Origin of the sequence: Actinoplanes sp. NPDC051343 (genome assembly GCF_044455125.1) — a bacterium.
In the GTDB taxonomy this organism is placed as follows: domain Bacteria; phylum Actinomycetota; class Actinomycetes; order Mycobacteriales; family Micromonosporaceae; genus Actinoplanes.
In genome coordinates this window covers 396,451-452,422 of record NZ_JBITEL010000002.1, presented here as the reverse complement: position 1 = coordinate 452,422, position 55,972 = coordinate 396,451, and the positions used below count along the sequence as shown (strand labels likewise).

54 protein-coding genes and 2 pseudogenes (2 of these 56 running past the window's edge) are annotated in these 55,972 nt (G+C 72.0%); 28 read left to right on the top strand and 28 right to left on the bottom strand.

All coding sequences use genetic code 11. The features are described 5' to 3' along the window. The 6 genes from ACIA5C_RS09010 to ACIA5C_RS08985 all read left to right on the top strand — a co-directional run. A protein-coding gene (locus tag ACIA5C_RS09010; RefSeq protein ID WP_396052768.1) for an OAM dimerization domain-containing protein crosses the window boundary here: on the top strand, positions 1 to 432 show its 3' portion. The gene continues 303 nt to the left of window position 1, outside the view; the window shows 432 of its 735 coding nt (coding positions 304-735); its start codon lies off the left edge, out of view; it ends in the stop codon at positions 430 to 432. Further along, entirely contained in the window at positions 429 to 794 is a 366-nt protein-coding gene (locus tag ACIA5C_RS09005) for a hotdog domain-containing protein (protein WP_396052767.1), read from the top strand. Before ACIA5C_RS09010 ends, ACIA5C_RS09005 begins: the two co-directional genes overlap by 4 nt. Then, complete coding sequence (locus tag ACIA5C_RS09000) at positions 791 to 2,026, top strand: glutamate mutase L (RefSeq protein WP_396052766.1); 1,236 nt, start codon at positions 791 to 793, stop codon at positions 2,024 to 2,026. The genes ACIA5C_RS09005 and ACIA5C_RS09000 overlap by 4 nt, the downstream gene beginning before the upstream one ends. A gap of 499 nt (positions 2,027 to 2,525) precedes the next feature. Further along, complete coding sequence (gene lnt / locus ACIA5C_RS08995; protein ID WP_396052765.1) at positions 2,526 to 4,130, top strand: apolipoprotein N-acyltransferase; 1,605 nt, start codon at positions 2,526 to 2,528, stop codon at positions 4,128 to 4,130. Beyond that, a complete protein-coding gene (locus tag ACIA5C_RS08990; protein ID WP_396052764.1) occupies positions 4,127 to 4,915 on the top strand; it encodes a polyprenol monophosphomannose synthase in 789 nt (262 codons plus the stop codon). Before lnt ends, ACIA5C_RS08990 begins: the two co-directional genes overlap by 4 nt. Positions 4,916 to 4,956: 41 nt before the next feature. After that, the gene (locus ACIA5C_RS08985) at positions 4,957 to 5,466 is read left to right on the top strand and encodes an FxsA family protein (RefSeq protein ID WP_396052763.1); all 510 of its coding nucleotides are present in this window, start codon (positions 4,957 to 4,959) and stop codon (positions 5,464 to 5,466) included. A gap of 738 nt (positions 5,467 to 6,204) precedes the next feature. Here ACIA5C_RS08985 and ACIA5C_RS08980 read toward each other — a convergent pair. The 6 genes from ACIA5C_RS08980 to ACIA5C_RS08955 form a co-directional block, all read right to left on the bottom strand. After that, positions 6,205 to 6,474, bottom strand: coding sequence for a hypothetical protein (locus ACIA5C_RS08980; RefSeq protein WP_396052762.1), 270 nt, complete (start codon positions 6,472 to 6,474; stop codon positions 6,205 to 6,207). A gap of 450 nt (positions 6,475 to 6,924) precedes the next feature. Continuing rightward, on the bottom strand, positions 6,925 to 7,263 hold the full coding sequence (locus ACIA5C_RS08975) for an RNA polymerase-binding protein RbpA (protein WP_133877974.1): 339 nt from the start codon (positions 7,261 to 7,263) through the stop codon (positions 6,925 to 6,927). Positions 7,264 to 7,927: 664 nt separating this feature from the next. Continuing rightward, entirely contained in the window at positions 7,928 to 9,148 is a 1,221-nt protein-coding gene (locus tag ACIA5C_RS08970; protein WP_396052761.1) for a serine/threonine protein kinase, read from the bottom strand. 856 nt (positions 9,149 to 10,004) lie between these two features. Beyond that, on the bottom strand, positions 10,005 to 10,799 hold the full coding sequence (locus tag ACIA5C_RS08965; RefSeq protein ID WP_396052760.1) for an alpha/beta fold hydrolase: 795 nt from the start codon (positions 10,797 to 10,799) through the stop codon (positions 10,005 to 10,007). A 3-nt stretch (positions 10,800 to 10,802) separates the two neighbouring features. Then, positions 10,803 to 11,480: an SRPBCC domain-containing protein gene (locus ACIA5C_RS08960; protein ID WP_396052759.1), complete on the bottom strand. Its 678-nt coding sequence runs from the start codon at positions 11,478 to 11,480 to the stop codon at positions 10,803 to 10,805. Continuing rightward, a complete protein-coding gene (locus tag ACIA5C_RS08955; RefSeq protein WP_396052758.1) occupies positions 11,480 to 12,070 on the bottom strand; it encodes an ArsR/SmtB family transcription factor in 591 nt (196 codons plus the stop codon). Before ACIA5C_RS08955 ends, ACIA5C_RS08960 begins: the two co-directional genes overlap by 1 nt. Before the next feature lie 111 nt (positions 12,071 to 12,181). On the opposite strand from ACIA5C_RS08955, the gene ACIA5C_RS08950 reads away from it, so the two are divergent. From ACIA5C_RS08950 to ACIA5C_RS08925, 6 genes are all read left to right on the top strand, one after another. Then, positions 12,182 to 12,697: a SigE family RNA polymerase sigma factor gene (locus ACIA5C_RS08950; protein ID WP_396052757.1), complete on the top strand. Its 516-nt coding sequence runs from the start codon at positions 12,182 to 12,184 to the stop codon at positions 12,695 to 12,697. Further along, the gene (locus ACIA5C_RS08945) at positions 12,694 to 13,395 is read left to right on the top strand and encodes a hypothetical protein (protein ID WP_396052756.1); all 702 of its coding nucleotides are present in this window, start codon (positions 12,694 to 12,696) and stop codon (positions 13,393 to 13,395) included. Before ACIA5C_RS08950 ends, ACIA5C_RS08945 begins: the two co-directional genes overlap by 4 nt. Next, positions 13,388 to 14,530: an acyltransferase family protein gene (locus ACIA5C_RS08940; protein WP_396052755.1), complete on the top strand. Its 1,143-nt coding sequence runs from the start codon at positions 13,388 to 13,390 to the stop codon at positions 14,528 to 14,530. The genes ACIA5C_RS08945 and ACIA5C_RS08940 overlap by 8 nt, the downstream gene beginning before the upstream one ends. 84 nt (positions 14,531 to 14,614) lie before the next feature. Continuing rightward, positions 14,615 to 15,631: an aminoglycoside phosphotransferase family protein gene (locus tag ACIA5C_RS08935; protein ID WP_396052754.1), complete on the top strand. Its 1,017-nt coding sequence runs from the start codon at positions 14,615 to 14,617 to the stop codon at positions 15,629 to 15,631. Between the two features lie 65 nt (positions 15,632 to 15,696). Continuing rightward, complete coding sequence (mycP, locus tag ACIA5C_RS08930) at positions 15,697 to 16,995, top strand: type VII secretion-associated serine protease mycosin (RefSeq protein WP_396052753.1); 1,299 nt, start codon at positions 15,697 to 15,699, stop codon at positions 16,993 to 16,995. 17 nt (positions 16,996 to 17,012) lie between these two features. Then, positions 17,013 to 17,735: an MBL fold metallo-hydrolase gene (locus tag ACIA5C_RS08925; RefSeq protein WP_396052752.1), complete on the top strand. Its 723-nt coding sequence runs from the start codon at positions 17,013 to 17,015 to the stop codon at positions 17,733 to 17,735. Positions 17,736 to 17,773: 38 nt separating this feature from the next. Here ACIA5C_RS08925 and ACIA5C_RS08920 read toward each other — a convergent pair whose 3' ends face one another. Both ACIA5C_RS08920 and ACIA5C_RS08915 read right to left on the bottom strand, forming a co-directional pair. Then, a complete protein-coding gene (locus ACIA5C_RS08920; RefSeq protein WP_396052750.1) occupies positions 17,774 to 18,685 on the bottom strand; it encodes an AEC family transporter in 912 nt (303 codons plus the stop codon). Positions 18,686 to 18,696: 11 nt separating this feature from the next. After that, positions 18,697 to 19,578, bottom strand: a complete 882-nt coding sequence (locus tag ACIA5C_RS08915; protein WP_396052749.1) for a dihydrodipicolinate synthase family protein — start codon at positions 19,576 to 19,578, stop codon at positions 18,697 to 18,699. Positions 19,579 to 19,648: 70 nt separating this feature from the next. Between ACIA5C_RS08915 and ACIA5C_RS08910 the strand changes: the two are divergent. The 7 genes and pseudogenes from ACIA5C_RS08910 to ACIA5C_RS08880 all read left to right on the top strand — a co-directional run. Further along, positions 19,649 to 20,224 (top strand): annotated as a pseudogene (locus ACIA5C_RS08910) (LysR family transcriptional regulator); the annotation flags it as partial. Between the two features lie 243 nt (positions 20,225 to 20,467). After that, positions 20,468 to 20,863 (top strand): LysR substrate-binding domain-containing protein, encoded by a 396-nt coding sequence (locus ACIA5C_RS08905; RefSeq protein ID WP_396053096.1) that lies wholly within the window; start codon positions 20,468 to 20,470, stop codon positions 20,861 to 20,863. A 58-nt stretch (positions 20,864 to 20,921) separates the two neighbouring features. Continuing rightward, positions 20,922 to 22,787 carry a methyl-accepting chemotaxis protein gene (locus tag ACIA5C_RS08900; protein ID WP_396052748.1) on the top strand — a complete coding sequence of 622 codons (1,866 nt, stop codon included), beginning with the start codon at positions 20,922 to 20,924 and terminating at the stop codon, positions 22,785 to 22,787. A 35-nt stretch (positions 22,788 to 22,822) separates the two neighbouring features. After that, positions 22,823 to 23,383, top strand: coding sequence for a GtrA family protein (locus ACIA5C_RS08895; protein WP_396052747.1), 561 nt, complete (start codon positions 22,823 to 22,825; stop codon positions 23,381 to 23,383). A gap of 70 nt (positions 23,384 to 23,453) precedes the next feature. Further along, positions 23,454 to 24,053 carry a TetR/AcrR family transcriptional regulator gene (locus tag ACIA5C_RS08890; RefSeq protein ID WP_396052745.1) on the top strand — a complete coding sequence of 200 codons (600 nt, stop codon included), beginning with the start codon at positions 23,454 to 23,456 and terminating at the stop codon, positions 24,051 to 24,053. Next, the gene (locus tag ACIA5C_RS08885; RefSeq protein WP_396052744.1) at positions 24,050 to 24,694 is read left to right on the top strand and encodes a VC0807 family protein; all 645 of its coding nucleotides are present in this window, start codon (positions 24,050 to 24,052) and stop codon (positions 24,692 to 24,694) included. Before ACIA5C_RS08890 ends, ACIA5C_RS08885 begins: the two co-directional genes overlap by 4 nt. Continuing rightward, positions 24,691 to 25,893: an FAD-dependent monooxygenase gene (locus tag ACIA5C_RS08880; RefSeq protein ID WP_396052742.1), complete on the top strand. Its 1,203-nt coding sequence runs from the start codon at positions 24,691 to 24,693 to the stop codon at positions 25,891 to 25,893. The genes ACIA5C_RS08885 and ACIA5C_RS08880 overlap by 4 nt, the downstream gene beginning before the upstream one ends. Before the next feature lie 67 nt (positions 25,894 to 25,960). Here the strand turns inward: ACIA5C_RS08880 and ACIA5C_RS08875 are convergent, their stop codons facing one another. Then, positions 25,961 to 26,965 carry a hypothetical protein gene (locus ACIA5C_RS08875; protein WP_396052740.1) on the bottom strand — a complete coding sequence of 335 codons (1,005 nt, stop codon included), beginning with the start codon at positions 26,963 to 26,965 and terminating at the stop codon, positions 25,961 to 25,963. 254 nt (positions 26,966 to 27,219) lie between these two features. Between ACIA5C_RS08875 and ACIA5C_RS08870 the strand changes: the two genes are divergently transcribed. Next, positions 27,220 to 27,738, top strand: coding sequence for a GNAT family N-acetyltransferase (locus ACIA5C_RS08870; protein WP_396052739.1), 519 nt, complete (start codon positions 27,220 to 27,222; stop codon positions 27,736 to 27,738). Here ACIA5C_RS08870 and ACIA5C_RS08865 read toward each other — a convergent pair. The 15 genes and pseudogenes from ACIA5C_RS08865 to ACIA5C_RS08795 all read right to left on the bottom strand — a co-directional run bounded on the left by ACIA5C_RS08865 (position 27,724) and on the right by ACIA5C_RS08795 (position 43,442). Next, positions 27,724 to 28,867, bottom strand: a pseudogene (locus ACIA5C_RS08865) (RNA polymerase sigma factor). The gene ACIA5C_RS08870 and the pseudogene ACIA5C_RS08865 overlap by 15 nt on opposite strands. Next, on the bottom strand, positions 28,864 to 29,271 hold the full coding sequence (locus tag ACIA5C_RS08860) for a YciI family protein (RefSeq protein ID WP_396052737.1): 408 nt from the start codon (positions 29,269 to 29,271) through the stop codon (positions 28,864 to 28,866). Before ACIA5C_RS08860 ends, ACIA5C_RS08865 begins: the two are co-directional and overlap by 4 nt. A 24-nt stretch (positions 29,272 to 29,295) precedes the next feature. Next, on the bottom strand, positions 29,296 to 30,786 hold the full coding sequence (locus ACIA5C_RS08855; RefSeq protein ID WP_396052736.1) for an aldehyde dehydrogenase (NADP(+)): 1,491 nt from the start codon (positions 30,784 to 30,786) through the stop codon (positions 29,296 to 29,298). Then, positions 30,783 to 31,727: an MBL fold metallo-hydrolase gene (locus ACIA5C_RS08850; RefSeq protein ID WP_396052735.1), complete on the bottom strand. Its 945-nt coding sequence runs from the start codon at positions 31,725 to 31,727 to the stop codon at positions 30,783 to 30,785. Before ACIA5C_RS08850 ends, ACIA5C_RS08855 begins: the two co-directional genes overlap by 4 nt. After that, a complete protein-coding gene (locus ACIA5C_RS08845) occupies positions 31,724 to 32,575 on the bottom strand; it encodes a fumarylacetoacetate hydrolase family protein (protein ID WP_396052733.1) in 852 nt (283 codons plus the stop codon). Before ACIA5C_RS08845 ends, ACIA5C_RS08850 begins: the two co-directional genes overlap by 4 nt. Before the next feature lie 3 nt (positions 32,576 to 32,578). Next, positions 32,579 to 33,343, bottom strand: a complete 765-nt coding sequence (locus tag ACIA5C_RS08840; RefSeq protein WP_396052732.1) for an enoyl-CoA hydratase/isomerase family protein — start codon at positions 33,341 to 33,343, stop codon at positions 32,579 to 32,581. Beyond that, positions 33,340 to 34,302 carry a hypothetical protein gene (locus tag ACIA5C_RS08835; RefSeq protein ID WP_396052730.1) on the bottom strand — a complete coding sequence of 321 codons (963 nt, stop codon included), beginning with the start codon at positions 34,300 to 34,302 and terminating at the stop codon, positions 33,340 to 33,342. The genes ACIA5C_RS08840 and ACIA5C_RS08835 overlap by 4 nt, the downstream gene beginning before the upstream one ends. After that, positions 34,290 to 35,483, bottom strand: coding sequence for a CaiB/BaiF CoA transferase family protein (locus ACIA5C_RS08830; RefSeq protein ID WP_396052728.1), 1,194 nt, complete (start codon positions 35,481 to 35,483; stop codon positions 34,290 to 34,292). Before ACIA5C_RS08830 ends, ACIA5C_RS08835 begins: the two co-directional genes overlap by 13 nt. Beyond that, positions 35,480 to 36,199 (bottom strand): SDR family NAD(P)-dependent oxidoreductase, encoded by a 720-nt coding sequence (locus ACIA5C_RS08825; protein WP_396052726.1) that lies wholly within the window; start codon positions 36,197 to 36,199, stop codon positions 35,480 to 35,482. The genes ACIA5C_RS08830 and ACIA5C_RS08825 overlap by 4 nt, the downstream gene beginning before the upstream one ends. Positions 36,200 to 36,207: 8 nt before the next feature. Continuing rightward, positions 36,208 to 37,479: a nickel-dependent lactate racemase gene (gene larA / locus ACIA5C_RS08820; RefSeq protein WP_396052725.1), complete on the bottom strand. Its 1,272-nt coding sequence runs from the start codon at positions 37,477 to 37,479 to the stop codon at positions 36,208 to 36,210. Then, positions 37,472 to 38,419, bottom strand: a complete 948-nt coding sequence (locus tag ACIA5C_RS08815) for an aldo/keto reductase (RefSeq protein ID WP_396052723.1) — start codon at positions 38,417 to 38,419, stop codon at positions 37,472 to 37,474. Before ACIA5C_RS08815 ends, larA begins: the two co-directional genes overlap by 8 nt. After that, complete coding sequence (locus ACIA5C_RS08810) at positions 38,419 to 40,311, bottom strand: hypothetical protein (RefSeq protein ID WP_396052721.1); 1,893 nt, start codon at positions 40,309 to 40,311, stop codon at positions 38,419 to 38,421. Before ACIA5C_RS08810 ends, ACIA5C_RS08815 begins: the two co-directional genes overlap by 1 nt. 17 nt (positions 40,312 to 40,328) lie before the next feature. Beyond that, positions 40,329 to 41,195 carry a carbohydrate ABC transporter permease gene (locus tag ACIA5C_RS08805; RefSeq protein ID WP_396052719.1) on the bottom strand — a complete coding sequence of 289 codons (867 nt, stop codon included), beginning with the start codon at positions 41,193 to 41,195 and terminating at the stop codon, positions 40,329 to 40,331. 4 nt (positions 41,196 to 41,199) lie between these two features. Beyond that, on the bottom strand, positions 41,200 to 42,090 hold the full coding sequence (locus ACIA5C_RS08800) for a carbohydrate ABC transporter permease (protein ID WP_396052717.1): 891 nt from the start codon (positions 42,088 to 42,090) through the stop codon (positions 41,200 to 41,202). After that, a complete protein-coding gene (locus ACIA5C_RS08795) occupies positions 42,087 to 43,442 on the bottom strand; it encodes an ABC transporter substrate-binding protein (protein WP_396052716.1) in 1,356 nt (451 codons plus the stop codon). The genes ACIA5C_RS08800 and ACIA5C_RS08795 overlap by 4 nt, the downstream gene beginning before the upstream one ends. A gap of 117 nt (positions 43,443 to 43,559) precedes the next feature. On the opposite strand from ACIA5C_RS08795, the gene ACIA5C_RS08790 reads away from it, so the two are divergent. Continuing rightward, positions 43,560 to 44,327, top strand: a complete 768-nt coding sequence (locus ACIA5C_RS08790; protein WP_396052714.1) for a FadR/GntR family transcriptional regulator — start codon at positions 43,560 to 43,562, stop codon at positions 44,325 to 44,327. A gap of 111 nt (positions 44,328 to 44,438) precedes the next feature. Here ACIA5C_RS08790 and ACIA5C_RS08785 read toward each other — a convergent pair whose 3' ends face one another. Continuing rightward, on the bottom strand, positions 44,439 to 46,310 hold the full coding sequence (locus ACIA5C_RS08785; RefSeq protein ID WP_396052712.1) for an ABC transporter ATP-binding protein: 1,872 nt from the start codon (positions 46,308 to 46,310) through the stop codon (positions 44,439 to 44,441). 660 nt (positions 46,311 to 46,970) lie between these two features. Here ACIA5C_RS08785 and ACIA5C_RS08780 point away from each other — a divergent pair. The 4 genes from ACIA5C_RS08780 (at position 46,971) to ACIA5C_RS08765 (ending at position 50,121) form a co-directional block, all read left to right on the top strand. After that, on the top strand, positions 46,971 to 47,567 hold the full coding sequence (locus ACIA5C_RS08780; protein WP_396052710.1) for a GrpB family protein: 597 nt from the start codon (positions 46,971 to 46,973) through the stop codon (positions 47,565 to 47,567). A gap of 136 nt (positions 47,568 to 47,703) precedes the next feature. Next, on the top strand, positions 47,704 to 48,360 hold the full coding sequence (locus ACIA5C_RS08775) for an abortive infection family protein (RefSeq protein ID WP_396052708.1): 657 nt from the start codon (positions 47,704 to 47,706) through the stop codon (positions 48,358 to 48,360). Between the two features lie 215 nt (positions 48,361 to 48,575). Next, on the top strand, positions 48,576 to 49,139 hold the full coding sequence (locus ACIA5C_RS08770) for an AAA family ATPase (protein WP_396052706.1): 564 nt from the start codon (positions 48,576 to 48,578) through the stop codon (positions 49,137 to 49,139). Positions 49,140 to 49,314: 175 nt separating this feature from the next. Then, on the top strand, positions 49,315 to 50,121 hold the full coding sequence (locus ACIA5C_RS08765; RefSeq protein ID WP_396052704.1) for a class I SAM-dependent methyltransferase: 807 nt from the start codon (positions 49,315 to 49,317) through the stop codon (positions 50,119 to 50,121). Positions 50,122 to 50,172: 51 nt separating this feature from the next. Here the strand turns inward: ACIA5C_RS08765 and ACIA5C_RS08760 are convergent, their stop codons facing one another. Then, the gene (locus tag ACIA5C_RS08760) at positions 50,173 to 50,940 is read right to left on the bottom strand and encodes an ABC transporter ATP-binding protein (protein ID WP_396052702.1); all 768 of its coding nucleotides are present in this window, start codon (positions 50,938 to 50,940) and stop codon (positions 50,173 to 50,175) included. A gap of 22 nt (positions 50,941 to 50,962) precedes the next feature. Between ACIA5C_RS08760 and ACIA5C_RS08755 the strand changes: the two genes are divergently transcribed. Next, positions 50,963 to 51,718, top strand: coding sequence for an ABC transporter permease (locus tag ACIA5C_RS08755; RefSeq protein ID WP_396052701.1), 756 nt, complete (start codon positions 50,963 to 50,965; stop codon positions 51,716 to 51,718). Here ACIA5C_RS08755 and ACIA5C_RS08750 read toward each other — a convergent pair. After that, the gene (locus tag ACIA5C_RS08750) at positions 51,713 to 52,489 is read right to left on the bottom strand and encodes a class I SAM-dependent methyltransferase (protein WP_396052699.1); all 777 of its coding nucleotides are present in this window, start codon (positions 52,487 to 52,489) and stop codon (positions 51,713 to 51,715) included. The two genes, ACIA5C_RS08755 and ACIA5C_RS08750, sit on opposite strands and share 6 nt — an antisense overlap. Next, positions 52,486 to 53,472 carry an ABC transporter substrate-binding protein gene (locus ACIA5C_RS08745; protein ID WP_396052698.1) on the bottom strand — a complete coding sequence of 329 codons (987 nt, stop codon included), beginning with the start codon at positions 53,470 to 53,472 and terminating at the stop codon, positions 52,486 to 52,488. The genes ACIA5C_RS08750 and ACIA5C_RS08745 overlap by 4 nt, the downstream gene beginning before the upstream one ends. 171 nt (positions 53,473 to 53,643) lie before the next feature. On the opposite strand from ACIA5C_RS08745, the gene ACIA5C_RS08740 reads away from it, so the two are divergent. Continuing rightward, a complete protein-coding gene (locus ACIA5C_RS08740; RefSeq protein WP_396052697.1) occupies positions 53,644 to 53,919 on the top strand; it encodes a hypothetical protein in 276 nt (91 codons plus the stop codon). A 137-nt stretch (positions 53,920 to 54,056) separates the two neighbouring features. Continuing rightward, positions 54,057 to 55,972: the 5' portion of a right-handed parallel beta-helix repeat-containing protein gene (locus tag ACIA5C_RS08735; RefSeq protein WP_396052695.1), read on the top strand. The gene runs 34 nt beyond the window's last position; only the first 1,916 of its 1,950 coding nucleotides appear in the window; it begins with the start codon at positions 54,057 to 54,059; the stop codon falls past the right edge of the window.

The following is a 55,972-nucleotide window of genomic DNA, read 5'->3' as shown; positions in this document are numbered from 1 at the left end:
CGCCTCAACGTGGTCGGGGCCTGCATCGGCACCGACGCCCACACCGTCGGCATCGACGCGATCCTCAACCTCAAGGGCATCGCGGGGGAGAAGGGCCTGGAATATTACCGGGAGCTGTCGGTCACCAACATGGGCGCCCAGGTGTCGGTGCCCGACCTGGTCGAGACCGCCCGCGCGCAGAAGGCCGACGCCGTCCTGGTCTCCCAGGTCGTCACCCAGCGCGACGCGCACCTGCAGAACACCCGGGCCATGTCGGCCGCGTTCCGCGAAGCGCTGCCCGCCTCCCGGCGGCCGCTTCTGATCGTCGGCGGCCCCCGGTTCGACGAGCTCATGGCCGCCGACCTCGGCGTCGACCGGATCTTCACCCGCGGCACCACCCCGCGCGAAGTCGCCTCCTACCTCGTACACGCCCTCCTCGGGAGCCGGAATTGATCACCGTCACGCACCGCCGCTACGTGCCCTACTCGCACGCCCACTACGCCGGCAACCTGGTCGACGGTGCCTACTCGCTGGGCCTGTTCGGCGACGTGGCGACCGAGGTGTGCATCCGGCTCGACGGCGACGAGGGACTGTTCGCCTCCTACGACGACGTGCAGTTCAAGGCGCCGGTGCAGGCCGGTGACGTCCTCGAGGTGACGGCGACCGTGGTCAAGATGGGTACCCGCTCGCGGAAGATCGCGTTCACGTCGACCGTCGTGTGCCGGGGGACCGGCGGTTCGGGGGCGGCCCTGCTCGAGGAGCCGATCGTGGCCGTGACCGCCACGGGCACGGTCGTGGTGCCCCCGAAGCAGTGACGACCGCCGTCTGCGTGGACGTCGGATCCACGTACACCAAAGCCGCCCTGATCGACCTCGACGCCGGCCGGCTGATCCGCCGGGCCGAAGTGCCGACCACCGCGCAGACCGACGTGCTGACCGGACTCGATCAGGCGGTCGCCGCCGTCGGCGGCGGCGACCAGTGGTACGTGTGCTCCAGCGCCGGTGGCGGCCTGCGGCTCGCCGTAGTCGGCTACGAAGCGCTGGTCACCGCCGAGGCCGGTCATCGGGTGGGCCTGTCCGCGGGGGCCCGGGTCGTCCACGTGGCGGCGGGCCGGCTGGACGGCCGCGCGGTCGCTGCGCTGCGTGCCTCACGACCGGATGTGATCCTGCTGGTCGGCGGCACCGACGGCGGCGACGAGGAGACGCTGCTGCACAACGCCGGGCGCCTGGCGACCTCCCGCCTGCGGGTCCCGGTGGTGGTGGCCGGCAACGCGTCCGCCCGGCCCTCCGCCGCCGCGATCCTGACCGGACGGGGTATCGGTGTGACCGGGACGGGCAACGTGCTGCCCCGCATCGGCGACCTCGACCCGGGGCCCGCGCGGGCGGCGATCCGCGACGTCTTCCTCCGGCACGTGATCGGCGGGAAGCGGCTCTCGCGCGGCGGCCGGTTCGCGTCGCTGGTCCGCGCGGCCACCCCCGATGCCGTCCTCGCCGGGGTGGAGTTGCTGGCCGACCTGACCGGCTCCGGGGTGCTCGTCGTCGACATCGGCGGAGCGACCACCGACGTCTACTCGGCGCTCGTGCCCGACGCCGAGCTGACCTCGGGGCCGCGGCGCGACGTGGCGGGCTTCCTGTGGCGCTCCCGCACGGTCGAGGGCGACCTCGGGGTGGCGGTCGGAGCGCCCGGCACGATCGCCGCCGCGGCGGCCGAGAAGCTCGCTGCGCCGGCCGGCGACCGGGAACTGGCGGCGGTCGCGGGGATGATCGCGCTGCGCCGGCACGCCCGCGGGCACTCGCCCGGGCCCGGACACCCCCGCACCGGCGGGCGCGACCTGCGCGACGTACGCCTCGTGGTCGGCTCCGGCGGGGTGCTCCGGCACGGCGGCGGGCCGTTCGTGCTGGACGCCGTCCTGGGCGACACGGCCGGTGGCTGGGCGGCCCCGCGGTCCGCCCGGGCCGTCGTCGACGACCAGTACGTGCTGGCCGCCGCCGGTCTCCTCGCCATTGATCACCGTGACGCTGCGGCGGCACTCCTGAGCACTCTGTAGAACTCGGCCGGCACGATCGGGTAATCGACGAGACACGCCGATACAAGCGACACGCCAGAGGCGGGGACGACGGTTGACAGCGGGGCGGGGGGCCGACGTAACGTCTTTCTTTCCTGAGCACGGCGAGCGGCCGTTGTTCGTACTGTCCCTCCGCTCACTGGCCAAAGGCGTCCTCGCATATCCGAAACTGGGGGGGTCGCGCGTTCAGCCAGGTCCAGGGAGTGGGGGTCGGCGGGCAGCACGAACAGGTCGCGCCCCGGTGGGCGAAGGATCGAGCGGGGTCAGTAGACAACGGCACGACGCGGGCAGCCAGTCCGGGCCGGGCCGGTCCGAAGGTCAACAGCGAGATCCGTCGGCACCACCGGCCGTGCGCGAGGGCAGCACCAGAAGCGAACGGGATGCGACCCGGGCCGGGTCGCATCCCGTCCCTGCATCCGGCGGCCCTTCGACCCCCGCGGCCGGTGCCGTACGCGCAGTTCCGCCAGGTAGCCTCTCGCGAATGGAACTGACGCTGCAGCCGCCCGCGGAGTCGCTGGTCACCGCGCCCGCCACCCCGCCGCGGCCGCTGCGCCTGCCGGTCGCCGTCGCGCTGGCCGTGCTCGCCGGGGCGGCGCTGCTGCTGTCACTCCCGCCGTACGGTCAGTGGTGGCTCGCCCCGGTCGGCGTGGCCGGGTTCGCCGCCGCCGCGCACCGCCGCCGCCTGCGCGGCGGCGCCGGCATCGGCTTCATCGCCGGCCTCGTCCTGTTCGTCCCCCTGCTCGACTGGACCCGCCTGGCCGCCGGCTGGCTGCCCTGGATGCTGCTGTCGTTCGCCCAGGCCGGCATCTTCGCGCTGCTCGGCCTCGCCTCCGCCTGGGCGTCGCCGCTGCTCGACCGGCGCCGCTGGCTGTGGCCCCCGCTCGCCGGGCTGCTCTGGGTGTCGCAGGAGGCACTGCGCGACCGGGCCCCGTTCGGCGGCTTCCCGTGGGGGCGGCTCGCGTTCAGCCAGGGCGACGCCCCCGCGCTGCGCCTCGCCGCGTACGGCGGAGCCCCGCTGGTCACCTTCGCGGTGGCCGCCGCCGGCGGCGCCCTCGTCGCACTCGCCTGGCGGCGCTCGATCTCCTGGCCGGCGGCCGGCTTCCTGGTCGCGGCGGCCGCCCTGATCGCCGGCCCGGCCGCCGTCCCGGTCGCCCACCCCGGCAGCACCGGCAAACTCGTCGCGATCGTCCAGGGCAACGTGCCCCGCCTCGGCCTCGACTTCAACGAGCAGCGGCGGGCCGTCCTCGACAACCACGTCAACGCGACCATCCAGCTCGCCGCCCAGGTCGCCGACGGCAAAGCCCGCCGGCCCGACCTCGTCGTCTGGCCGGAAAACTCCAGCGACATCGACCCGCTGCGCAACCCCGACGCCGCCCAGGAGATCACCGCCGCGGCGAACGACATCGGGGCGCCCATCCTCGTCGGCACCGTGCTGCGCACCGACAAGCCGTCCGACATCCAGAACGCGGGCATCCTCTGGCGCCCCGGCACCGGCCCCGACCTCAGCCAGGAATACGTCAAACGCCACCCGGTGCCGTTCGCCGAATACATGCCGCTGCGCCCGATCGCCCGCCTCGTCACCGACAAGGTCGACCTGGTGCAGAACATGCTCAAAGGCGACCACCCCGGCGTGATCCGCACCGGCCCGGCCGTCCTCGGCGACGTGATCTGCTTCGAGGTCGCCTACGACGGCATCGTCCGCGACACCGTCACCGGCGGCGCCCAGCTCCTCACCGTGCAGACCAACAACGCCACCTTCGACAACGCCGAGGCCGAGCAGCAGCTCGCCATGGTCCGCCTGCGCGCCGTCGAACACGGCCGCGACTCCCTGATGGTCTCCACGGTCGGCGTGTCCGGTTTCGTCGGCACCGACGGCAACGTCCACGGCGCCACCGGCTTCAACACCCCGGCGGTGGTGCTGCGTGACATGCGACTTGGCGGACCCACTACGCTGGCGACGCGTTTGGGCCAGTGGCCCGAATGGACCGGCGTCGCCCTGACGGTCGTCGCCCTGGCCGGCGTTCTGCCCCTGCGACGCCGGCGCACCACCATTGACGAGGCTGCACGAAAAGCGGAGGAACGGTGACCGAAGCCGAGGGCTACCCGGGAGTCGGACGGGTGCTGGTGGTAATCCCCACCTACAACGAGGCCGACAACATCCGGTCCATCACCGAGCGGGTGCGCAGGGCGGTCCCGTCGGTCGACATCCTGGTCGCGGACGACAACTCACCCGATGGCACCGGCGCGATCGCCGACGAACTCGCCGTCGCCGACGACCACATCTTCGTGCTGCACCGGCCCGGCAAGGAAGGCCTCGGCGCGGCCTACAAGGCCGGCTTCGCCTGGGCGAAGAACAAAGGCTACGACGTGGTCGTCGAGATGGACGCCGACGGCTCCCACGCCCCCGAAGAACTGTCGCTGCTGCTCGACCAGCTGCGCGACCACGACGCGGTCCTCGGCACCCGCTACATCGCCGGCGGCAGCGTGCACAACTGGCCGATGCGCCGGCTGGTGCTCTCCCGGGGCGGCAACATCTACATCCGGATGGCCCTCGGCATGCCGTTCCGGGACGCCACCGGCGGCTACCGCGCCTACCGCATGCCCGTCCTCGACGCCATCAACGTCGACACGGTCGCCTCCACCGGCTACTCGTTCCAGGTCGAACTGGCCTGGCGCGCCTACCGGCAGGGCTTCCGCGTCACCGAGGTGCCGATCACGTTCACCGAGCGCGAACACGGCGTCAGCAAAATGAGCGGCAACATCTTCAAGGAACAGCTGCTCAGGGTCACCACGTGGGGCCTGCAGGCCCGCAAGGACACCCTCCTCAGCATGATCGGCCGCAAGCCCAGGCAGGGTTCGACCTGGCCGTGACCCGGCACCGGCGTGTCATGCTTTAAACCGGAGGTGCCCCGATGCGTCGTCCATTGGCCCTGATACCTGTCGGCTTCGCCCTGCTGTCGATCGCCGAGATCGTGGTGTTCCTGACCGTCGCGCACACGATCGGCGGAGGCTGGGCCGTCCTGCTGCTGCTCGCCTTCACCGTGACCGGCCTGGCCCTGCTGCGCCGCGAAGGCATCCGGGGGTGGCGGCGGTTCCAGGCGGCGGCGGTCGAGGGACGTCCCCCGGGCGCCGACGTGTCCAACTCGCTGGCCGGTCTGGGCGGGGCGCTGCTGCTGGCCGTGCCGGGCTTCATCACGTCCCTCGCCGGGCTGTTCCTGCTGCTGCCCCCGGGGCGTGTCCTGGCCCGGCGCCGGATCGAGAACTTCGCCGGTCGCCGTCTTGGGGCTGCGGCCGTGGGGGACCTGTTCGGTCCTCGCCGGGTCAAGGTTCGTCGGGGGTCTCCCGTTGATGAGCCGCCTGTGTCGCCTTCGCCTGTTGCTGCGCTTGACGGTGAAGTGGTTGAAGGGGAAGTTATTCGCTGATCTCGGGGGCTTTCTTGCTGTCGGACGCGATTCGGGGCGAGGGTGACCAAGAACGAGGTAAAGCATCTAGTTCGTTCTTGGTCACCCTCGCCCCGAATCGCTTGCCTGGTCCTGGTCAGCAGATTTGGCCTTCGTCGGTGGTCCATGCCGCCAGGCGTTGCCTTGCCGGTGGGCGGTCCCGTCGCGCTGCGCGCGACTTCCGCTCAGTGGGCGCGCCAGGGGATTCGGTCACTCCGGGCCGGCCTTAGTGGTGGGTTGCCCGGCCTCACATCGCCCCGTTGCGCGGGTTGTCGGGTCTTTTCGCCGCCGAGGGCGGCGCTGGTCGGCTTGGGCGTGACGGTCGCGCCTTCCGTCGGCTGGGCTCGCCGGGGGTGAAGGTATGGGTAGCGGTTCCCCTTTTTTGCAGCTTGCGTGTCGCGTGGATTGCTGCGGGTCTCGTCCACATGGGCGCTACCCGTCACGGGCCGGGTCTGTGGGCCTGCTCGTGGGCTTCGGGCCCGTGTGTCTGGGGCTCGTTGCCGGGCGTCGGCTCGGCGGTTGAGCGCCCGAGCCTGCTCGCCGGCGAGAGCCGCCTGGGGCTCTCCTCGGGCCGGCTTGCGCATCTCGGGTTTTGCTGGGCCGGCCTGAGGCATCTCGGGTCTTGTTCGCCCGCGTGGGCCATGTCGGCGTCGTGCTGCACCGGCTCGATCACGGTGGTGCGATCGGCCGGAAGCAAAACCCGCAAACCCGCTTCCGATGCTACGTGCAGGTCATCGTCCCGCCGAGCCGAGCCGAGCCGAGCCGAGCCGAGCCGAGCCGAGCCGAGCCGAGCCGAGCCGGGCCGAGCCGAGCCGGGCCGAGCCGGGCCGAGCCGAGCCGGGCCGGGCCGAGCCGGGCCGAGCCGGGCCGAGCCGGTGTCGAGCCGGGCCGAGGCGCAGGCGGCCGGTTCGGCGCGGCCCGGGCCGAGCCGGGCGGAGCCGGGCCGAGCCGGTGTCGAGCCGAGCCGCAGCCGGCCGGTTCGGCGCGCAAGCTCTGAGCCCTACCGATGGGGGGCCGCCCATCGTAACCGTAGGATCCCCGTCGGTTCGGTGCACGGTGCTAGCCACGGGGCCCGCAAGCTTCAAAAGCCCACAAACCCGCGCAACGGGGCGATGTGAGGCCGGGCAACCCACCACTGAGGCCGGCCCGGAGTGACCGAATCCCCTGGCGCGCCCACTGAGCGGAAGTCGCGCGCAGCGCGACGGGACCGCCCACGGGCAAGGCAACGGCTGGCGGCATGGACCACCGATGAAGGCCGAACCTGCTGACGCTGAGTGGGCAAGGAATTCGAGGGGAGGGTGACCAAGAACGAACTAGATGCTTTACCTCGTTCTTGGTCACCCTCCCCTCGAATTCCGTCCGACCGCACCCAGGCCACCCCGCCCGGAACACACGAAAAGGCCGCCCCCCAAACATAGGGAGCGGCCTCCTCGAACCGGTTCAGCGACCTCGACGCGTCCGAACCTCCTGGAGCCGTTCATTGAGGATGTCCTCAAGCTCCGAGATCGAACGCCGCTCAAGCAGCATGTCCCAGTGGGTGCGTGGCGGCTTCGCCTTCTTCTGCTCCGGCTCGTTACCGTCGACGAGTCGGGCTACGCTGCCGTCGAATTTGCACTCCCAGGTGGTGGGCACCTCGGCGTCGACGGCGAACGGGACCTCGAACTGGTGGCCCTTGACGCAGAGGTACTCTCGAGTCTGCCGGGGCGCCAGTTCGGTGTTGCGGTCGGACTCGTAGCTGACTGCGCCAAGACGGCTGCCGCGCAGCATGCGTTCGCCCATGATCGGCTTTCCCCTCGCTCGTGGTGCTGCTCTCGTTGGTGTAACGAAAGGGGCGACCGCCGGATTCCAGACCTTGGTCAAGGATCTGGCGGACGCCAAGTCTCTGGCCGCCGTGTGTGACGGCAGCGTTAACGCTACGAGCGTAACTGCCCGCGGCCCCAGGCCGTCACTTCGAACCCTCGTCGAAGTGGACCTTGGTCCACTTTACGGCCTTATGGGAGTTCTGCGGGTGCTGCGATGTCGGTCACTCGGCAGTGTCGGTCGTAAATCCCTCTCCGGGTTCAGCGGTACGTCCGGCAACATTCGCCCCGCGGCCGCCGAAGTTGAGAAGAATCCACCTGTCGACTTCGTGTCCTGGGATGTGTTTGCCCTTCGAACACTCTATCGACACCTCGCGACCGCCATCGATTCGGAGATCCGGGCTCGGCTCGGCTACAGATGAGCCGAGCCCCGGGAATGGCCGGTGAGCGTGATGGCCTGGGTCGGGGAGTGGCCGGCGGGGTCGGTTGGCTCGGGTCGGGGAGTGGCCGGCGGGGTCGGTTGGCTCGGGTCGGGGAGTGGCCGGTGAAGCTTGGCTTGGCTCGACCGGGTCGGGGAGTGGCCGGTGGAGCTTGGCTGGGGCTGGGGCTGGGGCTGGGGCCGGGTCGGGGAGTGGCCGGTGGAGTCAGTTGGCTCGGGCCGGGGATTGGCCGGGCTTGGTCTGCTGGATCGGGGCCGGCGACGGGCGGGGACTTCCCAGCGAGGCCAGCGCCGAGGCGAGGTCGCTGACCTGGGTCGAGAGCTGCGCGGCGCGGGACTGGGCGGCCTCGGCTTCGGCGCGGGCGGCGGCGAGGCGGCGTTCCAGGTCGGCGATCTCGTGCGCGGCCCGTTCGGCGGCGCGGCGCTGGGCTTCCTGGTCGGCCGCGGCCTCGTCGGCCCGGCGCCGGGCCTCGGCGATCTCGGCGTCGGCGGCGGTACGCGCGGCGGCGGCTTCCCGGCGCGCTTCGGCGGCCGCGGCGTCGGCGGCGGTGCGGACCGCGGCGGCCTCGCGCCGTGCTTCGTCGGCGGCGGCTTGGGCGGTCGCGGCCTCAGCGCGTACGGCGGAAGCCGCCGCCTCCGCGGCGGCGAGTTGATCGGTGGCCTTGACCAGGTCCTTGGCCGTTCTGGCGGCTTCGGCGCGGGCGGCATCCCGGTCACGGCCGGCCTGCTCGGCGCGCTCGGCGGCGGCCCGGGCGTCACGCAAGGTAGTCGCTAGTTCGCGCTCGGTGGTTTCCCGCTCCCGGCGTACGTCGTGGATCTCCGCCTTCGCGGCCGAGAGCTCGTCCCGGGCGGTGTCGCGTTCGGACTCGGCGCGCTCACGGAGCGCGGCGGCCGCGGTCGCCTGGCGGCGAGCCTCGTCGCGGGCTGCCACGGCCGCCTCTGCCTCTTCGGCGGCTGCCGCGGCCTTGCGCTCGGCCTGCTCGGCCAGGTGGCGGGCCTCATCGCGTTCCGCCGTGGCCGCGGACGCCAGCTGCTGGGCGCTCGCGGTGGCTGCGCTCGCCTGCTCAGCGTCACGGCGGGCGTCGTCGCGTTCGGTGTGGGCGGCGGCGATCTTCTCCGAGGTCTCGGCATGGACCTCGGCGACCTGACGCTCGACGCCGGCCGGGGATAGTTCGGAATGGAGTGCCTCGGTGAGCGTGCCGACCAGCTGATCGAGGCGGTCGACGACCTCCCAGGTGCGGGCTACCTGACCGGCCAGGCCGGGGGAGGAGCGGTGCCGCATCCGCACGTTGCGGGAGGCACGCTGGCATTCGCCGTCGTTGTCGCGGCAGTACCGGAAGGGGCGCCCCGCCGACGCCCGCTGCTGGACCGGACGTCCACAGTGCGCGCAGGGGCGGGTCTCAAGGATGTCGTCGTTCTCGCTCATCGCCTGGCCAGCCTAGGCGCCGATGATCGCCTGCCGTCGCCACCACACCGAGCGCGTTTACGCCTCTATCCCAGTATCCTAGGATGCCGTACGGGGTGTGCCCTGTGCTGTGGGCACGCGCAAGCCCAGGTCAAACCAAAACGGAGTCAACGACTGCCTGCCTTTTGAATTCAGGGTTTGGCTGGCCGCAGGCTGTTGGTGGGGCTGGGATCGGCCCAGAGCCGGGCGCTGTTCGGGGCCGTCGGCGCCTCGCTCGGCTTTGACGATGGGGTCGTGCAGGAAGCGTCCGGGACTTGTACCGCCGATGAAGGGGAGCGAGGTTAGGTCCGGGGGCGGTCAAGCGTCGGCTGGGCCACGCTGCCGCCCGCACGATCGGCGGGACAGAAGATTCAGCTCCGGCGGGCAGGTCATGCCGGCTGTTGCCGCGTTGCCGGTCAGTGCGCCGAACTCGGCCGGCGCTGCTTGGTTGCGTGGCAGGCCTGGCGCCGCTCGCTGGCGCCGCTCGCTGGCGTTGTCTCACCGGCGGCGTTGTGGCGCGGACGGCTCGGCCGCCGACAACCCGGCGGCCGAGCAGACCTACGCCGCGCTGCCGCCCCGGCCGACGCTGCCCCGGCCGACGCGGTTCGCCGGGGGCGGCGTCGCGGTGCCAGGCGCCCGGTCGTGGGCGGCTGTGCGGGATCACGCCGACTGTAAGTAAGCCGGAGTGCGTCAAGTGGACGGTGCGGAGTGATGGACAACCGGCGGCTCGACCGCCATGGGTGTTCGAGGCGCACCTGTCGTCGGGGTGGGTTTGTGTTGACGTGTTGATTTCGTCAATGTTGATGGCGGCGCGTCAATGTTGACGGAATCAACATGGCTATTGGCCCAGGAACTCCTTGACCGCGGGCGCCAAAGCGCCGGCCTTCACCATGTGGGTCTGGCCGGGCAGGGTGCGGTAGTCGGCCTTCGGGAGGGTTTCGCTCAGGGCTCGGGCCGCGTTGCGCATGTACTGCGGGCTTTTGCCGCCGTCCATGACCAGTGCGGGTGCGGTTACGCCGGCCCAGCGGGACGGGTCCAGGGGGCGGCCGCGGCCGGTGTCGCCGAGGATGTGCAGGTCGTAGGGCAGGGTGGGGGCTACCGCCTTCAGCTTTTTCCACGGCGGGGTCAGGGGCATGATCGCTAGCGCTAGGGCGGGCATGCCGACGTGGCTCATGAATTTCTTGAGGGCTCCGGTGCGGTCGCCGCGGGCGAGCAGGGCCTCGGTGTCGGCGGTGAAGGTGGCCTCGCGGGCGGGGCGGGTGTCGTCGACGATGAACGGTGGTTCGTAGAGGGCCAGCCGGGTTAGGCCGGGCAGCTGGGCGGCGGCGTCGGCGGCGAGGACTGCGCCTGAGGAGACTGCTACCGCGTACGCCTGGCCGCCGGCCTCCTTGAGGAGGGCGGCGATGTCTTCGATCTCGCGGTCTTCGGCCCAGGGGAGGGTGTTTCCGCTCTGTCCGCGGCCGCGGCGGTCGTAGATGTGGACCGTGTAGTGGTCGGCGAGTGCGGCGGCTACGGTGCGGGCGGGGCCGAAGTCGCGGTAGCACATGGCGCCGTCGATGAAGAGCAGTGCGGGGCCGGTGCCGAGGGTTTCGTAGGCGATCGTGGTGCCGTCGGCTGAGGTGACGGTGGGCATGGCTCAGTCCTCTGGGTGGTCGGAGGTCGGGGTGAACAGGGCGTGGCAGGTGACCATGGCGCCGTGCAGGCCCTGGATGTAGCGGTGGAAGCCCTGGCCGCTGCGGATGCCGAGGGTGTGCGGGTTGGTGAAGTAGACGGTGCCGCCGTCGTCGGTGGTGTCGCCGGGGCGGGGTGCGGGGTCGAGGCCGAGGGTGTCGGTGAGGGTGCGCCAGGCGGCGGGCCAGTCGGTGACGGGTGGGCCGAACGCGGTGACCGGGGTCAGGGTGCGGCCGGGGAAGTGGGTGAGGTGTTCGACGAGGGTGGCGAAGAAGAGGGCGGTGCCGTACTGCATGGCTTCGTATTCGCCGGCCCAGTCGTCGCCGGGGAGGAAGCCGCTGGTGACGGTGCGCAGGACGGTGGCGCTGTGGTCGCGGCCTTCGATGAGGTGTTCGTAGGCGAGGAAGCGTCCGTCGTCGGCCGGGCCGGTGCGGTAGGCGAAGTGGCGGGGCTGGTCGCGGGTGGTGACGGTGCCGGCGGGGATCCAGTCGTCGCCGAAGGCGGTGCGGACGGTGGTGCCGTCGATCTCGGTGCGGCCGATGTACCAGGAGGAGATGCCGGGTCCGGTGGCGATGGCGTCCCAGACCTGGTCGGGGGTGGCGGGGACGGTGGCGTCGAGGTGGGTTTCGAAGTCCTTGCCCATCAGTGGTCCTGTTCGGCGGCGGAGTCGAGGGCGGGGTGCACGGCGACGACGAGGCGGTGTTTGCGGCCGGTTTCGGTGTGGTAGCGGGCGACGAGCCGGGTGACGGCGGTGGTGAGTTCGTCGGCGAAGGCGGCGCGGTCGTCGGGGGTGGCGAAGCGGATTTCGGCGTCGACGGCGTAGGTGGCGATGCGTTGCTGGGTGCGGTCGGCGCCGGTGATGAGGGTGCCGACGTCGCGGACGAGGCGGGCGGCGAGGGCGAGGAGCCAGCGGGCGGAGAGGCGGTCGGGGGCCCGGCCGGGGTCGGGGGCGACGGCTGCGAGGGCGGCCGGGCTGATGACGTACGAGGCGGCGGTGGCTTGCAGGAGCCGTTCGGTGACGTTGCCTTTGCGGCGTTCCTCGACGAGCCGGACGAGGCCGTGGTGTTCGAGGGTGCGCAGGTGGTAGTTGATTTTCTGCCGGGGGAGGCCGATTTTGCCGGCGAGGGTGGTGGCGGAGCCGGGCTGGGCGAGTTCGGCGAGGATGCGGCTGCGGATGGGGTCGAGGGAGATTTCGGCGGCGGCCGGGTCTTCGATGACGGCGACGTCGTGCATGCCGTCGACTGTCGCACCGAAAAGAAAAGTTGTCTAGAGCTGTTTTGTGGTCGGTAAACTTTTTGATCTCCCCGCTCGTCTTCGGAGGCATGACTAACGTGAGGGCACCGCATGGCGCGCGATGACGACGAGTTCGCCGAATTCGCCGCGGCGGCCTCCGCCCGCCTGCGGCGAGCGGCGTACCTGCTCACCGGGCACGACCAGCAGGCAGAGGACGCCGCGCAGACGGCGCTGGTCAAGACGTACGCGGCCTGGTCGCGCATCCGGCGGGACGACCCTTACGCGTACGCGCGGAAGGTGCTCGCCAACCACATCACCGACCAGTGGCGCCGCCCGATCCGGGAACACGCCGGCGACGACCTGCCGGACCGTCCCGGCCCGCGCGACCTGGCCGAGGACGTCGCCCGGCAGCGGTGGCTGCTCGGCGCCCTGGCCGCGCTGACCGAGCGGGAACGCCTGGTGGTCGTGATGCGGCACTACTTCGACATGCCGGAGGCCGAGGTGGCCGCCGTGCTGAACATCGCGGTCGGCTCGGTGAAGAGCCTCAACTCGCGCGGGCTGCAGAAACTGCGGGTCTCGGTGCGCGACGACGACGAGGTCCTGACGGCGCACGGAGCGCCGCGATGACCGGCCTGGAGGAGTTCCGCGACCTGCTGAACGCGCCGGCGCCGGCGGCCGGCCCGGCGATGGAGCTGGACGTGATCGTCCGTAAGGGACGCCGGCTGCGGGCCCGGCGCCGGCTGGCGACCGGCATGAGCTGGCTGGTGGCGTTCTCGGTGGTGGCCGGCGGCGGGATCACGCTGTGGGAGAAGACGTCGTACAGCGGTCCGGCGCCGGTCGAGGCCGCGGCGGACAGCCGGCCCGCCGGTGCGTGGGGCGAACCGGTGGAGACCGGCATGACGCAGCCCGGCGGGCAGGTGGTGCTGATGTTGTCGTTCCTGAAGACCACCGGGATGCAGAGCATCGGCTGCTTCGAGACCGCCGACCGGGCGCTGCGCGGCTGCCGCAGCGTCGAGGACTTCACCGAGCGGACGTTCGCGAGCGGGTTCCATGCCATCCATGCGCCCGACCGGGTCGAGGGCCAGGGCGACCTGCCGGTCTTCGGGTACTTCATCGGCCCGGCACGGGCGATCATGGCGAAGGCGGACGGGCGCACGGTCAGCGCGCAGCTGACGACGTGGAGCGAGGACCGGGACGTGACGCTGTTCTGGTTCCCGCTCGATCAGGTGTCGGCCGATATGGTGCTGACCGACTGGGCGGCCATCGGAGACAAGGGCAAGCAGCTGCCGACCGGCAAGGCGCGGCTGGACGTGGCCCGTGGCTGAGCGTCCGGGCCGGGTGGCGGCGCTGGACGGGTTACGGCTGCTGGCGGCGCTGGCCGTTGCGGTCTACCACCTGACCGTGGCGTGGCGGGTCGACGGCGTGCATCCACCGGCGTACTTCCTGCCGACGGCGTCGCACGTGACCGTCTACGGCTTCCTCGGCGTGGAGTTGTTCTTCCTGATCAGCGGGTTCGTCATCGCGATGAGCGGCTGGGGGCGGCCGCTGGGCGCGTTCTTCGCCTCGCGGGTGAGCCGCCTCTACCCGGCGTACTGGGCCGGGATCGTGCTCACGACGCTGGTGGTGCTGGTGCTGCCGGTCACCGGCGGTGTCCCGGTGAGCGGGCTGCCCGGCCCGGCCGGCACCCTGGCCAACCTGACGATGCTGCAGGAGCCGCTCGGGGTGCCCGCGGTCGACACCGTCTACTGGACACTCTTCATCGAGCTGCGCTTCTACCTGCTGTTCGCGGTGGTCGTGTGGGCCGGTACGACGTACCGGCGGGTCGTGCTGTTCTGCACGCTGTGGCTGACCGTGGCCGTGCTCGCCCCGAGCTGGCGGCTGCCGGTCGTCGACCTGGTCGCGGTGCCGGACTACGCGCCGTACTTCGTGGCCGGCATGGCGATGTACCTGATCTACCGGTTCGGCCCGACGCCGCTGCTGTACGGGATCACCGGGATGGCGTGGCTGGTCTCGATGGCCCGGCTCGACGACCGGCTGGCGCAGCTGCGGCCGGGCTTCGCGGTGCCGTCCTGGCCCGGCTACCTGTTCGTGTCGCTGAGCTTCGCGCTGCTGCTGGCGATCGCGCACGGCTGGGCCGCCCGGGTCCGCGGGCGGTGGCTGACGGTCGCGGGCGCGCTGACCTACCCGGTCTATCTGCTGCACCAGCGGATCGGCTACAGCCTGGTCCGCACCGGGTACGAGCTGACCGGCGCCCCGGTCTGGCTGCTGATCGCGGCCGCGCTCGCCGTGATCACCGCGGTGGCCTGGCTCGTGCACCGGTACGTCGAGCGGCCGCTCACCCGGCGGCTGCGCGACGCCCTGGCCCGCGGCGTCGCGGCGGCGGCCGCGGAACCGCAGCTTCCGCTCAGTGCCGGGCGCCTACCGTCGGGCACGTGGCCGCAGCCGCTGTCACCCCGTTGAACGGGGGCGCCACCCGGTCGAGGACGTGCTACCGGCCGCCGCCCGGTGACCTGGGCGGACCGGCTGGGCCGGTAGGCTCGCCGGGTGCCGCTGCCTGACGATCTGCTCCGACCGGGCTGGACCGCCGAAGAGCTGGCGCACAGCAGCGCCAACGAGGTCACCGGCGGGGTGTGGCGGGTGCACCGCGACGGTGGTACGGCGATCCTCAAGCACGCGGTCCGGCGACGGAGCGGCGCGGCGGCGCACCTCGCGGCGAGCGATGACCCGGCTCACTTCAACTATTGGCGGCGCGAGCTCGAGGCGTACACCTCGGGTCTGGCGGCATCGTGCTTCCCCGGGGTGAGTGCCCCGGGGTTTCTGGGTTGCGACGTGCTGGCCGATGGTTCGGTGGCGATGTGGCTTCAGGACGTGGCCGGCACGCCGGGCATGTCGTCCGGGCCCGCCGACCTGGGTGAGCTGGCCTTCCGGCTCGGCGCCGGGCAGGCCCGGTGGCTCGGCGAACCGCCCGGCTTTCCCTGGCTGGCGCGGGACTGGCTGCGCGATTACACCCTGGCCCAGCCGGTCGATGAGGACCTCGACTGGGATCATCCGGTCATCGCGGCGGCGTGGCGGCCCGCGCTGCGCGCCGGCCTGCGCCGCCTGTGGGAGCAACGGGTCGCGCTGCTGGCCGCCGCCGACCGCTTTCCCCGTACGCTGTGTCACCACGACGTCTGGCCGATGAACCTCATCGTGACCCCCGGCGGGCCGGTGCTGCTGGACTGGTCGTTCTGCGGGCCCGGCGCGATCGGGGAGGACGCGGCCAACCTGGCCCTCGACACGTTCTGGGACGGGCTGTCCGCACTGGACCTCGACGTCGTGCTGGCCACCGTCGCCGCCGGTTACGCCCGCGGTCTCGACGGGGCCGTCCCGGCCGCGACCGTGCGGGCGGCGATCCGCACCTGCGGGGCGGCGAAATACTTCTGGCTGGCCCCGCGGATGGTGATGGCGGCCTCGGTGTCACCCCGCCGGCCCGGCTACGACCGGCGCGGGCTCGAAGCGATGCTGGCCGGGCGGGCCCCGATGTTCGAGACCGTCGTGCGGTGGGCCGCCTCGGCCGGGTGACAGGCTGCGCCCGGGTCGCCCGTGCTCGCTACGATCCAGGCGGATCGACGAGCTTGGGGGGCGCGATGGTGTGGCGACGGGCGGCGGCCGCGGTGGCGGCGGTGTTCGCGCTGCTCCTGCTGCCGGCGCCGCCGGCCGCCTTCGCCGAGCACGTGTGCGACAACCCGCCCCCGGCCGGAACGCAACTGCCCGGCACCCCGTACGCCAATCAGCTGTACGACGCGTCGCGGCTCGCCCCGCTGGCCACCGGCGCCGGGGTGCGGGTCGCGGTGATCGACTCCGGTGTCGAGGCGGACACGCCCGCCCTGCGCGGCCGGGTCGCCGCCGGGGCCGACTTCCTGCACCACGACCCCGACGGCCGGCAGGACTGCATCGGCCACGGCACCGAGGTGGCGAGCCTGATCGTGGGGCGGCCGGCCGGCGACTCCGGCTTCCAGGGGCTGGCGCCGGGCGCGACGATCGTGCCGGTGCGGGTCAGCGAGGAGGAGGACGACCAGAACGGCGGCACCTCCGGCGACCGGGCGTCGTTCGGCGACTTCGCCGACGCGATCGACTGGGCGGTCGACGAGGGCCGCGCCGACGTCATCAACCTTTCCCTGGTCACCACCGAGGGCAACACCCCGGTGCGGGCGGCGGTCGCACGGGCCCTCGGCAAGGGCGTGGTCGTGGTGGCCGCGGCCGGCAACCACGGCCGCCCGCAGGACCCCGACCCGACCCCGTTCCCGGCCGCCTATCCGGGTGTGATCGGCGTGGGCGCGCTGACCGCGTCCGGGGTGCGGGCCGACTATTCGCAGCACGGCGACTACGTGGACGTGGTGGCCGCCGGCGACGGCGTGACGGCGGCGATGCCGGGCGGCGGCCTGCACGTCGACAGCGGCACCAGTTTCGCGGCGCCGTTCGTGGCCGCGACCGCCGCCCTGATCAAGCAGCGTTTCCCCGGGGCGACCCCGGCCGAGGTGGCCCGCCGCATCGAGGCCACCACCGACCCGGCACCCGGCGGCCCGGCCTCGTCCGGCGCCGGCGCCGAGGCGGCCCGCAACCCGGAGTACGGGTTCGGCCTGCTCAACCCGTACCGTGCGCTGACCGAGACGCTGGGCCCGGCCTCTCCGGCCGCCCCGGCGCCGGAGATGATGCAGGCGCAGGACCCGGCCGCGGTGGCCCGGGCCGCCCGGCGCGCCGACGCCCGGCGGGCATCATTGTGGATGGCGGTGGGCGGCATCGGCGTGGTCTTCGTGATCGGCGCCGCGGCGATCGTGATGCGGCGCGGCGCGCGGCGCGGGTGGGCGCCGGCGGTGCCGGTCAGCCCGGCCCGGGCCGAGCCGGACCGCCACCGCGACCGGCCCGGAGAGCCGCTGATCCGCTGACCGCGATACTTACGCCTATGGCGGACGGGGTGGTGGTGCTCGGCAGCTGCGGAGGGTGGCCGGAGGCCGGGCGGGCGTGCAGCGGTTACCTGGTGTCCTGTCGCGGGGTGCGGATCGTGCTCGACCTGGGGTACGGGACGGCGGCGCGGTTGTTCTCGCTCGTGGACGTTCCGGACGCGGTGGTCATCACGCATGCGCACCCGGACCACGCGGTGGATCTGCACGCGTTGTTCCGGTCGCTGCGCTATGGAGCCGGCCGGCGGCCGGTGCCGGTCTACGCGGCCTCCGGAGTGGCCGAACTGATGGCTGCTCTTGATCCGCCGGATGCGGCCGACGTCTCGTCGTACCTGGACTTCCGGCCGTTGCCGGCCGAGCCGCTGCGGGCCGGGCCGTTCCGGCTGACGTCGGTTCCGCTGCCGCACTACGTTCCGAACGTGGGTGTGCGGCTGGAGGCGCCCGGGTGGTGTGTGGCCTATACCGGTGACACCGGGCCGTCGCCGGACCTGGCCGTGCTGGCGCGAGACGCCGACCTGCTCATCGCTGACTGCACCGATCGGCCGCCGCTCGATCTGCGGCCGCGCGAGGCGGGATCGGCGGCGCAGGCGGCCGGGGCGCGGCGGCTGCTGTTGACGCACTTCTGGCCCGGCGCGGATCGGCCGGCCTGCGGTCGTGCGGCCGCGGAGGTGTACTCGGGCGAGATCCTTCTGGCTGACGAGGGACTGGAGATAGCGCTGCCCTGATCGTCGTCTCGTCGTCTCGTCGTCTTGTCGTCTCGTCGTCACAGATGGAACAGGAACGTGATCAGGAGCAGCGCCGGAGCGCAGGCCACCGTCGACAGGAAGATGGCGTCGCGGATCAGGACCAGGCCGGCGTTGAAGCGCTGGCCGTAGAGGAACACGTTCTGGGCGGTCGGCAGCGCCGCCAGCACGGTCACGGCGAAGGTCCCGTCGTGGGGCAGGCCCAGGGCGCGGCTCATGAGGAAGGCGATCACCGGCATACCGGCGGTCTTCAGCGCGATCGCGGTGAGCGTGGCGGCCCGGTCGGAGCCGGCGGTCAGCACGCCCCGGCCGGACAGTGACATGCCGAACGCGATCAGCACGACCGGCACGGCGGCCTGGCCGATAGCGGTGATCGGGTTGCCGAGGACGGCCGGGAGGTGCCAGCCGGTCAGGGCGAACACCGCGCCGAGGGCCACGCCGGCGATCAGGGGGTTGCGCAGCGGTGTCATCAGAACGGTCCGCCACGAGGCGTGCCCGGTGGTGGCGATCTCCAGCAACGTCAGCGCGACCGGGGTGATGGCCAGCAGTTGCAGGATCACGATCGGGACGACCAGGGCCGCGTTGCCGAGCACGTACGTGGCGACCGGGATGCCGATGTAGTTGGCGTTCGTGTAGCCGGACGCGAGTGCCCCCATGATCGTGGTGCCCCGGTCGCGGCCGCGGATCAGCAACGCGAACAGCCCGAAGCACACCACCGCGGCCGCGGTCGACACCAGCAGCGGCTCGCTGAACAGCACGTTCAGGTCGGCCTTGGCCACACCGGTGAACAGCAGGCACGGCGCGAGCACCGAGTAGACCAGCCGGCCCAGCACGGCCTCGGCGTTGTCCGGCAGCCCGGCGAACCGGCGGGTCAGCCAGCCCGCGAGCACGATGACGCCGATGAGCGCGAAGCCGGAGAACGCCGAGATCATGACCGCTGACGTTAGGCGCTGCCCGCGGGAAGGGTCGCGACAGGCCGCCTCATGGTAATCGCGTCATAGCCGGCGATCGCCTCCGGTCCGGCGGCGGTGAGCGGCAGCCGGACCGCCGCGGATGGGATCCGGCCCTCGGCGTGCAGGACGGCCTTGATGACGGTCGGGTTCGGGGCGGCGAACAGCGCGGCCGACCGCGGCGCCAGGCGGTGACTCCAGTCGCGGGCCGCCGGCAGATCGCCCGACTGCCAGGCGGCGATCAGGGCGGCGTAGTCGGCGGTCGCCACGTGGGCGGCCGCCATGATCGCGCCGGGCGCGCCGAGGGCGAGCAGCGGTCCGGCGAGGACGTCGTCGCCGGCCAGCACGGAGAAGCCGGTCCGGCCGGCCGTTTCGGCCAGGAACGTGGTGGCGGTCGCGTCGAGTACGCCGGGGGCGTACTTCATGGCGGTCACGTTGGGCAGCGACGCCAGGCGGACCAGGGCGCCGGCCGACAGCGGCTGGGCGGTGCGGTAGGGCACGTGGTAGACGACGACCGGGATCGGGGACGCCGCGGCCAGGGCGGCGAAGTGCGCGATCACGCCCTCCTCGCCGGGGCGGACGAACGCCGGGACGGCGTGCATCGCGGCGTCGGCCGAGGCGGGGACGACGCCGTCGTGGACGCCGGCGATCCACGGGGTGCGGCGGGTGCGGCTCACGTTGCCGATCACGGACAGGACGGCGGCCCGCTCGGCCGGGGTCAGCGCGGACGGCTCGCCGGTGGTGCCCAGCGCGACCAGGCCGGTGGCGCCCGCATCGAGCACCTCGTGGGCCAGGCGGTCGAGGGCCGGCAGGGCGACGTCGCCGTCGTCGGTGAACGGCGTGATCAGGGGAACGAACAGGCCGGAGAAGGTCATGGCCCCAGCGTCCCGGCGCCGGAGCATAAGGTCCAGGTCGGCTTTCGCGGGCCGGCCGTAAGCTGAGCTGATGCTCGACGTGCGCCGCCTGCGGCTGCTCTGCGACCTCGCCCGGCTCGGCACGATCGCCGCCGTCGCCGCCTCGCACAACTACACGGCCTCGGCGGTCTCCCAGCAGCTGAGTGCCTTGGAGCGCGAGGCGGGCGTACGCCTGCTGGCCCGCACCGGCCGCAGCGTGACCCTGACCGCCGCCGGACGGATCCTGGTGCGGCACGGCACCACGGTGCTGGCCGAACTCGAGCAGGCCACTGCCTCGCTCGCCGCCGTCGCCGGGGGTCTGACCGGGCCGCTGCGCATCGGCGCGTTCCCGACCGCGATCCGCGCGCTGTTCCCGGCCGCGCTGGCCGCGCTCGGCCGCCGCCACCCCGGCCTGGAACTGATGGTCACCGAGCTGGACCCGGCCGGCGTGCCGGCCGCCCTGCGCGACCGCCGCATCGACGTCGGCCTGATCAACGACTACGACCTGGTCCCGGCCCGCCCAGACCCAGCCCTCGACGACGTGCCCCTACTCGACGAGCCGGTCTATCTGGCCTTGCCGCAGGCGTGGGCGGACGAGGCCGTCCGGCCAGGGCAGGTGGCCGGCGAACCCCTCCTGCAGGCGTGGGCCGGCGAGGCCGTCCGGCCAGGGCAGGTGGCCGGCGAACCCCTCCTGCTGGCGTGGGCCGGCGAGGCCGTCGTGCTCGGGCGGGTGGGCGACGAGCCCGTCCCGCAGGCGCGGGCCGTTGAAGGCGCTCGGCGCGAACGGCCGGGGGATGAAGGTGGGCAACCGGGCGACGGCGGTGCCGGACATGTTGATGCGGTCAATGTTGACGGTGTTGATCCAGTCAACATGAATGCGCAGGCGCTGTTGCTGACAAGTAGGCGGAGCGTGGCGCTCGCGGAACTGCGGGACGCGCCGTGGATTCTGGCGACGCCGGGGACGGTGTGTCACACGGTGACCGTGCAGCTGTGCCGGGCGGCCGGGTTCAGTCCGCGCGCCCGCCACCACGCGGACGACTTCACGACCGTGCTGTCGCTGGTGGCGGCCGGCCTCGGGGTGTCGGTCGTCCCGGCCATGGCGGTCGAGGAGGGGCGGGCCGGTGGCGTACGCCTGGAGGCTCTGCCGACGCGGCGCCGCAGCCGGATCGCGTACCGCAAAGGCGCGGCCGGGCATCCGGCCGTCGCCGCCTTCGTGGCCGCGATCAGCGAATCTTGCCAGTTTGCTCCTTACGTCCGCTCCGGGTGAGAAGCTCCGGGTAAGAACGGCCGGGTTACAACACTCTGGGTACCCAGGAGCGCCCCGCATGCCCCGAACCGCCCTGCTGCGGCCGATGCTCGCCGCATCCGGCCGGTTGCGCACCCGGCCGCGGCTGCTGGTGCTGGTCGTGGTGCTGCTGCTTCCGGGTATGGTCGCGGCGGTCGTGTACGCGGTCGGGCGCAACGCTCAGATCGACTCCGGGCGGGCCGAGCTGCGCGGCGCCGAGGCCGTGCAGCGGCTGCTGATCGAGATGGCCGGCGCGGTGGCCGGGAACGCGGCGGCGACCCCGGCGGACCCGGCGGCCGGGGCGGCGGCGGAGCGGATCCGGTCGATCCAGGCGCAGATTGCCGACGTCGGTGACAGCACGCATCTGACCCTCGACCCCGGCCTGTCCACCTCGCGGCTCATCGACGCCCAGGTCGTGCACCTGCCCCGCGCTCTGCTGGCGGCAGCCCAGCTGCAGCAGAATCCGGACCTTTCCACCGCGGCGGGCGCACTCGGCGAGGCCGCCGCGGGCCTCGAGCGGGACGGCGGCCCGCCCGGTGCCGTCCAGGCCATCGCCGCCCTGGCCGCCGACACCCGCCGGGATCCGGCCACGGTCGGCGCGGCCGCGGCGGACGCCGTGCCCGGGCTGCACGACGCGCTCGCCGCCGAGTTGCGGCAGCGCATCGACGCCGGCGCCCGGGAGCGCGACCTCGTCCTCGGTGTCGTGATCGGCGGGCTGCTCCTCGGCGTCTGGTTCGCGGCGGCGGTCGTTCGGGGCACCACACGGGACGTACGCGACACCGTCCGGGCCGCCACCGCCATCGCCGACGGTGACCTCGCCGACCGGCCCCTGCCCAGCGGCCGGGGCGAGATGGGTGACATCGGCCGCGCCGTCGACGTGGCCCGGCAGCGGCTGCGCGCGCAGGACGAGATCATCCAGGCCGCGGAGCACGCCCGTGACCAGCAACTGCGCGCCGGCTTCCGGCATCAGCGGCAGGTCGAGGCCCAGTTCCGGCAGCGGACCCAGGAGATCATCGACGAGTCGACCGGCGTGATCGCCGAGGAGTTGCGGGGCGTTACCGCCCACGTCGGGCAGGTGCGGGACGCGGCCGGCGTGATCGACCGCAGCATCGCCACCGCCGATCGCGCCACCGCGGCCGTCGTCGAGCAGGGCCGCCAGGCCGAGCGGGTGATCGCCTCGCTGGACCGCAGCCTGCGCCGGGTCGCGTCGACCGCGGTCCTGGTCACCGGTATCGCCGGGCAGACCCGGCTGCTGGCCCTCAACGCGACGATCGAGGCGGCCCGGGCGGGCGAGCTCGGCTCCGGCTTCACCGTGGTCGCCGACGAGGTCAAGGAGCTGGCGAACAGCACCGCCAGTTCGACCGAGCAGATCACCACCACGATCGCCGAGCTGGAACGCGACACCGCCGAGATGGCCCAGGCGATCAGCACGATGATCGAGGGGATCGGGGGTGTCGGGGAGGCGGCGGACGCCCTGCGTGCGGTCGTCGCCGACCAGGACGTGCTGGTCAGCGAGCTGTCCGCGCAGATGGGGGACGCGCTGGGCCGGGTCGAGCAGATGTCGAACCTGGCCGCCCGCCTGGAACGCCGGGGGCACGATCGCATCGCCGCGGCCGGCACCGCCAGCATCACCCGGACCGGGCATGCGCCGTTGCCGGTGCGGCTGGTCAACGTCAGCGCGGGCGGGATGCGGTGCGCGCTCCCGGCCGGCGCCCCGATCACGGAGGGTGACGCGGTGGGGGTCGAGCTGGCGCACGGCGACGACCGGATCGGCCTGCACGCCACGGTGATGAACTCGGCCGGGGGCGGTGAGCCGGGGGAGCGGGAGGTCGGGCTGCAGTTCCTGATCACCGACGGAGGGCTGGCCGATCGCCTGGACGCCTTCGTCCGGAGCCTCGGCGTTTAGGTTTCGTTCAGAATCGGCGGGTATCTTCCGCCGCGATGAGCGTCGAGCCGCTGCGGGGACGTCCCGCCAAGATCGTCCGAGCCGTACTGGGCCTGTTGCCCGCGCCGCTGCGCGAGCGGGTGCTCAAGCACCGCGAGACCTTGAAGTTCCTGGTCGTGGGCGGCACCTGTTTCCTCGTCACGGTCGTGATCAACTACGGTCTCAAGCTGACGATCCTCGGTGACAAGCCGGTCACGGCGTTCACCATCGCCAACATCGTCGCGACCGTCCTGTCGTACGTGCTCAACCGGGAGTGGGCGTTCAACGCCCGCGGCGGCCGGGAACGCCGGCACGAGGCGGCCCTGTTCTTCGCGGCCAACGCGATCGCCATCGGCGTCAGCGACATCCCGCTGTGGATCGCCCGGTACGGGCTGGACCTGCAGACGCCGCACGTGAGCCTGATCGTCCAGGAGATCAGCGACTTCGGGTTCGGCATCATCGCGGGCACCCTGGCCGGCATGGTGTTCCGCCTCTGGGCGTACCGGAGGTGGGTTTTCCCGCACCCGAAGGTGCGCCTCGTGGAGGGCCGCCCGGAAGAGGGTTCGCAGGCGGCCTGAGCCGCCGTTTTGATCTTCCCCGCGGAAAAGGCGCTTGACCACCGTTACTCGGTCGAGTAAAAAGTTACTCATGCGAGTAAACGACACCGTGACGGCGAGCGCCCGCCGGGCGCAGATCGTCACCGCGGCGATCGACACGATCGCCGAACTGGGGTACGGCAACGCCTCCTTCGCCCGGATCGCCAAGCGCGCCGGGATCAGCAGCACCCGGCTCATCTCCTACCACTTCGACGACAAGGCCGAGCTGGTCCGGGCCGTGGTCGGCGCCGTGCTCGGCGAGGCCGCCGACTACATGGGCAAGCGGATGCGCGTCGCCGGCGGCACCCGCACCGAGGCGATGGCCACCTACATCGAGTCCAACCTCGAGTTCATCGCCGGGCACCCGACGGCGATCCGGGCCGTCATCGAGATCGCCGCCAACGCCCGCACCGAGGACGGCACCCCGCTGGTGCGTCCCGGCGACGTCGACGACCCGGTGGCGCGGCTCGCCACGATGTTCCGCGAGGGGCAGGAGGCGGGGGAGTTCCGCGTCTTCGACCCGGTCGTCATGGCGGTGACGCTGCGCGCGGCGATCGACGCCGCCGCGTCGCGCCCCGGGCTCGACCCGCACGCCTACGCGTCCGAACTGGTCGCCCTCTTCACCCGCGCCGTCCGGAAGGACCAGCCATGACCGTGACCACAGCCCGGGCCGTCAACCGCGCCTCCCTGCTCGTGACGATGTTCATCGATTTCGCGCTGCCACTCGTGGTCTTCTACGGGCTGAGAGCCGCCGGCGTCGACCAGTGGTGGGCACTCCTGCTCTCCGGTGCCGTGCCGGCCGTCGCGGTGATCGTCAAGTTCGTGCGCACCCGCACGATCGACTTCCTGGCCGTCTTCGTGCTCTCGGTGGTCGCGCTCAGCCTCGGCGTCTCGGCGATGACCGGCGACGCCCGCACCATGCTGATCCGCGACGCGTGGGGCGGCCTGCTCGGCGGCCTCATCGCGGTCTGGCTGCTCGCGTCGGTGTGGGTCGGCCGGCCCGCCCCGATGTACCTCTACCGCGCGTTCGTACTGGCCAAGGTCGGCCCGGACGGCCTGCGCGAGTGGGAGTCCAAATGGGACGGCAACCAGCGGTTCCGGCACGGCATGCGGGTGCTGACCTTCGTCTGGGGGTGCGCGGGCCTGCTCAACGTGGCGGTCACGCTGTTCGCCGCGTACGTGCTGCCGCTCGACCTCGCCCCGGCCGTCCTCAACGCCTGCTGGCCGGTGATCGTCGTGCCGACCGGCCTCTTCCACCTGTACTACACGAAGAAGTGGGAGCTGCGCGCGTGAGCCCCGACGTGATCGTCGCCGGGGCCGGGCCGACCGGCCTGATGCTGGCCGGCGAGCTGGCCCTGGGCGGCGCCGACGTGGTGGTCCTCGAGCGCCTGACCGCCCGCACCGGACAGTCCAGAGCCCTCAACCTGCAACCGCGCTCGGCCGAGGTCCTCGCCTCCCGCGGACTGCTCGACGACCTGCTCGCCGTCGCCCCGGCCCGCCTGCCGCGCGGGCACTTCGCGGGCATCCCACTCGACTATGCGCGGCTGCCCACCCCGTACCCGTACCAGATCGGCATCCCCCAGGCCCGCGTCGAGGAACGCCTGGCGGACTGGTCACTCTCCCTGGGTGTCCAGATCCGGTACGGCGTGGGAGTCGAAGCCTTCACCGAGGTGGCCGGCGGCGTGACCGTCAACGGGATGCGGGCCCGCTTCCTGGTCGGCTGCGACGGTGCCCGCAGCACCGTCCGCCGGCGGTCCGGCATCGGATTCCCCGGCCGCGACGGGCGCATGTGCGCCCTGGTCGCGGACGTCACACTGGCCGGCGGCGGCCCGACCGAGTGGACCCTGCCCGCCCCGGAGGGCGACGGCCTGCTGACGGTCCTCCCGCTCGGCGACGGCGTCTTCCGGGTGCTCGCCGCCGGCCCGGCCCAGATGGCGGCCGGCAAGGACGACCCGGTGCCCGCCGGCGAGATCGCCGCCGCCCTGGCCCGCAACGGCCTGACGCCGGCCGAGGTCCGCTGGGCCGGCCGCTTCACCGACGCCAGCCGGCAGGCCGCGCACTACCGGGCCGGCAACGTGTTCCTGGCCGGCGACGCCGCCCACATCCACTCACCGGCCGGCGGCCAGGGCCTCAACCTGGGCCTGCAGGACGCCTTCACACTGGGCTGGATGATGGCCGAGGTCCTCCGCGGCGAGTCACCGGGGTCACTGCTCGACACCTATCACCAGGAGCGCCACCCGGTGGCGGCCCGCGTCCTGCAGTCGACCCGGGCCCAGGGCGTGCTGCTGGTGCCGGACGACGACGTGACCGCCCTGCGCGAGGTCTTCACCGAGCTGGTGGACACCCGGGCGCTGGCGATGCGGGTGGCCGGTCTCGACTACGGGCGGCGGCTGCCCGGCCTCGATCTGAGCCTGCTGACGGACGGCCGGCGGCACGTCGTCGACACCCCGGACGGCCCGGTGAACGTGCGCCCGGACGGCTTCATCGGCTGATCCCGGCCCGGCCGGTCAGGTGGCTCTCGGGGGCGGTGAGCAAGCCGGCCGGCGCGGGCCGGTTGCCTTACGTTTCGGCGTCCGGGCCGCTCGGCGCGTCTCGCGAAGGTTCGTCACCGGACGCCGGCCGGACGGCGGAGACGATGTAGCGGATGACCTGGTCATCGGCGTAGAGACTGGAGTGTGCCAGCCCTTTTCGGGTGGCGGCGGTGCGCGGCTCCAGCTGGAGCAGCGTGGCCGTGCCCGGCGGGGCAGGCTCAGCCGAGCAGGACACGACCAGCCCTGCGAAGGGGCCGTCGATGCCGAAGACCACCGCGGCTCCTGCCATCGCCGCCGCCACCGCGACCACGAGCAGACCGGCGGGGGCGAACCCGTGCAGCAGCAGGCCGTACGCCAACCGTCCACCACGTCCGGCCACGGTCGCCACCAGGATCGCGAGTTGCGGCAGCCCGATGACTGCCACCCAGAGCCAAAGGCTGGTCAGCAGACGGGTCGCTACGGCGCTCAGCCACCCGACGAACTGGCCGGCCACGAGAAATCCCGACGCCTCGTCGCCGACGGCCCGGATGACGATGGTCTCCCCGGGCCGGGCGGTGGGTGCGTGTATGGCGGCGACGAGCCGGCTCCGCCAGCCCCGCCCCAGGGATCGCCGGTGCAGCACCGCGCCGGCGGCACACAACGCGATCAGGGCTGCGAACGCACCACCACCGGCGACCAGCACCGTGTCGGCGAGCGAGCGCGGGCCGGTCATGACCGTCCCGGCGGCCGACGCGAGCAGGAACGCGCCGAAGAGCACGATGATGAAGAGCGGCCAGCCCGGGATTGTCCGCGGGCGGGCGTGCAGGAACGGCGTCGCGAGCGCCACCGTCGTCACCCGCGCCCGGCGGCCCCGCAAGGCGCGCAGCTGGTCAGCGGCGTGCAGCGCGACGTTCCCGCCGTGGCTGTGCGCGATCACCCACTGTCTGGCCCGGGGATGCTCGGTCAGCTGCCGCTGCAGATGTTCGACCAGGTCCTGTGTGGCGTGCATGCGCGCCCGATGGGAGTTGCGGCCCGACCACGCGAACCGGGTCACGTGGCAACCAGAACCCTGGAGCGCGACGCTCAGTGGACTGTCCGGTCGGGTCCATGGGGCGTTGCGCGCGAACGTGCCGTGGACCAACGTGACCACGGCAGTGCGACGATCAGCGCTGGCCCGGCGTCTACCCACCGACGTACCTTACTGTCGGCGCTCCGGCCGGCCGAGGGGCGGCTCGGATCCGCCGCCGGCAACGCGCCTGCCGAAGCAGCCGGCGACCGGCCTCAAGGTCAACTGATAGCGTCGGCCGCATGCCGGTCACCCGACTCGCCACGCCCGGCGACGCCTCCGCCGTGGCCGCGCTGCTCACCGAGTCCCGCGAGGCGTTCGCGCCCTGGGAACCCCTGCGCGACGACAACTTCTTCACCGCCGAGACGCAGCGGTCGCTGCTCGTCGACGCCCTCGCCGCCCACCGGCAGGACGCGACGGTGCCGCTGGTCATCGTCGACGGGTCCACGGTCGTCGGCCGGATCACCCTCAACGGCGTCACGCGAGGCGCCCTGCAGTCGGCCTCGCTCGGCTACTGGGTCGGCGTGCGGTTCCAGGCCCGCGGTTTCGCCACGGCCGCCGTCGCCGACGCGATCAGCCTCGCCTTCGGCGAGATGAAACTGCATCGGCTGCAGGCCGAGACGCTTCTGCACAATCTCGGGTCACAGCAGGCGTTGCTGCGCAACGGCTTCCGCCCGTACGGGGTGGCACCGTCCTATTTGAAGATCGCCGGCCGCTGGCAGGACTTCGTGCTGTTCCACCTGCTGTCAGACAACGAATAGCCGCACCCGGGCGGCCTCGCGGGTCAGGTGGTCGCGTTCGGGCACGCTGGTCGCGGCGTGCGCGGCCGCCGCGTACAGGCCGGCGGCGCGACCGAAGTCGCCGGCCTTCTCCCGCAGATAGGCCTCGACCGCCGTGCGGCGGGGGATCTCCGGGCCGACCTCGGCCAGCGCCCGGAGGCCCGCCTGCGGGCCGTCCGCCTCGCCGACCGCGACCGCCCGGTTGAGCCGCACGACCGGGGCTGCCGGTCAGGCGTAACAGTTCGTCGTACCACTCGACGATCTGCACCCAGTCGGTCTCGCCGGCGGCCGGGGCGTCGGCGTGCAGGGCGGCGATCGCCGCCTGGGCCTGGTATTCGCCCAGCCGGTCGCGGGCCAGCGCGGCCTGCAGGACGGCGACGCCGGAGGCGATCAGGCCGGTGTCCCAGCGGGTCCGGTCCTGCGAGGCCAGCGGGATCAGGCGGCCGCCCGGCCCGGTGCGCGACGCGCGCCGGGCGTGGTGCAGCAGCATGAGGGCCAGCAGCCCGGCGATCTCCGGATCGTCGGACAGGCCGGCCAGCTGACGGGTGAGGCGGATCGCCTCGGCGGCCAGGTCGACGTCGCCGCTGTAGCCCTCGTTGAAGACCAGATAGAGCACCCGCAGTACCGTCGGCAGGTCGCCGGGCTGGTCGAGCGGCAGCCCGGCGATGCGCCGCTTGGCCCGGCTGATCCGCTGCGCCATCGTCGCCTCGGGCACCAGGTAGGCCGCCGCGATCTGCCGGGTGGTCAGGCCGCCGACCGCGCGCAGGGTCAGGGCGACCGCCGAGTCGGCCGGCAGCGTCGGGTGCGCACACAGGAAGTACAGCCGCAGGGTGTCGTCGGTGGCCGGCACCGGGCCGGGAGCCGGCGAACGGTCGTACGCCACCTCGCGCCCGCGCCGCGCCGCCTCCGACCGGGCGGCATCGACGAACTTGTGCCACGCGGCGGTGATCAGCCAGCCCTGCGGATCGCGCGGCGGGTCGCACGGCCAGGTGTCCAGCGCCCGGATCAGGGCCTCCTGGACGGCGTCCTCGGCCGACGCGAAGTCCGCTCCGCGCCGCACGAGGACCCCGATCACCGCGGGCACCAGTTCCCGCAGGAGATCCTGGTTCATTCCGCCGTCGACGGCATCGACGTCAGGAACGGCCGGACCTCCAGCCACTCGTGGATGGGCCGGCCTCCGGCGCCGGGCGCGGCCGACAGCTCGCCGGCCAGCTCGACCGCCCGGTCCCAGGACTCCACGTCGATGATCGTCCAGCCGGCGATGAGGTCCTTGGTCTCGGCGAACGGCCCGTCGGTCACCGGGGGCCGGCCCTCGCCGTCCGACCGCACGAACGCGCCGCCGGGCGCCAGCGCCTGGTGGTCGACGAACTCGCCGGTCTCCTCCAGCCGCTTCGCGAAATCGGCCATGTACCGCACGTGCGCGTCGACCTCGGCCGGCGTCCACCGGTCCATCGGCGTCGCCTCCCCGCCCGGGGCCGGCGCACCCCGGTAGTGCTTCAGCAGCAGATATTTCACGGCTCTCCCTCGATGCTGGACTGCTCAGGGACGGCGTTGCGGAATGCCCCACGGGTTGGCCGCCTGCAGGGCCGGCGGCAGAAGTTCGTCCGGTACGGACTGGAAGCTGACCGGCCGCAGCCAGCGCCGGATCGACGTCGCCCCGACCGAGGTGTGCGCGGAGTTGGTGGTCGACGGCCACGGCCCGCCGTGGTTCATCGCGAAGGACACCGCCACGCCGGTCGGCCAGCCGTTGTAGACGACCCGGCCGGCCCGGTCACCGAGCACCTCGAGCAACTCCGGCAGGGGGAAGTCGTCGCCCGGCTCGGCGTGCACGGTCGCGGTCAGCGAGCCCTCGACCGCCCCGAGCGCGGCGAGCAGGTCGTCCGCGCCGGTGTATTCGACGATCAGCGCGGCCGGTCCGAAATGTTCGGCGGTCAGCCCGTCCGGATCGGCCCGGAGCGCCCCGGTCGTGGTCGTGAACAGCCGTGGCGACGCCCACGAGCCTTCCGACGGGGCCGGGGAGCCGGCCGCGGAAGCCACCACGCCCGGATGTGAGGCCAGGCCGGCCAGCCCGGTCTCGAACTGGTCGGCGATCCGGGCGTTGAGCAGCGGGCCCGGGGAGGCCGCGGCCACCGCCGTGGACAGGGCCGGGCCGAGCCCGTGCCCGGCGGGCAGGAACAGCAGGCCCGGCTTGGTGCAGAACTGCCCGGTGCCGAGCGTGAACGAGCCGACGAAACCGCTGACCAGTTCCTCGGCCCGGGCGGCGACCGCGGCCGGCGTGACGACGGCCGGGTTGATGCTGCCGAGTTCGCCGAAGAACGGGATCGGCTCGGGCCGGGAGTTGGCCACGCCGAGCAGGAACCGTCCGCCGCCGGTCGAACCGGTGAAGCCGCACGCCTTGACCCGCGGATCGCGCAGCGCCCGCACGCCCTGCTCGTCGCCGAAGACGATGCCGAACACACCGGGCGGAAGGCCGGCGTCGGCCGCCGCCCGGGAGGCCAGCGCGGCGGTGGCAGCGGACAGGGCCGGGTGCGAGCCGTGCGCCTTGACCAGCACCGGGGCGCCGGCGGCGAGGGCCGACGCGGTGTCCCCGCCGAGCACGCTGAACGCGAACGGGAAGTTGCTGGCCGCGTACACGAGGACCGGGCCGACCGGCTCGAGCCAGCGCCGCAGCGGCGGCCGGGGCGGGGTCGCGCCCGGATCAGCCTCCTCGATGATCGCTTCGAGGTAGTCGCCCTCGCTGACGACCCGGGCGAACAGCCGCAGCTGGGCGCTGGTCCGGGCGACCTCGCCGGTCAGCCGCGCCGAAGGCAGGCCGGACTCGGCCGTCGCGAGCGGGACCAGTTCTCCCGCGGCGGCGTCGAGACGGTCGGCGAGCAGGGTGAGGAAGTCCGCGCGTACCGAAGGAGGGGTTGACCGGAAGGCCGGGAACGCCGCGGCGGCGGCGTCCAGCAGCGACGGAAGGTCGGTGGTCTCCGCGATGCCGGCCCCGACCGGTTCGCCGGTCCGGGGGTCATATCCCTGGACGGTCATGAGTCACCTTTCGTGGTCCACAGCGGCGAGGCCGAACCCTGCCGCACGAGGTCGTCGAGGTGGGCCTTGGCGATCGACATGGTCTGCAGATTAATCCCGCCGAACGGTCCCAGCCGGGTGCCCAGCTCCCGGGCGAGTTCACCGAGCCGGACCAGCGGGTGCCGGGCAAGGTGGTCGGCGGCCAGTTCCTCGGCCAAGGAGAGGAACCGCAGGCTGTCGGCGATCCGCTCCTGCCCGGCGTCGACCGGGAGCGGGTCGCCGTGCGAGGGCAGCATCGTGGTGAAGTCGAGCGATGCCAGCCGCTGAAGCCCGGCCCGGTAGCGGCGGACGTCGTGGTAGAGCGGCGCCAGCCAGGTGTCGGTGTGCGCGATCGGCACGCCCGCGCCCTGCACGTCGTCGAAGGTGAACAGCAGCCCGCGCGACGTGTCGTGCAGGGCGATGTGGCCGGGCGAGTGCCCGCTGGTGCTGATGACGGTCAGCGCCCCCTCGGTCAGCTCGATCCGGTCGCCGTCGCGCAGCAGCCGCTGCACCCGCGGCCGCGCTCCGAGGAGCCCGAGCAGGTCGGCCCGTTCCGAAACGGAGAGCCGGTAGGCGTCCGGGTTGGCCTCCCACAGCTGGTCGATCAGCGCGTCGTTGTCCTCCAGCCACTGCGCCTCGGCGGCCGGCCCGGCGAACACCGGGTCGCTGATCGCGGCCAGTGCGGCGTTGCCGCCCATGTGGTCGGGATGCGCGTGCGAGTTGACCACCAGCGAGACGTCCTCGACGGCGAGGCCGGCCGCGGCCAGTTCGGGCCGCAGCGACGCGGACGGCGTCGCGGCGACGCCGCTGTCGAGCAGCACGATGCCGTCCGCCCCGGCGTACGCGTGCAGGTAGAGCGGCAGCCCGCAGAACTCGAGATATTCGGTCCGGATCTGGAACCAGCCGTCGGCGAGGCGCTTCACCGGGTGAGCGCCGCCGTGACGGGGTTGCTCAATACTCCGACCCCGTCGACGGTCACCGTGACCGTGTCGCCGGTCGTGAGGGTGAAGTCCAGGCCGGGCACCAGGCCGGTGCCGGTCGACAGCACGGCCCCATCCGGGAAATCCAACTGCCGGGTCAGGAACGAGACCAGGTCGTCGAACCGCCGGTGCAGCATCTTGGTCGAGGTCGACCCCTCCCAGACGCGGGCGCCGTCGCGGAGCACGGAAACGTCGATGACCAGCGCATAGGGGTCGGGGATCTCCCAGGACGGCCGGATGCCGGGGCCCAGCGCGCAGCACCCGGCGTACACCTTGGCCTGCGGCAGGTAGAGCGGGTTCTCGCCCTCGATCGACCGGGACGACACGTCGTCGCAGACCGTGTAGCCGACGATCTCCCCGCCCGCGTTGACCACCAGCGCCACCTCGGGCTCGGGCACGTCGATCTCGGAGTCGTCGCGGATGCCGATCGGATCGCCGGTGCCGGCGACCCGCCAGGCGACGCTCTTGAAGAACAGCTCGGGGCGTGGGGCGTCGTAGACCCGGGAGTAGACGTCGGCGACGACGCTCTCCTCCTGGCGGGCCTCGCTGGAGCGCTCGTAGGTCACCCCGGCGGCCCACACCTCGGTCCGCTCGTCGACCGGGGGCAGCAGCCGGATCTCCCGGTTCTCGACCAGGCCTTCGGCGGCCACCCGTTCGACCTCCGCCCGGAAGGCGTCGGCGGGCAGTCGCAGCAGCTCGGCCAGCGACACGTGCGGGAAACGCCGCACGGTGTCGCCGTCCTGGAGACCGACGAATGTTTCGTTGGCCACGGCATATCGGACAATCAGCACGTGTTAACGCCCTTCGAAGACGGGCGGGCGCTTCTCGGCGAAGGCCCGCCGGCCTTCGGCGGCGTCCCGCGTTCCCATGCAGATGGCTTGCATCTCCCGTTCGTACTGGATCGCCGCCTCGCGGCCCATCGTGCGGGCGGCGAGCAGGTTGGCCTTGGCCGATTGTGCCGCGATCGGGGGCCGCGCGGCGATGGTCTTCGCCACGTTCGCCGCGGCTTCCATCAGCTCGTCCGGCTCGACGACCCGGCTGACCAGCCCCATCCGGAACGCGGAGGACGCGTCCACCGGATCACCGGTGAGCAGCATCAGCGCCGCGTCGGAGGCCGGCACGGTGGCCGACAGCAGGGCCGAGACGCCCCCGCCGCCGATCCAGCCCAGCTTGATCTCGGCCGCCGCGAACGAGGCGGCCGACGAGGCGAGCCGGATGTCGGCCGACAGCGCCAGTTCCAGCCCGCCGCCGTAGGCGTACCCGTTGACCGCCGCGACGACCGGGATCCGCAGCGCCCGCAGCGCGTCGCAGTAGTCGCGCCGGTTACGGAACTCCCACGGGTCCGGGTAGGCGTCGACCTCGCCGATGTCGCTGCCGACGCTGAACGACCGGCCACCCGCGCCGGTGATCACCAGGACCCGCACGTCACGGTCGCCGCCGACCCGTTCGACCAGGGCGAGCAGGTCGGCACTCATCGCCCTGGTGACCGCGTTCAGCTTCGCCGGCCGGTTCAGGGTGATCGTGCCGACCCCGCCGGTGACCGAAAATTCGACTGTCATGACAGCTCCTCGATGCGGGCCAGGGCCTCCGGCGGACTGATCCGGCCGGTGACGCAGTCGCGGACGACGGCCGAGCCGGCGCTCTGCACCGCGATCCAGCCGTCGTAGCGGGGCCGGATCCGGGCGTGCGCCAGCGTCGTGTCGCCGGTCCAGAACGCGGCATGGGCGGGCTGGCCGCCGTGCCGCGGGACCAGGCCGGTCTGCACGGCCGGGTCGAGGAACGCCCGGATCCACGCCCGGACCTCGCCGAGGCGGCCGGCGGCGTGGGTGGTCACGGCGAGCCCGGTGCCGCCGAGCACGCTCAGCGGCCGGCCGCCGCCGGTCCAGGCGGGCGCGGCGGTCCAGGCCAGTCGCGGGTACGCGAGGTAGCCGTACACCAAGGGGCAGTAGGCGATGCGGCCGCCGGCGAGGGCGTCGTGGACCGCGATCGGGTTGCCGAGCGAGACCTCCTGGTCGACGTACGGCCACATCTCCTTGAGCAGCGCGAGCGCCTCGATCTCGTGGCCGGTGAGCGCGACCAGCGTCAGCATCGCGTGCGGGCCGCCCAGGCAGAGCGCGCTCGGCACGTCCCGCACGGTCCGCGCGACGTCGTGCCAGGTGGCGGGCGGCGTGGCGAGCCGGTCCGGCCGGTACGCGCCGACCTGGGTGGCGGCGTCGATCGGCAGCGCCCACTGGCGGCCGTCCATCCGGTAGCTCGCCCAGGTCGGCCCGGCGCTGGTCGCCGCGCAGGCTGCGAGGTCGTCCGGGGAGAGGACCTCGTCCAGCGGCAGCAGCGCGCCCCCGGTCAGCGCCGCGCCCAGCCCGGGATGGTCCAGGACCACCAGGTCGTAGCTCCCGGCCAGCTCGCGCAGCGGCCGCGCCTCGAAGTCCTCCAGCGGCTGGACGTCCCAGTCGACGCCGCCGCCGAACGCCCGCAGCGGCGCGTAGCCGCGCGGATGGTCCCAGGTCATTCCTCGCATGCCACCACACCGTCGTCGATGAGCCGCCGGATCTCCTCACGCCCGACCCCGAGACCGGCCAGCACCTCGGCGGTGTGCTCGCCGGTGGTCGGTGCCGGGCGTCCGACCGCGGGCGGGGTGGCGCTCATCCGGAAGGCGAACCCGGGCGTGGTCACTTCGCCCTCGGTCGGGTGCCGGTAGGTGACGAAGGAGCCGTTGTGGGCGACCTGCGGATCGGTGAGCACCTCGTCGTAGGAGTGGACCGGCCCGGCCCAGATGCCGCGGGCGTCCAGCACGGCCAGCCAGTGCTCGGTCGAGGCGGTGCGCAGGCGGGCGCCGACGACGGCCGAGATCTCGTCGCGACGCGCGAAGCCGTCCTTCTCCGCGTCCCACCGGGCGAGCTCCGGCGCCTGCAGCACCTCGGCGAGCACGGCCAGGTCGGCGAAGGCCAGCGAGAGGTAGCCGTCGGCGGTCGGATAGATCCCGTACGGGGCGCGGATGTAGCTGTGCGCGTGGATCTCGTGGCCGCGCCGCTGCCGGACCCCGCCGACGGTCCGCACGGTCAGTTCCTGCATCTGCATGGCGATCAGCGCGTCCAGCATGTTGACCTGCACCAGCTGGCCCTCGCCGGTGCGCTCCCGGTGCAGCAGCGCCGCCAGCACCCCCTCGAACGCCGAGTACGCGGTGATCGCGTCGGCCAGGAAGTACGGTGCGGCCTGCGGCGGGTCCTCGGCCCGCCCGGAGCTGTAGAGCGCACCGGCCATGCCCTGCAGCAGCAGGTCCTGTCCCGGCCGCTTGGCGTACGGGCCGGTCTCGCCGTAGCCGGAGATCGACGCGTAGACGATGTCCGGCTTGACCGCGGCGATGCTCGCGTAGTCGACGCCGAGCCGCTCGGCCACGCCCGGGCGGTAGTTCTGCAGGAACACGTCGGCGCTGTGCACCAGGCGGGTGAGCAGGTCCCGGCCGGCCGGATCCTTGAGGTTGACCGCGAGGCTGCGCTTGTTGCGGTTGAGCGACAGGAACGACGCGTTGACCCGGTTGCCGGTCGCGCCGCCGGCCGCGGTGTGCCGCTGCCACTCGCCGCTCGTCGGCTCGATCTTGATCACGTCGGCGCCCAGGTCGCCGAGGCGCATCGAGGCCAGCGGCCCGGCCATCGCGATCGACAGGTCGAGCACCCGGTAGCCGTCCAGGACGCCGGTCATGCCGCGGTCCAGCCCGCGTCGACCGGCAGCACCGCGCCGGTGATGAACGAGGCGTCGTCGCTGGCCAGGAACGCGATCGCGGCGGCCACCTCGTCCGGGCGGCCGATCCGCGGTATCGCGTGGTGGGCGGCGACCATCGCCTCGATCCCGCCGTTGGCGCCGGTGCTGACCTTGCCGCCGCGGATCAGCGGGGTGTCGATCAGGCCGGGGGCGACGCAGTTGGCCCGGATCCCGGCCGCGCCGTGGTCCAGGGCCATCGCCCGGGTCAGGTTCTCCACCCCGGACTTGGCCGCGCAGTAGGCCGACCGGCGGGTCTCGCCGACCGTCCCGATGGCCGACGACAGCGTCACGATCGCCCCGCCGCCGGCCGCCTCGAAGACCGGGATGGCGGCCCGGCACAGATAGAAGACGCCGTTGAGATCGACGTCGACGACCCGCCGCCACTGTTCGATGCCGGTGTTCGGGACGGTGTCGCACGTGTCGATGCCGGCCGCGCAGACGACCACGTCGAGCCGGCCGTGACGTTCCAGCACCGTCGCCACCGCCCGTTCCATCGAGTCCGGGTCGGTGACGTCGGCCTGGATGGAGGCGGCCGCGAGGTCGAGCGGGACGACCGTCGCGCCCTCGTCGGCCAGGCGGCGCACGGTCGCGAGCCCGATCCCGGAGGCCCCGCCGGTGACCAGTGCGACCCGGCCGGTGAATCGTTGCAACGACATAGGACCTCTCAGACGACGTACGGAATGGTTTGCGGCCCTTCGGGCAGCACGCAGATCCGGGCCTCGCGGCCCTCGGCCGCGACGGCCTCCGCGATGTCGGGAACCGCGTCGAGATGGGCGGTACGCAGGTCGGCCGCGGACAGCCCGCCGGTGTGGACCCCGACCCGGGCGTGGGTCAGGATGCGGGCCAGGATCTGCACCTGCCACTGGTCGGGCACCGTCGCCGGGCGGGCCTGGACGGCGGCCAGCAGCGCGGCCGGCGACGGCTCGGAGGCCAGCACCTCGCGGAACGACCCGTGGTCGGGGAAGCCGTCCTCGCAGGCCGCCGCGCAGATGATCAGCCCGCCCGGCCGGACGACGGTCGCGGCCGCCGACATGCCCTTGACCGCCTGATACAGGTTCTGGTCGAGCGGATAGCCGGCGTTGGTGGTGACCACGACGTCGAACCGCCCGGGCACCGGGCGCATCGAGATCTCCCGGACCTCGGCGCGGGCCGCCGCGTGCATCTGAAGGATGTCCCCGCCGAACGCGGCGATGACGTCCTGGTCGCGGTTGAGCACCACGTCGAAGCCGTAGTCGACGCCGGTCGCGGCGGCGATCGCGCGGACGTCGTCGTGCACCGGGTTGCCCTCGCAGACCCCCCAGGTGGCGCGGGCGTCACCGATCCGGCGGGCGTCGTGCAGGGTCAGCACGGTCTCCAGCGCGGCCAGGCCGGGCGCGACCAGCTTGGGGCCGCCGCTGAAACCGGCGAAGAAGTGCGGCTCGACGAAGCCGGTGGTGATCCGCACGTCGGCATCCAGCCAATGCCTGTTCAGCCACACCGGCACCCCGTCGCCGAAGGTGCCGCACCAGCGCAGCATCTCCGGGTCACGGCTGTCGTGGTTGACGATCCGCATCGATCCGGCCAGTTCGGCGCCGAGCATCGCGGTCAGCTCGGCGGGGGTGTTGGCGCGGTGGGTGCCGGTGGCGACCAGCAGCGTGAAGTCCGCCGGCCGGGCGATGCCGGACAGCTCGTCCAGCAGCGCGCGGACCATCGCCTCGCGAGGCTGCGGCCGGGTGGCGTCGCACAACGACACCGCGATCGTCTGCCCGGGCCGCACCCGCTCCCGCAGCGGCGGCCCGGCGACCGGCTTGCGCAGCGCGTCCCGCAGCACGGCCCGCGGGTCGGCCGCGGCGTCGTGCTGCACCGGCTCGATCACGGTGGTGCGATCGGCCGGAAGCGGAACCGGCAAACCCGTTCTCCCGTACGCGAGGTCGACGGTCACCGTTGTCTCAGGCATGCAGCGCCTCCCAGGTCTCGGCGGCGATGCCCGCGCGGTAGCGGGCGATCGTCGCGGTCACCTGCCCAGCGTCGCGCATTCCGCAGACCACGGCCGAGACCTGCGGGCTGCGCAGCGGGAACTGCAACGCGGCGGCGGGCAGCCGGGTGCCGTGCCGTTCGCAGACGTCGGCCAGTTCCTCCGCCCGCGCGCGCATCCCGGCCGACGCGGCCCCGTAGTCGAAATGCGCGTCCGGCGCCGGCCGGTCCCGGGCCAGCAGACCCGAGTTGTACGGGGCCGCGGCCACCACCTTCACGCCACGCCGAGCGCACTCCTCGAGCACCGGGGCCCCGCTGCGGTCGAGCAGCGTCCACCGGCCGGCCAGCATGACCACGTCCAGGTCGGTCTCCCGGACCATCCGCAGCGCGGCCGGCCAGTGGTTGATGCCGGCCCCGACCGCCCCGACGACCCCCTGCTCCCGCAACTCGACCAGCGCCGGGACGGCCTCGCGCACCGCGACGTCCAGATGGTCGTCCGGGTCATGGACGTAGGCAATGTTGACTGCATCAATGTTGATTCGGGTCAAGCTGTCGGCGAGGCTGCGCAGCACCGCGTCGCGCGAGAAGTCGAACCGCCGCACCAGGTCGTCCGGCACGTCGAAACCCCCGGCCGCCAGGTCCGATCCGGTCGGGGCCGGGTTCGGCTCCAGCAGCCGGCCCACCTTGGTCGACAGCACGTACTCGTCGCGGGGCCGGGACGCCAGGGCCGCACCGAGGCGCCGTTCGGACAGGCCGAGCCCGTAGTGCGGGGCGGTGTCGAAGTAGCGGATCCCGGCGTCCCAGGCCGCGTCGATCGCCGCCGCCGCGGTCTCGTCGGAGATGGCGCGGTAGAGGTTGCCCGACGACGCGCCGCCGAAGCCGAGCTCGGTGACCGCGGTCCCGGCGATGTCCCGGGTCCGCATCAGCCTGTCCACGGCGTACGGAAGGAGGGCGGCCGGACCCGGACCCGCAGGGCCGCGGTGACGGTGATCTGCGTGCCCGGCGGCAGAACCACGGTGATCCATGGACCGTCGCCGGTGAGCTCGGCGCGGGTCACCGGCACCTCGTGGCTGATGTACTCGTAGTGACCGCCGGTCCATCCGGGCGCGGCCACGTCGTACGCGACGGACCCGAAGTCGTGCTCGGCGAACGCGCCGGCCTGCACGATCACCCGGCGCGTCGCGGTGCCCGACAGGTTGACCAGGGTGCACACGGTGGCGTCCGGGTCGATGCCGCTGACCAGCGCGGCGACCTCCGGCGGGAGCCCGGGCCGGCGGGCGTCGGCGTCGTAGTGCCGCACCCGGGCCTGCGCGTGGCCCCCGTTGTAGACCACCTGCGGGCCGCCCCAGGTCAGCATCGTCAGGGCCTCGGTCACCACCGGGTTGACGTTCTGCCAGAGGTGGATGTCCTCCTCGGCGACCGGCTCGCCGGCGTGCTGCTCGAGCAGGGCCAGCCGGCGTCGCGCCTCGGCGTGCGCGGCGGCCAGGATCTTCTCCGGGAACCCGGGGTTACGGCCGGCCAGGTACTCGTACCAGGGCTCCTCGTGGCCGGCCTCCTCCTTGTCGCGGAACGGCCGCACCACCGACCAGTCGTAGCCGCTCGCCGCGCGCAGGGTCTCCAGGCGGTCCCGGTCACCCGGGTCGGAGGTGTGGTGCCAGAGGGCGACCGGAACCGAGGCCTGCACCGGGTTGTAGTCGAACCAGCCCCGGTCGCTGTGCCGGTAGGGAACCAGCAGCGTCTCCGACCCGGCGGCCGGGCCGAGGTGGGCGAGCCAGCGGCCGGGGATGCTGGAGTCGCTGTCGGTGAACGCCATCCGCCGGCCCTGGGCGATCAGCGTGTCCAGCAGCCGGCGCGGCAGCTGGAGGTAGCTGTCGTCGCCGTTGGCCAGGGCCGCCGCCATGGCACCGACCAGCACCGCCTGGCCGACACTGTAGGCGCCGTGCGGCCAGGTCCAGCCGTAGTGGCCGCCGTACCAGCGGCCGTCGAGCCGGCTGCCGATCTGACCGTCGGGCCCGACGTTGTCCGGGACCAGGCCGTCGTTGGCGTCGGCCCGTTTCATCCAGGCGCGCAGGTAGCCGGCCAGCCAGTCGGCGTACCGCTGCTCGCCGCTCGCCAGGTACGCGTTGAGCACCAGACCGCCGATGGCCAGGTTGCCGGCGGTGTCGCCGCGGCCGAGGCGCTGCTGCATCTCGGCGCCGAGGCGGGGGTCCTGTTCCGGCGTCGTCGCCTCGCTGACGGCCATCCAGTCGAGGGGATAGCCGTACTGGTCGGCCTCGCGTTGCAGCCAGGGGTAGCTGGGGGAGTCGGAAACCCCCTCGCGGGCGCCGCCGGACCCGTTGTGGGGCGCCTTGACGATCCGCAGTGCCGCGTCGTAGTTGCCGTGGGCCGGATCCACGTACAGGTCGGCGAAGCGCATCGCCCGCTCCTTGAACGCGGCCGGGTCGGCCATCGTCAGGCCGTAGAAGAACAGCAGGCTCTCGCCCTGGTGGAACCAGTCGTAGCCGATCTCGAACTCGTCGCGGTACATGCCGAGCCCGGTCAGCTGCGCGGCGACCGCCTGCCAGTGCCGGGCGCTCTGCTCCAGCAGGTCGTCGGCCCCGCCCAGCAGGTACAACCGGGGCCAGTTGAAGAACGCCTCCAGGAAGTCGTCGGCGCCGTCGCGGCTGCTGAGCCGCTCGTCGTACCGCAGCGAGCCGTCGGGGCGGGTGTACGCCTGCTGGAAGCGCCGCCATCCCTGATCGAGCAGTTCGAACAGCGACCGCTGGGCGAGCGCCCAGTACGGCGGTTCGAGGAGCGGAACGGTGGCTTCGATCATCGGTTCTCCTGGGGAGGTCATTCCTTCGTCCCTCCCGCGGTCAGCCCGGCCACGAGGTAGCGCTGGGCGAGAAGGAACACGACGAGGACCGGGGCGATGGAGACGAGCGTCGCGAGCACGAGCTCCGGCGGGGAGACCGCGGCGTTCGCGCCGACCACCGGGTTGAACGTGGGGGTGGAGGCGAGCATCTGGGTCAGGCCCACCTGCATCGGGTACTGGTCGCTGCCGGGCAGCATCACGTACGGCAGGAAGAAGTTGTTCCAGTTGCCCACGAAGCTGAAGAAGCCGACCAGCGCGACCACCGGGGTGGCCAGCGGCAGGGCGATCCTGGTGAAGGTGCGGAACTCGCCGCAGCCGTCGATCTTGGCGGCGGCCAGCAGGTCGGCCGGCACCGTGGTGGAGAAGTAGATGTAGGTCAGGTAGACGCCGAACGGGAAGAACGAGTACGGCAGCACCACCGACAGCGGCGTGTTGACCAGGTGCGCGGTGTTGATCTCCAGGAAGGTCGGCAGCACCAGCGACGCGGTCGGCATCAGCATCACGACCAGCGTGGTGATCAGCAGGAACCGCCGGCCGGCGAACTTCATCTTGGCCAGGGCGTAGCCGGCCGGGATGCTGACCAGCAGCGTGACGACCAGCGCCAGGGCCGCGTACAGCAGCGAGTTGCCGAGCCAGCGCTTGACCGCGCCGTCCTGGAAGGACATCAGCGCGCTGAAGTTGCGCCCCAGATCGCCGAACGAGCCGAACGAGTACGGGCTCGAGTTCAGCAGCGACGTGCTGTTCCTGGTCGAGGTCAGCAGCAGCCACAGGATCGGGATCAGGAAGAACAGCAGGAACAGTCCGAGCACTGCAACCATCGTTGTCTTGGAAAGAACGCGGATCATCCGGTCAGTCCGTTTCGAACAGGCGCCCGCGGGCGACGAACAGGCCGGCGAACAGCAACGCGACGATCAGCAGGTCGATGGAGATCGCGGCCGAGCCGTTGAAGTCGTTCTGGGTGAAGGCGAACTGGTAGGCCAGCTGGTTGACCGAGTACGAGTTCGGCACGATCCCGAAACTCGCCTGCGACACCAGTTCCGGCTCGACGAACAGCTGGGTGCCGGCCGCGACCGACAGCACGAGCATGTAGACGACCCATTTGCGGATCAGCGGCAGCTGGATGCTCCACGCCGTACGCAGCGGGCCGGCCCCGTCCATCCGGGCGGCCTCCATCACGTCCTCCGGGATCGTGTTGAGCGCGCCGTAGAGCACCAGGATCCAGCCGCCGGCCCCGGTCCAGAACGCGATGATCGCGAACACCACCGGCAGGTGGCCCGGGGCGATCACCTCCGTCAGATGGTCGTTGCCGGTCGCCCGGAGCAGCCACGCGACCGGGCTGACGGCCGGGTCGAGCACGAACAGCCACAGCAGGACGCTCGACGCCCCGGCCAGCGCGCCCGGGATGTAGTAGCAGAACCGCAGGACCGTCTTCGTCGCCCGGCGGGCCACCCGGTGCACCAGCAGGGCGAGCAGCACCACCAGCACGGTCAGCGACACCAGCCAGATCGCGATGTACGCGGCCACGTGCCCGACCGCGGGCAGCAGCCGGTAGTCCTGTGCGCTGCGGGTGAAGTTGGCGAACCCGGCGAAGCCCCCGCCCGCGCGGGTGAAGGCCAGGTAGATCGAGTAGGCCACCGGCAGTACGCCGAACAGCGCCAGCAGCACGACGTAGCCGGAGACGAACACGTGGCCGGGCCGCAGCCCCCACCTGCGCGGGGACTGCGCCGCTTGCGCCGTCACTTCGTCGACACCGTGTACCCGAGGACCTTGGCCTGGTTCTCTATCTCGGTCTGCCAGGCGGGCAGCTGGGACTCGACGGTCCTGCCCTGCGCCATCGCGGCCTGCACGACCTTGGCCCAGATCGCCTCCTGGCTGAACGCGGCCGAACCCCAGCCGGACCACACCTGTCCGGCCGCGTCCTGGATCGGCTTGGAGATGTCGTTGGCCCAGTAACCGCCGGCCTGCTGCTTGGCCAGCCAGCCGGTGGCCGCCGCGGTGTACGCGGGGTAACCGGGCGCCAGGTCGGCCTGGTAGGCGTTGTCGGTGGTCACCCAGGCGGCGAAGTCCTGGGCCGCGGCCAGGTCGGCGCTGTGCGCGGAGATCCACCAGGCGCCGCCGCCGACGTCCCCGGTGACCGGCGGGTTCTGGTCCGCCCAGTGCAGCGCCGGCGCGACCGCGATCTGGCCCTTGGGCGTCTTGATGGTGTCCTGGAAGACGCTGCCGCCGTACCAGTCCGGCCCGGGCATCATCAGTACCTTGCCGCCCTGCTGCTTGGCGAACTCGGCGCCGAACAGCGACAGCGTGGACATGGTCTTGTTCGCGACCATCGAGTCGATCAGCTTGGCCGCCTTGACGCAGTTCGGGTCGGCGGTGTTGACGGTGATCGTCTTGGCTCCGGTGACCTGGTTGGCCGGGCACTGGGCGCCCCACATGTAGATCTCCGGTGCCCAGGCGTCGCCGGCGGTGCCCATGAGGTAGCCGGGGTGCTCGGTCGCGACCCTGGCCGCCAGCGCCTGGTAGTCCTCCCAGGTGGCCGGGACGGTGTAGCCGAACTGGTCCAGGAGCTTCTTGTTGTACCAGAGCACGTTCTGGGCGAGGTCGTTGCGCAGGCAGTACGTCGTGCCGTTGATCGTGCAGACGTCGAGCGAGCCTTTGGCGAAGCCGGTCAGCGTCGCGGCCGGCACCAGGCCCTTGTTGACGGGCGCCAGATCGCCGGTGCCCTCCAGCGAGCCCCACGAGGCCGAGTTGTTGTCGGTGGTGAACACGACGTCCGGCCAGCCGGAGCCGGCCCGGTCGAACAGCTGGGTCTTGGTCTTGAACGAGTTGGAGCCGTTCGCGTTGCCGTCGTACGAGATGATCTTGATCTGCTTGTCCGGGTGGGCCTTCTGGTAGGCCTGGGCCGCGGGCAGCCGGGTCGAGTCGACCCACACCGTGATCGGGGAGCCGGCCTTCTGGGCGGCGGCCTTGAAGCCGTACGGGCTGCCGGTGTCGGCGGTCGTGCTCTTGTCGCCGATGCTCTGTCCGCCGCTGCACGCGGCCAGGGTGAGTGCGGCGGCCACCGCCGCCGTAACAATGCCGAGCCTGCGCCGCATATGTCCTCGCCTCTTCGGTTGCCGTCCTGTTTCCGCGCGATGGCGAGATGACATCACACATATGATGTCATCGCAATGGTCTACGCTGAGTTCCGTCTTGGCCTTAGGGGAGGAACTTTGACGACTCCATCGACGTCCGCCGCCGGCGTCCTGTCCGCCCCGGCGGCCGGTGCCGTCCGGACGCGGGGCGACCGGCTGGGCACCGCGGTCGTCGCGAGCCTGGTCGACGACATCGTGTCCGGCCGGTTGGCGGCCGGCGACACCCTGCCGACCGAGGCCGAGATCGGCGACCACTTCGGCGTGTCCCGCACCGTGGTCCGCGAATCGATCAAACTGCTGCAGGACAAGGGCCTCGTGCTGATCCACCGCGGCGTCGGCACGGTGGTCCGCTCGTCGCAGTCCTGGGACATGATCGACGAGATCGTGCTGTCGGCCCTGGTGCACAACGACGAGTCCCTGGTGATCCTCGACGAACTCGTGGCGGTCCGGGCGGCCCTGGAACGCGAGATGGCGATCACCGCGGCTGCGGTGCGCACCCCCGACCACCTCGACGCGATCCGGGCGGCGCTACGCGCGATGGAGCGCACGGCCGGCGACCCGGCCGAGTTCGCCCAGGCCGACGCCGCCTTCCACGACGTGGTGATGACGACGTCGGGCAACCGGCTGGGCCGGGCGATCGTCACCAGCATCCACGACAAGGCCCGCACGACCGGCCGCTACCACGGCACGACCTCGGCCGAATACACGGCGCTGACCCTCGACGAGCACCGCGCGCTGGTGGCCGCCATCGAGTCCGGCGACCGGGCCACCGCCGGCTCCACGATGTACGACCACATCACCGGCTCGTGGGCCCGCCGCCGCCCTCTTCAGATTCCATCATCCTAGGATGCCTTACAGGGTGTGCGCCGCACAGCGGCCCACGCACGGCCAAACCTGAAAGGCCGGCTACGCCGACGTATCACCGAAAACCAGAGACAAGCTTTGGTGCGGCCGGATTCAGCCGGGATCTGCGGGGTGGCCGGCGTCCGCCGTCTCCTGGCGGTCGGCGGTGCCGAGGAATCCGCCGGACTGCCGCGACCACAGGTCCGCGTAGATGCCGGCGCGTCGCAGCAGCTCGGCGTGGGTTCCCTGCTCGACGATCCGGCCGGTGTCGAGGACGACGATCCGGTCCAGGTGGGCGATCGTGGAGAGCCGGTGCGCGATCGCGAGCACGGTACGGCCGGTCATCACCTCGCCGAGGGTGTCGTGGATGGCGGCCTCGGCTTCGGAGTCGAGCGCGGAGGTGGCTTCGTCGAGGATCAGGATCGGCGCATCCCGGTAGAACGCGCGAGCCAGCGCGATCCGCTGCCGCTGGCCACCGGACAGGCGTACGCCGCGTTCGCCGACATGTGCGTCCAGGCCGTTCCGGCCGTCCGCGTCCCGGAGCGCGGCGACGAACCGGTCGGCGGATGCCCGGCGTACGGCCTTGTCGATCTGTTCGTCGTCGGCGCTGCCGGGGCCGGCGATGTTCTCCCGGACCGAGCGGTGCAGCAGCGTGGCGTCCTGGGCGACCATGGCGATCTGGGCGCGCAGGCTCTCCTGGGTCACGTCGGTGATGTCGGTGCCGTCGATGGTGATCGTGCCGGACTCCGCGTCGTGGAACCGGAGCAGCAGGCCGACCAGGGTGGACTTGCCGGCGCCGGACCGGCCGACGATGCCGACGCGCTCACCGGGGGCGACGTCGAGGCTGAGCCGGTCGAGTCCGCCCCCGCCGCGGCCGTAGTGGTGGCTGACGTGCGCGAAGCTGATGGCGCCGCCGCGTACGCGCAGGGGTTGGGCGTGGGGTTTGTCGGCGACCGCGAGTGGTTGCGCGATGGTCCGCAGGGCCCGCCGGAGCGCGCCGACGGCGCCGAACAGCGACGACACGGCGTCCAGCAGCCACTCGGCCATCGCGGTGATCCGGAAGCTGAGCGCCAGCGCGGCGGCGACGAGGCCGAGGGGTGCGGAGCCGGTACGCCAGAGCACGATCCCGTAGCCGGCGAGGCCGACGAGCAGGGCGCTGCCGAGCGCCATCATGGTGCCGTTGATCGTCACTTCGACCCGTTGCAGGTTCAGATGCGCGCGGCGGGCCTGGGCGAACACCCGGCGGTCGTGCTGGGTGCGGGTGTCCTGGCCGCCGAGCAGTGCCAGTGTGTCGGCGTTGGCGTACGAGTCGACGAGCAGGCCGGTCAGTTCGGACTCGGCTTCCTGCAGGTGTTCGGAGGCGCGCCGGTAGCGCGGCACCGTCCACCACATGAGCAGGGCGTAGGCCAGGATCCAGGCGCCGAGGGGGAGCAGCAGGTGCAGGTCGATCGTGGACATCAGCCACACCGAGCCGGCGATGTAGGCGATCACGAACACCAGCGTGTGGATGACCGAGTACGCGGCGGTGGCGGCGGCGTCCCCGCCGTCGCGTACCCAGGTGGCGATGCGTCCGGCGAGGTCGTCGCGGAACCAGCCGACGGACTGCCGGGAAACGTGCCGGTGTGCCCGCCAGCGGGCGAGCTGGCGGGCGTTGGGCCGGAACGCGATGTCGTCCAGCATTTCGCCGACCAGGTGGATCGCGGGTCGGACGAGCAGCACGAACAGGGCCACGGCGAGCAGTCCGGTGCCCTGGCGGGCCCAGAGCGTGTCCGGGTCGGCGGCGGCGAGGGTGTCGACGAGACGTCCGGCGTAGCCGATGAGCCACACCTCGATGGCGGCGCAGAGGGTCGTGGTGGCGATCGCGGCGGCTACGACGAAGCGCAGCGGCCGGAACTCGTTGCGGAGGAACCGGCCGACGCGGGCGTCCGGGGTGGGGGCGTTGCCGGTCGGGAAGGGGTTAACCGGGTTTTCGAACAGACCTGACACGAAGTGCCTTTCCGGCGGTGGAGACGGACCAGGAACCGGGGAAACCGCCGGACGTCCTCATGTTCGATCTCCGCTTCGTGTGTGGTGGGCGTGGTTCTCCTGGCGAGGCTAGGCGAGATCGTGCGGTGCCGCTTTCCATTTCCGGCCGGCCCGCTCTTGTTCGTTCGCGTCGCGGTGCTCGGGTAGTTGCCGTTGTCGGTGTTGCACTGGCGGGGGAGTCCTCGCCCGGAAGAAGACCAGTGGCCGGCAGGCGCAAGCAGTCTGGAGCGCTTGCATATGCAGACGACGTCATGCCGCTGCAAATCGGTCGTCCCTTCCGCGCTTGACCGATTATCGGATTACGAATATCAGCAATCCGATAATCGGTCAGAAGGCCTTGAGCGAGCAACACCATAATGACTGTTATGTGCTCGGCTGAAGTGTGCGCGGTTGGTCCGGTGCTCCTGGGAAGCTAAATTTCCCGAGCTGTGATCCGCTGCGGGATGTCGTCTGCCAGCTGATGTGAGGCATTGCCAGGGGCAGCGCAGATTCTCTGGGTTGTGGTTCTTCGCGTCGAGCGGCGAGCATGTCGGGTTCGAGTCGTGGCTGGAGCGTGACCACCTGATGGCGCTGGGAGCATGATCTCCTCCGTCACGCCGAGGATCCATCCCGGTCCAGATCTTGACGAGCTTCGAGCCTTGCGAGGATGTCCATGTGAACAAGAGCCGCAAGCCGCGCCGACCGGACGTCACTACAGTCGAGCTCGTAGGGTGCGCCTCACACGCGCTCGAGCTGCACAACTACGACGAGCGGTGGGCAGACATCTACCTTGATCATCGGGGGCGGATCCGGGATGCCCTCACAGCAGCGGACATCGAGATCGAACACATCGGTTCCACATCCGTTCCCGGACTGGCCGCCAAGCCGATCATCGACATCGTGGTCACGGTAGACGACATTACCGCCGAAGAGGACTACCTCCATGCGCTCCTGGCCGCCGGGTACGAACTGCGGGTCCGCGAGCCGAGGCATCGCCTCGTGCGTACACCAGCACACGACATCCACGTGCACGTCTTCGAACGGGACGATCCTGCCGTGGACGAATACCTCCTCTTTCGCGATCACCTGCGCTCCGACGCGGACGACCGCACCCTCTACGAAAGCACCAAGAGGACCTTGCTCAGCAAGCGGTGGGATGACATGAACGACTACACCAAGGCCAAGACCGACGTCATCCTCGCGATCAAAGCACGAGCGAGGGAAGCTCGCGGACAGTAGACGTCGCGGTGCTGGCCGACTTTGCGGCCAGCCCCGCTTTCCAAATGACGGCCGTCGGTTACACCCCGGGCACCTTCGCCGTCAGACGCGCGTCGCCCGACGCCGACGTGCTCGCATGCAGCAAAGGTGGCGCAGCGTGAGCGAACTCGTCAGCCGGACCACTCGCGGGCTCTTCCGTTACCTCATGACCGGAAGCACCGTCGGCGCGATCGGCGCGGCCTTCCAGGACGAACTTTTCGCCCCGGATCCCGACAGCACATACGAGGACAGCAGCGTCCGGCGTACCACCACGCAGGAGTACCTCGAAGCCATCGACTGGACCGACATCAATCAGGTCAGCCGCGCGCTGCGCGTGTTCGAGCGCCTCATCCAGGGCTTCGAGCCGCAGTACACGAGCAAGCTTCTCAACTCCCTGCGCCGTGACGGCTACACGGTCATCGAGAGCACGGCAAAGGTCGTGCTCAAGGAACGCGGCCGGCCGGTCGACGACAAGGACGATCTCCCCGCGCTTGTCCGAAGCGCCCAGCAAGCCCTCGGCCTCCACCCGCCCTCGAAAGCTCCCGGCCCGGACGGCAGCGACGCGATCAAGAAGATCCTCGGCTCCGTATCAGGCATCGCCATCGGGCTTGCCGAACTCTGCAACCGCGGCTACGGCACCGGCCACGGCCCCGCCACCGCTCCAGTCGGTCTCGGTCCGCGCCACGCACACCTAGCCGTGAACGCCGCTTTCACCTGGTGCCGGCTCATGCTCGCCACGCTTGCGGACCGAAGGCTCCCTGGCGCAAGGAACTGACGTGATCCCCACCGGGAAGACAGTGAAGATCGATGTCGCAGCTCAAGCTTTTGAACTGCGGTGGCCCGCGCTGGTTTGCCTCGGCTCAACTGGCAGGACGAGCGTTTCGGTCCTGCCAATCAAGCTGAGGCACCGCAGGTCAGCGCACATGCCGTGCCTCAGAACAACTGGCACACGACAGCTGTGATCCGCTGCGGGACTATGGAGGTGACGGGATGGCGCGGCTCATCCATCTGAACGGCCCGCCTGGCATCGGCAAGTCCACCCTGTCGGCGCTCTACGTAGACCGGCATCCCGGCGCTTTGAATCTTGACGTCGATGCTCTGCACCGCCTGGTGGGCGGGTGGCAGGACGAGGAGACCGACACGTGGCCGGTCGTGTGGTCCCTGGTTCGGGCCATGGCGCAAACCCACCTGGACGGCGGACACGATGTCGTCCTGCCCCAGTACCACGCCAAGGTCGACGAGATCATCGGGCTTGAGAAGCTCGCGCACCAGCACGGGGCGGCCTTCCGTGAAGTGGTCCTGCTCGGCGACCGGGAGGCGGCGATCGCGCGGTTCAACCGCCGCGCCCGGGACAGCGATGACCCGTGGATTCGCCACCATCACCGTCTCATCGAGCTGGGCGGCGGGCATGCCGTGCTCGCAACCATGTACGACAACCTGATGGAGGTCGTACGTCTGCGCCCAGGGACGGTGGTGGTGCCGAGCGTGGTGGGGGCGGTGCAGGAGACCTACAAGCTGCTGGCGGACGCCTTACGCGAGCCGGAGCCCGGCTGAGCATGACCGTGGCAGCTGCCTCACAGTGCGGACCGCCGACACTTCTTCACGACGGACCTCGTCTTCACACCCCGGCCCGGCATCACCGCGATGATCGAAGCCGTCGACGGACTCGTCCGCGACGGAGAGATCGCCAAGGCCTGCCAGGTCATCCCTGATCCCGAAGGACGCCGAGATGTCTCTGAACGACTGGCAGACGACAGGCGCCGTTGATCCGGTGGCGCACAACCGTGTGGCCTGGGACCGGCAGGTCGACCAGGGTAACGAGTGGTCGCGGCCGGTCTCCGCGGAGACGGTCGCCCGGGCGCGGGCCGGTGACTGGTCGGTCGTGCTCATCGGCTACCAGCCGGTGGACCGCTCCTGGTTTCCGGCCGACCTGGCCGGCGTGGACGTGCTGTGCCTGGCCTCCGGCGGCGGCCAGCAGGGGCCGACGCTCGCTGCGGCCGGGGCGCGGGTCACCGTGCTGGACAACTCGCCGCGCCAGCTCGAGCAGGACGAGCTGGTCGCCCGGCGGGACAACGTGCCGCTGCGGACGGTGCTCGGCGACATGCGGGACCTGTCCGCGTTCGGCGACTCCTCGTTCGACCTCGTCTTCAACCCGGTCTCGAACCTTTTCATCCCCGAGCTCGCCGGGGTGTGGCGGGAGTCCTTCCGGGTGCTGCGGCCGGGCGGGGCGCTGCTGTGCGGCTTCCTCAACCCGGACGTCTACCTGTTCGACCACGAGGCGCTGGACCAGCGTGGCGAGCTGGTGGTCCGGCACCGGCTGCCGTACAGCGACCTCACGCACGTACCGGCCGGGGAACGCGAGCGGCTCTTCGGTGTGGACGCGCCGCTGGAGTACAGCCACAGCATGGCGGGGCAGCTCGGCGGCCAGCTCGCCGCGGGTTTCGTCATCACCGGGTTCGAGGAGGCGCCGCACCACTCGGACGCCACCGCGGGCTGGCTGCCCGGCTACTTCGCGACGCGCGCCGTCAAACCGTGACGGGAATCGACTGATCGCATCCGCGCACGCTGGAAGCCGGCCCGGCCGGGTTCATCCCGATATTGCGCCTGCGGTCAGCAGCAGGTGGTGCAGCTCGGCGGCCCGCCGGCCGGCGCGTTGCTGGTACGCCTCGGAGTCCGCGGCCCGGGGGCGCGGGATGTCGATGTCGAGGATCCGTTGTATGCGGCCCGGCCGGGGCGTGAGCACGACGACCCGGTCGGCCAGCAGCACCGCCTCCTCGATCGAGTGGGTGACCAGCACCATCGTGGTGCCCTCGACCATGTGGATGCGCTGCAGCTCGCCGGCCAGTTCGGTGCGGGTGATCGCGTCCAGGGCGGAGAACGGCTCGTCGAGCAGCAGCGCCCGGGGACGCAGGATCAGCGATCGGCACAGCGCGGCCCGCTGCTGCATGCCGCCGGAGAGTTCGGCCGGGGCGACCCGTTCGACGTCGCCCAGGCCGGCCAGGGCGAGCAGTTCCGAGGCCCGGGACCGGTAGCCGTTGCGCCGCCGGCCGGCGAACTCGACCGGCAGCAGCACGTTGTCGAGCACCGACCGCCACGGCAGCAGGGCCGGCCGCTGGAACATCAGCGGCACGTCGCGGCTGGGCCGGTCCACCTCGCCGCCGTCGACCCGTACCCGGCCGGAGGTGGGCCGCAGCAGCCCGGCGATGACCCGCAGCAGGGTGGACTTGCCGCAGCCGGACCGGCCGAGAACGGCCACGAACTCGCCCGGCCGGATCGACAGGCTGATGTCGCGCAGGGCCGGGACCGCGCCCGTACGCGACGGGAACGTGTGCGAGACGGCATCAATTTCGATCAATGTTCTCCTCTAGAGTCAAGGCGTGAACGGCAAGCTCGGCGCGGTGCTGCTGCCGGCCCTCGGGGTGACGCTCGCGGTCGGTCTGTGGTGGCTGGCCACGGTCGTGTTCCCGGTCAACCCGGCGCTCGTGCCCGGCCCCGGCGCGGTGCTCGGCGCCTTCCGCGAGCTGCCGTCGTACCTGCTCGCGCAGGCGTGGCACACGCTGGTCGAGGTGCTGGAGGGGTTCGCCGCGGCGGTCGTGGCCGGCGCGTTCATCGCGCTCGCGCTGACCGGCTCGCGGGTGGTCGAGCGGATGGCGTTCCCGCTGCTGCTGGCGCTCAACTCGGTGCCGAAGGTCGCGGTGGCGCCGCTGCTGGTGCTCTGGTTCGGTTTCGGCCAGTTGCCCAAGCTCATCATGGTGTTCCTGGTCTGTTTCTTCCCGGTGGTGATCTCGATGGTGAGCGGGCTGGCCGCGACGCCGCCCGAGTTCACCGAGCTGGCCCGGTCGCTGGAGGCGCCGGCCTGGCAGGCGTTCCTCAAGGTGCGGGTGCCCAGCGCGCTGCCGCAGGTCTTCGTCGGGCTCAAGGTCGGCATGACGCTGGCCGTGATCGGTGCGGTGATCAGCGAGTTCCAGGCCGGCACGGTGGCCGGCCTGGGTTTCGTCATCGCGGTGTCGACCGGGCAGACCGAGACCGCACAGACGTTCGCGGCCGTCGTGCTGCTGGCGCTGCTCAGCATCGCGCTCTACTACGGCCTGGTCGCCGTCGAACGCATCATGATCCCGTGGGCCCGCTCATAGCGGCCTGCGGCCGCTGGTCTGGATGGTCAGGTAACCGTTGAGGGCCAGCCGCGGATCCAGCAGGGCCTCGGCGACCGCCGCCTGTTCGTCGTCGGTCATCCCGAGCGACAGGTAGTCGTCGCGTAACTGCCCCATCCCGGCCCGCAGCAGCCGGCAGCCCGGCCCGCCGCCGCGCCACTCCGTCGCGTACGCGTACACCCGTACGTCGGTGAGCCCGGCGGCATAGAACGCGGAATGCGCCCGCCGCGACCACGAACGGTCGTTGCCGTGACTGGCCAGCGCGCACATGTGCAGCGTCTGGAAGCGGGCGAGCAGTGCGGCGGTCGCCGGATCGGGCGCGTGGGCCACCACCTCGCGCCCGGCCGGCGGGCAGAGGTCCTCGGTCAGCAGCACCCCGCCCGGCGACAGGGCGGCCACCATGTGGGCGACGGCCAGGTCGCGTTGCGGCAGATGGTTGAGCAGCAGCCGGGCGTGCACCAGGTCGTAGGTGCCCGACGGCGGCCCGGAGGTGACGTCGTGTTCCCGTACGGTGAGCCGCGGATGCGCCGGGATGTGCTGCGGTTTCAGGTCGGTGGCGACGACCGAGGAGCCCTGCTCGGCGAGCCACACCGCGACGCTCCCGCCGCCGGCCGCGACCTCCAGGCATCGGCTGCCGGGCAGCGCGACGAGTTCGCCGATGCGCTGCCGGGTGGCCGCGTCGAGCAGGTCGGCGAGCGCGGCGTGGTGCTCGAGCGCGTGGACGCTGCTGTTGTCGAAGGCGTATCCCGTCACTTGACGCCCGCCTTCGTGGTGACGTCGAAGGCGACCACCTCGTCCGGTTTCAGTCCCGCCTTGGCCAGCCCGGCTGCGTGCAGCACCGCGATGCCGCGGGCGACCTTGGCCGGGTCGAGCGAGAACGGCCCGACGTGGGGCTTGAGTTTCCGGTCGACGGCGGCGACCACCGCCCCCTTCACCGTGGGCAGCCGCTGCTGCACGAGGCGTCCGGCCTCGTCGGGCTGGTCGACGGTGAACTGCACGGTCCGGGCCATCGCGCCGGCGAACTTCTGTGCCAGCGCCGGGTCCGACGACAGCACCCGCGTCGTGGCGATCATGACGGTGCCGTACAGGTCACCGATGAAGGCGCCGTACGGGAACGGCAGCGCCGTCTTGCCCGGCGCGGCGTTCTCCACGTTCGCCGTGTCGGTCGCGTAGCCGCCGATCGCGTCGACCCGTCCGGAGGCGAGCAGGGCCGGCAGCTGATCGGTCGGCGCCTGCACGAACGTGCAGCTGCCCGGATCGAAACCGGCGGCCTTCGCGTACGCCGGGAACAGCGTCCGCGTCGCGGCGGCCGGCGCCGTCCCCAGGGTGCGCCCGGCCAGGTCGGCCGGTTTGCCGATGCCCCGGCCCGACAGCGTGATCATGCTCAGCAGGGTGTCGTTCTGCAGTGCCATGATCGCCCGGTAGTCGGGGAAGGCGGCCGTGCCCCGCACGGCGCTGACGTAGTCGAGGCTGGCGAACTGCGCCTTGCCGGCGGCCAGCGACTTGAGGTTGGCGTCGCTGGGTTGCCCGGGCAGGACGGTCAGGTCGATGCCGGCCTCGGCGAAGAAGCCTTTGGCCAGGCCGACCCACGCGTACGTCTCGCGCGGCGTGGTCCCGTAGGCGGTGAGGAAGGTGGCTTTCGTCCCGGCCGGCGGCGCGGACCTGTCGTTGTCGGCACAGGCGGCGAGCATCGGTGTCGCGATCAGGCCGGCCATCAACCGGCGTCGAGTGATCATGGCTACCCCCGTGGCCTCACTGGATCGACGTTTGTCAACCTATTGAGCGTAGGCCGGGCGGCGGCGATCCTCAATGGAGCGTCGGCTGCCCGACAGGCCGGGCGCCGGGGCGCCCGGGGCAGATCCTCCAAACGCCCGCGGGCGGCGCCGAACAGGGCTTTCATGGACGCTGTGACCGTCGAACACACCGGCCTCGCCGCGCCGGTCCCCACCGGCCCGACCGTCGTCGAGCTGTCGCGGCGGGCGCGGCTGGAGGTCACCGACGCCGCGCGCCTGATCGGCGCCGCGACCGACGCCGGCTGGGAGAACCCGGACGGGTTCGCGGCCGGCGACCCGCACGCCGCCGTCGACGCCGCCCTCTGGCTGTGGACGCAGCACACGTCGGCGCTGCCCGGGGTGCGGGTGCTCTCCGACGGCGGCGAGGCCGGCTTCGCCCGGCCGCAGTAGGCCGGCCGCAGTAGTCCCGGCCGGCTGTCAGGTGCCGTCCCCCTCGTACGCGCCGGGGCCCCGGGGAAACCCGGTCCCCTTCGCGGCCGGGGCGGAGGAGGATCGGCGCACCATGTCAGCGAGGAAAGGCCAGGCGCATGATCCACGTGGCTACGACCGGCTCGGACAGCGCGGACGGCACGTCGGACCACCCGTTCCGCACCATCAACCGGGCGGCCGCCGTCGCGCAGCCGGGAGACACCGTGGTCGTGCACGCCGGCGAGTACCGGGAGTGGGTCCGACCGCGCCGGGGCGGGCTCAGCGACTCGCGCCGGATCACCTACCGGGCCGCCGAAGGCGAGCACGTGGTCATCAAGGGCTCGGAGCGGATCACCGGCTGGGTCAGCGACGGCGGCACGGTCTGGAAGGCGGTCGTCGGCAACGCGCTGTTCGGCGACTTCAACCCCTATGCCGAGGAGGTCGGCGGCGACTGGATCCACTACGAGTCCGGCGAGCGGCGGCATCTGGGCGACGTCTACCTCAACGGCCTGAGCTTCTACGAGGCCGGGTCCCGGGCCGAGGTCGGCAACCCGGTCGAGAGGTCGGAGATGACCGACCGCTGGACCGGCGTCGCCGGCCCGGTCCGCAACGTCGCGCAGACCACGCTCGTGTGGTTCGCCGAGGTCGGGGAGGAGAGCACGACGATCTGGGCGAACTTCCAGGGCGCGGACCCCAACACCGAGACCACCGAGATCAACGTACGCCGCTCGGTGTTCTACCCGACCGAACACCACCTCGACTACATCACCGTCCGCGGCTTCGAACTCGCGCAAGCCGCCTGCCCCTGGACCCCGCCGACGGCCGACCAGCCCGCCCTCATCGGACCCAACTGGGCCAAAGGCTGGATCATCGAGGACAACACCATCCACGACGCCAAATGCTCCGCCGTCTCGCTCGGCAAAGAAGCCTCCACCGGCAACAACTACGCCGCCGAACGCGGCGACAAACCCGGCTACCAATACCAGCTCGAGTCCGTATTCGCCGCCCGCCAGATCGGCTGGGACCGCGAACACATCGGCTCACACGTTGTGCGCCGCAACACCATCTACAACTGCGGACAGAACGCCATCGTCGGCCACCTCGGCTGCGTCTTCTCCACCATCGAGAACAACCACATCTACAACATCGCCGTCAAACGCGAGTTCTACGGCTATGAGATCGCCGGGATCAAGTTGCACGCGGCGATCGACGTGGTGATCCGGCACAACCGCATCCACGACTGCACGCTGGGCACGTGGCTGGACTGGCAGGCCCAGGGCACCCGGGTCTCCCGCAACCTCTACCACGGCAACGGCCGGGACCTGTTCATCGAGGTCAGCCACGGCCCGTACCTGGTCGAGCACAACGTTCTCGGCTCGCCGGCGGCGATCGAGCTGTTCAGCCAGGGCGGCGCGTTCGTCGACAACCTGGTGCTGGGCACGCTGTGGCTGGAGCAGGTCCTGGACCGGCCCACGCCGTACCACCTCCCGCACAGCACCCAGGTCGCCGGTTACGCCAACATCGCCGGGGGCGACGACCGTTATCGCGGCAACGTGTTCATCGGCGGGGACCCCGCGGCGGCGTACGGGAAACCGAGCCCGGGCAGCCCGGCGTTCGCCGGGCTCGCCGCCTACGACGGCCACCCGGCCTCGGCCGAGGCCTACCGGAAGCAGACGGACGAGATCGAGGGGGACCACCTGCGCTTCGCCGGGATCCGCCAGGCCGTGTACGCCGTGGGCAACGTCTACGCCGGCGGGGCCCGCCCCTTCGACGGCGAGTCGGACCCGGTCCTGCTCGGCGCGGCGACCGCCCGGCTGGACGACGAGGGCGACGCCGTCTACCTGCGGACCGACCTGCCGGAGGCCTTCACCCGGGCGGCCCACGCCGTGGTGACCGGCGCCGACCTGCCCCGCGTACGCGTCGCCGCCGCCGACTTCGAGGAGCGCGACGGCTCCCCGGCCGTCATCGACGTCGACCTGACCGGAGCGGTCCGCCCGCGAGACGCGGCGGCGGCGGCAGGCCCGATCGCCGCGCT

Coding starts and splice junctions, on each gene's coding strand:
- ACIA5C_RS08855 (WP_396052736.1), bottom strand. CDS start 30,786: ATGACCGTCCAGGGATATGACCCCCGGACCGGCGAACCGGTCGGGGCC.
- ACIA5C_RS08825 (WP_396052726.1), bottom strand. CDS start 36,199: ATGTCGTTGCAACGATTCACCGGCCGGGTCGCACTGGTCACCGGCGGG.
- ACIA5C_RS08830 (WP_396052728.1), bottom strand. CDS start 35,483: ATGACCGGCGTCCTGGACGGCTACCGGGTGCTCGACCTGTCGATCGCG.
- ACIA5C_RS08835 (WP_396052730.1), bottom strand. CDS start 34,302: ATGCGAGGAATGACCTGGGACCATCCGCGCGGCTACGCGCCGCTGCGG.
- ACIA5C_RS08840 (WP_396052732.1), bottom strand. CDS start 33,343: ATGACAGTCGAATTTTCGGTCACCGGCGGGGTCGGCACGATCACCCTG.
- ACIA5C_RS08915 (WP_396052749.1), bottom strand. CDS start 19,578: ATGACCTTCTCCGGCCTGTTCGTTCCCCTGATCACGCCGTTCACCGAC.
- mycP (WP_396052753.1), top strand. CDS start 15,697: ATGGTGTGGCGACGGGCGGCGGCCGCGGTGGCGGCGGTGTTCGCGCTG.
- ACIA5C_RS08805 (WP_396052719.1), bottom strand. CDS start 41,195: ATGATCCGCGTTCTTTCCAAGACAACGATGGTTGCAGTGCTCGGACTG.
- ACIA5C_RS08765 (WP_396052704.1), top strand. CDS start 49,315: ATGTCTCTGAACGACTGGCAGACGACAGGCGCCGTTGATCCGGTGGCG.
- ACIA5C_RS08950 (WP_396052757.1), top strand. CDS start 12,182: ATGGCGCGCGATGACGACGAGTTCGCCGAATTCGCCGCGGCGGCCTCC.
- ACIA5C_RS08925 (WP_396052752.1), top strand. CDS start 17,013: ATGGCGGACGGGGTGGTGGTGCTCGGCAGCTGCGGAGGGTGGCCGGAG.
- ACIA5C_RS08885 (WP_396052744.1), top strand. CDS start 24,050: ATGACCGTGACCACAGCCCGGGCCGTCAACCGCGCCTCCCTGCTCGTG.
- ACIA5C_RS08975 (WP_133877974.1), bottom strand. CDS start 7,263: ATGGGCGAACGCATGCTGCGCGGCAGCCGTCTTGGCGCAGTCAGCTAC.
- ACIA5C_RS08810 (WP_396052721.1), bottom strand. CDS start 40,311: ATGATCGAAGCCACCGTTCCGCTCCTCGAACCGCCGTACTGGGCGCTC.
- ACIA5C_RS08895 (WP_396052747.1), top strand. CDS start 22,823: ATGAGCGTCGAGCCGCTGCGGGGACGTCCCGCCAAGATCGTCCGAGCC.
- ACIA5C_RS08945 (WP_396052756.1), top strand. CDS start 12,694: ATGACCGGCCTGGAGGAGTTCCGCGACCTGCTGAACGCGCCGGCGCCG.
- ACIA5C_RS08815 (WP_396052723.1), bottom strand. CDS start 38,419: ATGCGGACCCGGGACATCGCCGGGACCGCGGTCACCGAGCTCGGCTTC.
- lnt (WP_396052765.1), top strand. CDS start 2,526: ATGGAACTGACGCTGCAGCCGCCCGCGGAGTCGCTGGTCACCGCGCCC.
- ACIA5C_RS08905 (WP_396053096.1), top strand. CDS start 20,468: ATGAATGCGCAGGCGCTGTTGCTGACAAGTAGGCGGAGCGTGGCGCTC.
- ACIA5C_RS08965 (WP_396052760.1), bottom strand. CDS start 10,799: ATGCCCACCGTCACCTCAGCCGACGGCACCACGATCGCCTACGAAACC.
- ACIA5C_RS08745 (WP_396052698.1), bottom strand. CDS start 53,472: ATGATCACTCGACGCCGGTTGATGGCCGGCCTGATCGCGACACCGATG.
- ACIA5C_RS08870 (WP_396052739.1), top strand. CDS start 27,220: ATGCCGGTCACCCGACTCGCCACGCCCGGCGACGCCTCCGCCGTGGCC.
- ACIA5C_RS08920 (WP_396052750.1), bottom strand. CDS start 18,685: ATGATCTCGGCGTTCTCCGGCTTCGCGCTCATCGGCGTCATCGTGCTC.
- ACIA5C_RS08970 (WP_396052761.1), bottom strand. CDS start 9,148: ATGAGCGAGAACGACGACATCCTTGAGACCCGCCCCTGCGCGCACTGT.
- ACIA5C_RS08890 (WP_396052745.1), top strand. CDS start 23,454: ATGCGAGTAAACGACACCGTGACGGCGAGCGCCCGCCGGGCGCAGATC.
- ACIA5C_RS08770 (WP_396052706.1), top strand. CDS start 48,576: ATGGCGCGGCTCATCCATCTGAACGGCCCGCCTGGCATCGGCAAGTCC.
- larA (WP_396052725.1), bottom strand. CDS start 37,479: ATGCCTGAGACAACGGTGACCGTCGACCTCGCGTACGGGAGAACGGGT.
- ACIA5C_RS08985 (WP_396052763.1), top strand. CDS start 4,957: ATGCGTCGTCCATTGGCCCTGATACCTGTCGGCTTCGCCCTGCTGTCG.
- ACIA5C_RS08955 (WP_396052758.1), bottom strand. CDS start 12,070: ATGCACGACGTCGCCGTCATCGAAGACCCGGCCGCCGCCGAAATCTCC.
- ACIA5C_RS08795 (WP_396052716.1), bottom strand. CDS start 43,442: ATGCGGCGCAGGCTCGGCATTGTTACGGCGGCGGTGGCCGCCGCACTC.
- ACIA5C_RS08900 (WP_396052748.1), top strand. CDS start 20,922: ATGCCCCGAACCGCCCTGCTGCGGCCGATGCTCGCCGCATCCGGCCGG.
- ACIA5C_RS08960 (WP_396052759.1), bottom strand. CDS start 11,480: ATGGGCAAGGACTTCGAAACCCACCTCGACGCCACCGTCCCCGCCACC.